The sequence below is a fragment of the Kribbella sp. DT2 genome, from assembly GCF_049844575.1.
In the GTDB taxonomy this organism is placed as follows: domain Bacteria; phylum Actinomycetota; class Actinomycetes; order Propionibacteriales; family Kribbellaceae; genus Kribbella.
In genome coordinates, this window is record NZ_JBNCLH010000009.1 from 1 (window position 1) to 51,711 (window position 51,711).

Sequence of the window (51,711 nt, forward strand, 5' to 3'; positions counted from 1 at the left end):
GCCCGGTGCAATACCGGACCCAGACCCTCGCGGCCTAGGCTCTTATCCAACCAGTCCAACTTCCGGGGACCAGTTCAAACTGCTCCCCAGGAGTCGGAACTGAATTTCTCAGTCCAACTTCTGGGGAGCAGTTCAAAACAGCCCGGGGGTTCTTGTCGTGTAGATCAGTCCGCGTGTCTGCTCCGGCGAGGCGTGAGGACGTTGCGGATTCTGGCGAGCAGCAGGTCGAACTCGTCCAGCAGGTCCGACGCTTCTGTGCTGCCTCGGTTGAGGTACCAGCGCCAGGACGGTGGGAGCAGTCGGGCTCGCCAGCGTTGGACTAGTTTCGCCTGTGTCCACAGGGCCTTGCGGACGTCGGCAGCCTCGGTGCGGAGGTCGACCTCGGCGTCCTCGAGGCCGGCGTAGCGGACTGCTTCCAGGCCTCGGGCCAGGCGGTGGGCCTGCGGATGGACCGATTCGGGGAGCTTGCTCGCCATCCAGTCGCCGAGCTGGCGGGGTGTGGAGCTGTCGGACCAGTCGAGGCCGAGGTCGCGGGAGGTGTCACGGATCTCCGCCCACAGGCCCTCGACGCCGGGCCGGCCGGGGGGACGGGCGAAGCGGCGGCGGCGGGTCAGGGTGCGGATCAGCCACGGGATGCCGAGGATGAAGACCACGACGACGCCGATGCCGATCGCCTTGGCGCCGCCGTTGCTGAACCAGTTGCCGGAGTCGACCGGGACGAGGCCGTTGTCGTCCGGCAGGTTCCGGTCGCCCGGGCGCTCGAACTCCGGGTCGGTGGACGCACCCGGCGTGGTCGGTGCGGTCGTCGGCGCGGTGGTCGGCGTCGACGGCAGCGGCGCGGCCGGCTCGGTCCAGCTCGGCGTCGAGGCGACCCGCGCCGACGGCGTCGGCTCGAAGCGGATCCAGCCCTGGCCCTGGAAGTACAGCTCCGGCCAGGCGTGCATGTCGTGCATCCGTACGACGTACTGGCCGTTCTTGCCGAGCTGCCCGGGCAGGAAGCCGATGCCGACGCGCGACGGGATGCCGAGCACGCGGGCCATCAGCGCCATGCCGGTGGCGAACTGCTCGCAGTACCCGACCCGGTCCTGCAGCAGGAACTTGCGTAGCGCCGGCATCCCGCTCTTGTTGTCGGTGTCGGTGCTGTAGGTGAAGTCGCCGCCGCGGAAGAAGTTCTGCAGCGCGACCGCCTGCTGGAACCGGTTGGTGCCCGCGTCCGCGACGACCTTGTTGGTCAGCTCGCGGATGTCGTCCATGTTCTTGGCGGGGATCTGGGTGGTGTAGCTGTCGGGCTCGGCGCCGACCGCCGTGCTCTGCAGCAGCTCCGGTGTCAGCTGCAGCTGGTACGCCTTGAGCCGGTAGTTCTTGCCGGCCACGCCACCGCCGCCGTTCGACGACACGACGTCCAGCGAGGACGGCTCGTAGCGCCAGCGGTCCTTCAGCGAGATCGAGCGCAGCGGGTACGGCACCGGGGCGAACTGCGAGCGCAGGTTCCGGCTCACGTCGATCTTCATCTCGGTGGTCGGCACCTTGCTCAGGTCGCCGTTGAAGCCCGGCGGCGGCAGCAGGTCGTCGTCGGTGATCTTCTGGCCTTCGGACCGCGGCGAGATCCGCCAGGTGTTGCCGTCGAACTGGTCGAGCGCGGTCAGCCGCAGGTACGTCCCGCCGGCCGGGCCGCCGGTGTAGGTCAGCGCGGTCACGTTGTCGCCGCGCTTGAGGTTCTTGCCCATGTCGAGCATCGGGTCGGTCGAGGTGATCGACGCGCCGATCCCGGTGCCGGTGCCGCCACCGGCGAGACCGTTGCCGATGACACCTTCCGGCAGCGCCGGCAGCAGGGCGGGCAGCAGCGCGGCGAGGGCGATCACGCTCAGGCCGATCCGGCGGCCGGCCTGGCCGAGCGCGGAGGCCTCGATCGGTTCGGACGCGTCGAGGTGCGAGACGCCGGAGATCCGGCGCCCCCAGCGACTCAGTCTGGTCCGGCCTTCCGCGGACAGGAGCACGATGTAGCCGACGGCCGGCGGGATGAACAGCAGCGCGGGCAGTCCGCCGTGCACGGTCGCGGCGGGCACGGTGTACATGGTGAGCAGCAGCAGTCCGGCCCACGCGGCCTGACGCAGCTGTACGGCGATCAGGTGGATCAGCAGCCCGGTCGCCGCGATCACCGACGCCGCGAACAGCGTCAGGTGGTCGTCGGCCGGCAGCGGAGCGCTGAAGCGGTTGATCGCGCTCATCGCGTCCACCATCTGCTGGTTGAACTCGAGCGCGGTCTCCTTCCACGGCAGCAGCCCGAACTTCAGCGTGTCCCGCAGGAAGATGAACGACAGCAGCTCGACCAGTACGGCGAGCTGCACGACCGGTACGACGACCCGCGGCGCCCGCAGGTTCTGCAGCAGGATGCCGGTCCCGGTGACGACGGCGCACAGGAACGCGCTGATGAACAGGAACGGCCCGGAGAACACGGGCGTCAGCACCAACGCGCCGAGCACCGTCGCCGCCCAGGCAGCGAGCGAGATCCTCACGTGACCGGTCATGCGATCCTTCCGCTTCTGAGTCCCAGGCTGGACCAGACGGTGGGTAGGGGATCGCCGCGGCGGACCCTGGCGACGCGCCAGCCGTTGCGGCGGAGTTCGGACTCGGTGGCGTCCGTGGCAGCGGCCAGGCGGTTCGCCTTCTCGGTGCCTTCGACGCCGACGGCCCAGCTGACCGCGTCGAGCAGCAGCGCGACGCCGGTGGCCTGCCCGGTCCGCCAGCGGTTCAGCGTGGTGATGTCGTCGCTGGTGCAGGCACCGACGACGGCGATCGCGAGGCTGGGCTCCTGGACGTGCCGGTCGACGGTGAGCAGCGGGCCGATCTCGGCGTACTTGTGTTCCTCCACCGTCGCGCACTCGGTCAGCAGTTGCTGCGTGGTGAGCGGCTGGTGCACCGCGGTCGAGCTGCGGTGGCTGATCGCCGACAGCGTGGTCGGTCCGCCGAGCAGGGTGGTGACGTAGCCACGGCGGATCCGGTCGGCGCCGATCGAGGCGACCGCGCTGACCGACCACTCCAGGCTGGACGACGGTCCGTGCCCGTGGTGCGAGATGGTGCGGGCGTCGAGGAAGATCGCGCACCGGCTCTGCCAGGGCTGCTCCTCGCGGCGCACCATCAGCGACCCGCGACGGGCTGTCGAGCGCCAGTGCACCCGGCGCAGGTCGTCGCCGTCGCGGTACTCGCGAACGGTCGCGTCCTCCTCACCGGCCGAGGCGATCGCGCGCGGCCGGTTCTCGCCGGAGCCCGCGCGGTCCGAGCCGAGCCGGATCTCGGGCAGCTTGTGCACCCGGGGCGTGACCAGCAGGTACTGGCTCCGGGCGAACGTCCGGCTCGTCTCGACCAGCCCGAACGGGTCGGCGACCGTCAGCATCAACGGACCGACCTGGAACAGCCCACGGACGTCGGACTTCACCGGGTAGGTGACAGTGCGCTTCCAGTTCGGGCTGACGCGGTCCACCACGAACCGCGGCCGGTGGCCGAGCACGTAGGGGATCCGGTCCTCCAGCAGCAACAGTCCGGCCGGCATGCGGCCTTCGTTGCTCAGTGCGAGCTCCACCGTGGCCGGCGTACCGACCGTGACCTGCGCCGGCGCCAGGCTGCGTCGTACTTGCAGGCGGAGCCTGGTGCGGCCGACCACCAGAGCGGCCACCAGAGGCAGCGCGACCAGAAGGATGCCGACGCGCAGCAGGTCCTTCTGGCCGAGCAGCAGAGCGCACAGCGACGCGGTGATCCCGGCAGCGACGAACGCCCGCCCCCGGGTGGTGAGTCCGCGCAGTGCCTGCCTCATGCCTCAGTCCCGGCGAGTACGGGGCAGCGGCACGGAGGCGACGAGCCCGGTGATGATGTCCGACGCGCCGCGACCACCGAGGTGGGCCTCGGCCGCCGGTAGCACCCGGTGCGCAAGGACCGGTACGGCGAGCTCCTGCAGGTCGTCCGGCAGCACGAACTCACGCGCGTCCAGAGCGGCGGCGGCCCGGGCGGCCCGGATCAGGTGCAGCGTCGCGCGAGGGCTGGCGCCGAGGCGCAGCTCCTGCGAACGACGGGTCGCACCGACCAGAGCGACGGCGTACTCCTTGACGGACTCCGACACGTGCACCGAGTGGACGGTCTTGACCAGCCGCAGGATCTGCTGGCTGTCGGTCACCGGCTGCAGGTTGTTCAGCGGGTCGGTGGCCGAGTGCCCGTCGAGCATCCGCAGCTCCGCGGCGGGCTCCGGGTACCCCATCGAGACGCGCGCCATGAAGCGGTCGCGCTGCGCCTCGGGCAGGGGATAGGTGCCCTCCATCTCGATCGGGTTCTGCGTCGCGATCACCATGAACGGCGCCTCGAGGTGGTACGTCGTGGTGTCGACGGTGACCTGGCGCTCCTCCATCGACTCCAGCAGCGCGGCCTGGGTCTTCGGCGAGGCACGGTTGATCTCGTCACCGACCACGATGTTCGCGAACACCGCGCCCGGTTTGAACTCGAAGTCGCGGACCTCCTGGTTGAACACCGACACGCCGGTGATGTCCGACGGCAGCAGGTCGGGCGTGAACTGGATACGGCGCACGGTGCAGTCGATCGAGCGGGCCAGTGCCTTGGCCAGCATCGTCTTGCCGACGCCCGGCACGTCCTCGATCAGTAGATGTCCTTCGGCGAGCAGCACGGTGACTGCTGTCTCGACGACATCGGGTTTGCCTTCGATGACTGTCTCGATGGCTCGGCGGACCCGTCCCGCCACCTCTGTCAGCTCGTCGAAGTCCATGGCCGAGCTGGTCGCGGTGGTGCTCACCCTGAGTCCTCCCCATTGGTTGTTGGCCGACTCATTCTGACCCGGGCCCGGGGTCGGGCCTAGCCCTGCGTGGAATTCGTTACCGGCCGTTTCGGCACCGATGAAAGTAATGCTCACCCGGAGTTGCTGACCCATCACCTGTCGATGGGGATCTTTCCCACCCAGCGTACGAGAGGAGCGAAACGGTGCGGATTTGGTTGACGGTGGGGCAAAGTGGAGTAAGGTGGAGCGCAGTGGTACTGATTTGGTGGAAATCAGCTCGACCTGAGACGGAGAGTCCGCAACGGGGAGGTGGAGCGTGTTCCTTGGAACGCACTTCCCCAAGCTCGACGACAAAGGTCGGTTGTTCCTGCCGGCGAAGTTCCGCGACGAACTTTCCGAGGGTCTGGTGATCACCCGCGGGCAGGAGCGTTCGCTGTCCGTGTGGCCCGAGGGTGAGTTCGTGCAGCTGACCGAGCAGTTGAAACAGGCTCCGATCACCAACAAAGGTGCCCGGGACTACCTGCGGATGCTGTTCGCCGGAGCCTCGAACGAGGTGCCGGACAAGCAGGGCCGGGTCACCATCCCGCCGATGCTGCGCGATTACGCAGGACTGGATCGCGACTGTGTCGTCATCGGGGCGATGAACAGGGTGGAGATCTGGAACACGGAGAACTGGAACAGGTACTCCGCGGAGCAGGAGCAGGCGTTCGCCGACCTGTCCGAGGAGGTACTGCCCGGGATCTTCTGAGCAGCACCGAGCACGACCTGAGGGTTGCACCGGACGTCCGGTGAGATCACGGGTCCGACTTCCGACTCGGGTGTTGGCGCCACTTCCCCGGCGCCAAGGCCACGGGTACTTCCCCGGAAGGCGAACCCGCGATCTGACCGGACGAACGAAGTTGCTCCACAGTCCACCACCCGACGTACAAACCGCCCCCACCAGCAAGGCAGCAGTACACAGAACCCGCGGGGGCAGGGTCGCTCCCGCGGCTACGGAAGGGTCGAGATGGACGGTGCTGAGCGCGACGCGCAGGGATTGGGTGGCTGACGCCATGACCGACCCCACGCCGTCCGACCGCCACGTCCCCGTCATGCTCGACCGGGTCGTCGCCCTCCTCGCCCCGGCCCTCCAGCAGCCCGGTGCCGTCCTCGTCGACGCCACCCTCGGGCTCGGTGGACACTCCGAGGCGTTTTTGGAGCGTTGCCCCGAGGCCCGCCTGATCGGGCTCGACCGGGATCCGGCCGCGCTGCGCCTGGCCGGCGAGCGGCTCGCGCCGTACGCCGAACGCACCACGTTCGTGCACGCCGTGTACGACGAGCTGCCGCGCGTGCTCGACGAGCTCGACATCCCCGCGATCGACGGCATCCTGTTCGACCTCGGCGTGTCCTCGATGCAGCTCGACGAGGCCGACCGCGGCTTCGCCTACGCGCAGGACGCGCCGCTCGACATGCGGATGGACTCCACCGCGCCGACCACGGCCGCCGACATCCTGAACACCTACAGCTCGGCCGACCTGGCCCGGATCCTGTTCCAGTACGGCGAGGAGAAGTTCTCCCGCAAGATCGCCGACCGGATCGTCCGGGCCCGCGAGGCCGAGCCGTTCACCAACAGCGCCCGGCTGTCCGAGCTGGTTCGCGACGCGATCCCGCAGGCGGCCCGGCGGACCGGGGGACACCCCGCGAAGCGGACCTTCCAGGCGCTGCGGATCGAGGTCAACGGCGAGCTCGACGTGCTGCGGCGGGCGCTGCCGGCCGCGGTCGCGTCGCTGGCGCTGCACGGGCGGATCGTGGTGATGAGCTACCACTCGCTCGAGGACCGGATCACCAAGCAGACGCTGGCGGCGGGCGCGAAGTCCGACGTACCGGACGACCTGCCGGTGATCCCGGCCGGGCACGAGCCGTACCTGAAACTCCTCACCCGGGGGGCCGAACGACCGACCGAGGACGAAGTGGCGGACAACCCGCGGGCCGCGTCGGCCCGGGTCCGGGCCGCGACGAGAGTCCGTGAGAAAGGGCTGGTGGCTTGATGAGTACTGTCTTCAGCCCGTCCAAGGCACGGGTCACACCGGCGGCTCCGGCCAAGAAGCAGGAGCCGAAGCTCAGGATCGTGTACGGCGCGCCGTTCCGGCCGCCGCGGATGCCGTTCGTCATCTTCGTGGTGTCGCTGCTGGCGGCCGGCCTGGTCGGCCTGCTGCTGCTCAACACCGAGCTGCAGCGCGGCACGTTCGAGGTGACGGCGCTGAACCAGCAGGCCGACCAGCTGCGCGACCAGCAGGAGCAGTTGGAGCGGCAGGTCCGCACGCTCGAGTCGCCGCAGAACCTGGCCGACCGGTCGCTGCGGATGGGCATGGTCCCGAACCCGAACCCGGTGTTCCTGCGGCTGTCCGACGGGCGCGTGCTCGGCGTACCGGCCGAAGGCAAGGCAGGGACCGGGGCTGCGATGTTCGGGCCGGGCCTGCAGCCCGCCACGCCGAAGCCGCCGGCCGTCACGCCGCCGCCCGCCGGTACGACGCCGCCTGCGGCGGGCACGACGCCGCCGCCCGCGGGCACGACGCCGCCGCCGGCAGGCACGACGCCGCCGCCTGCCGGTACGACGGCCAACCAGCCGGTGAAGCCGCCGGCCGGGGCCACCACCAAGCCGCCCGTGACCACAACTACAGGGACCAACGCACCGACCGGGGGATGATCGGATGACGGAACGACGGGGAGACGAGCCACCACGCAAACGCGGTGGTGAACCGGGCCGGGGCAACCCGCCCCGCAAGACTCCGTCGTCCCGTCGCCCCAGTACAGAGGGCGGTCGGCCCGCTGCACAGCGTCCCCGCCGCCCGGCCTCCGACGCCGCCGGCGGCGAGAGCCGTAGAGGTGAGCAGCCGCGGCGCCGGCCGGATGCCCCGCGCACGAACGGCGACGACGCGCCGCGCCGCGGGCGCGACAGCCCGGCCGCCGCCCGGCGCGACGGTCCGGCCGCCGCCCGCCGCGACAGCTCCGCCGCCGCCCGCCGCGGCGGCGAGGACGCCCCGCGACGCGCGGCGAAGAAGACGGCCGCCAGCCGGCCCCGCAAGAGCGCCGACGGCGCGCGGCGGGTCGGGCCGGACGGCCGTCCGCTCACCAAGCGGGTAGGCCCTGACGGGCGGCCACTCGCCAAGAAGACTGCCGCGCCCCGGAAGCGTCCCTCGCAGAAGCGGCGGCCTCCTGTGCGCAAGCCCCGCGTGAAGAAGCCGCCGCGGCTGCTGAAGCTCGGGCGGCCCGCGCTGCGGCTGCGGGTGACGTTCGGCGTGATGGCCCTGGTGCTGTCGCTGTTCGCCGGGCGGCTGATCATCCTCCAGGGCGTCGACCCGGACCGGTACGCGCTGGCCGCGAGCCGGGAGAACACCAAGCCGTTCGTGCTGCACGCCTCCCGCGGTTCGATCCTCGACCGCAACGGCGTCCCGCTCTCGGTGTCCGAGGACGCGGTCGCGATCACCGCCGACCCGACTCAGACGGGCAAGGTCGCCAGCCAGCTGGCCGGCGTACTGGCTCCTCGGTTGTCGTCGTCCGACTACGCGACGCTGATGAAGAAGCTGACCGGCAAGGGCCGGTACGTCGTCCTGGCGAACAAGGTCAGCCCGCAGACCTGGAACCAGATCACCGACGAGATCAAGGAACGCAACAAGGCGATCAAGGACCAGAACAAGACGCTGCCCGAGGACCAGAAGAAGCCGATGCTGGCCGGCCTCTACACCGAGGCCGACCCGGTCCGCAGTCACCCCAACGGCACCATCGCGGCCAACGTGGTCGGCGTGGTCGGGGCCGAGGGCAAGGGCCTGGCCGGGCTGGAGTACGGGCTGAACGACAAGCTGTCCGGCCAGGACGGCAAGGCGATGTACGAGGTCGATGCCCGGGGCAACAAGATTCCGAACGCCGACCACACCGTCGAGGAGCCGAAGCCGGGCGTGTCAGCGCAGCTGACGCTGGACGCCGACCTGCAGTGGTTCGCCGAGCGGCGGATCGAGCAGGCGGTCAAGCAGTACAAGGCCAGCTCCGGCTCGGTGGTCACGATCGACACCAAGACCGGCGAGATCCTGGTGATGGCCAACTACCCGAGCTTCGACCCGAACAAGCCGGTGAAGACCAGCGCGCTGAAGAACCGGGCGCTCGAGCAGGTCTACGAGCCGGGCAGCGTGCAGAAGGTCGTCACGATGGCGGCGCTGGCCGACGCCGGGCTGATCTCGCTGGACACCAAGCTCCAGGTGCCGGGCTCCTACACCGTGCAGCGCCGGACCATCAAGGACGCCTTCGACCACGGCACGCTGAACCTGACGATGGCCGGCGTGATCGCCAAGTCGTCGAACGTCGGCACGATCATGGCCGCCCAGCAGATGCCGGTCACGGACTTCGTGCACTACCTGAAGAAGTTCGGCTTCGGCGAACCGACCGGCATCGGCTTCCCCGGCGAGAGCCGCGGCCTGATGCCGCCCGGCGACGAGTGGAGCGAACTGACCCGGTCGAACGTCGCGTTCGGTCAGGGCCTGTCGGCCAACGCCGTCCAGATGGCGGCCGCGGTGAACGCGGTGGCCAACGGCGGCGTCTACATGCCGCCGAAGCTGATCAAGGACTGGGTCGACACCGACGGCAACCAGACGCCGAACCAGATCGCCGCGCCGCGCCGGGTGGTCAGCGAGTCGGCCGCGAAGCAGGTCACCACGATGATGGAGGCCGTCACCGGCAAGGGCGGTACGGCGCCGCTGGCCGCGATCGCCGGCTACCGGGTCGCCGGCAAGACCGGTACGGCGCAGGAGGTCGACTCGGCCTGCGGCTGCTACCGCAAGTGGGCGACTTCTTTTGCCGGATTCGCCCCGGCCGACAACCCGCGGTTCGTTACGTACGTCGTACTGCAGGACCCCACCAACGGGCGGGGCGGTGGTTTCCAGGGAGGTCCGGTGTTCCGAGACGTGATGAGCTACGCGCTGCAGAAGTACGCGGTCCCGCCGACCGGTGCGAAGCAGCCCGTCATCCCGATCACCTGGTGATCACCCAGGGTCAGGTAGGTGTCACACGCCCCGGAACGGTAGCCTCTGGGGCCGTGTCCACCCCTTCCGCCGCAGGCGGCGCCGTAGCCGCGATCAGGCCGCGGCACACCGTACCGGTCGCCCTCGCCGAACTGGCCAGAACCGCTGGGGCGGAGGTCCCGGCGGGTGCCGCCGAGGTCCCCGTCACCGGTGTCTCCCTCGACTCCCGCTCGATCCGGCCCGGCGACCTGTACGCCGCCCTGCCGGGCGCCGCGACGCACGGCGCGGCCTTCGTCGCGGGCGCTCAGGCGAGCGGAGCGGTCGCCGTACTGACTGATCCCGCGGGCGTCGAGCGCGCGCTGACGGCCGGTCTGCCGCTGCTCGTCGTACCGGATCCGCGCGCTGTGCTCGGTGCCGTCGCCTCCAAGGTGTACGGCGAACCGACCAGCGAGCTGCGCCTGCTCGGCATCACCGGGACCAACGGCAAGACCACCACCAGCTTCCTGCTCGACGCGGTCCTGCGCAGGCTCGGCCCGGCCGCTCTGGTCGGCACGATCGAGACGCGGATCGGCGACCAGGTCGTGAAGAGCGCGATGACCACGCCGGAGGCGACCGACCTGCAGGCGCTGTTCGCGGTGATGCGCGAGCAGCACGTCGGCTGGTGCGCGATGGAGGTCTCCAGCCACGCGCTGGCCAAGGGCCGGGTCGACGGTGCTCGCTACGCGGTCGCCGGCTTCACGAACCTGAGCCAGGACCACCTGGACTTCCACAAGACGTTCGAGGAGTACTTCGCGGCGAAGGCGTCGCTGTTCGCCCCCGAGCGGTGCGACCTGGCCGTGGTGAACATCGACGACGAGTACGGCCGCCGCCTGGCCGCGCAGACCGTCGTGCCGCTGGTCACCGTGGCGACGACGCGTGACGCCGACTGGACGGTCGCGGCGACGCACCGGTCCGAGCACGGCTCGACCGTGATCGACATCCGGGGACCGGGCGAGGAGCTGACGATCGAGATCGTCCTGCCCGGCGACTTCAACGTGGCCAACGCGCTGCTCGCGGTCGCGATGCTGCGGCAGGTCGACGTCCCGGCGGCCAAGATCGCCGAGGGGTTGCGCGACGCGCGCGTCCCGGGGCGGATGGAGACCTTCCTGCGCGACGGGCTCGCCGTCATCGTCGACTTCGCGCACACGCCCGACGCGGTCGAGCTGGCCCTGCACGCCGCCCGCGGTGCGACCAAGGGGCGTTTGTACGCCGTGGTCGGCTGCGGTGGTGACCGCGATCCGTGGAAGCGGCCGGCGATGGGCGCCGCCGCGGCCCGCGCGGCCGACGCGGTGATCGTCACCGACGACAACCCGCGCAGCGAGGACCCGGCGCTGATCCGTGCCGCCGCGATCGAGGGCGCGCGCGACGCCGTACCGGGTGTCGACCTGCGCGAGGTCGGCGACCGGCGGGAGGCGATCCGGACCGCGATCGAGCTGGCCGGCCCGGGCGACACCGTGGTCGTGCTCGGCAAGGGCCACGAGACAGGCCAGGACGTCGGCGGCGTGATCCACCCGTTCGACGACCGTCAGACAGTGCGTGAGTTGTTGGAGGAGACCCGGTGATCCCTGTCAGTTGCGGTGACATCGCGACAGCCGTGGGCGGTGAGCTCGTGGGCGTCGACGCCACGGCCGTCGTCGACGGCGTGGTGGCGAAGGACTCGCGCGAGGTGGTCCCGGGCGGTCTGTTCGTGGCGCTGCCCGGCGAACGCGTCGACGGCCACGATTTCGTCCCGGCCGTCACCGAGGCGGGCGTGACCGTCTCGCTGACCACGCGACCGGTCGACGGGTGCCCGTGCATCGTCGTACCGAACACACAGATCGCGCTCGGCGAGCTCGCCCGGTACGTCGTGGCGCGGCTGCCCGAGCTGACCGTGATCGGCCTGACCGGGTCGCAGGGCAAGACCAGCACGAAGGACCTGATCGCGCAGGTCGTCGCGCCGTACGGGCCGACGGTCGCGCCGGTCGGATCGTTCAACAACGAGATCGGCCACCCGCTGACCGCGCTGCAGGCCGGCCAGGACACCCGGTTCCTGATCGCCGAGATGGGCGCGCGGCACGTCGGCGACATCAACTACCTGTGCCGGATCACGCCGCCGAAGGTCGGGCTGGTGCTGAACGTCGGGCACTCCCACATCGGCGAGTTCGGCAGCCAGGACGCGATCGCGGTCGCCAAGGGCGAGATGATCGAGAACGTCGTACCGGGCGGGACCGCGGTGCTGAACGCCGACGACCCCCGGGTCGCCGCGATGGCGTCGCGGACCGAGCAGACGGTCCGGACGTTCGGCGAGGCGCCGGAGGCGGACGTCCGGGCCACGGACGTCAAGGTGGACGGTGACGGGAAGCCGAGCTTCACGCTGCACGCTGACGGGCAGAGCTTCGACGTCCAGCTGCAGTTGATCGGTGAGCACCAGGTGCCGAACGCGCTCGCGGCGGCAACCGCCGCACTCGCCGCCGGCCTGACGCCGGAGCAGGTGGTCTCCGGGCTGAACTCGGCGACCACGGTGTCGAAGTGGCGGATGGAGGTCACCGAGCGCCCGGACGGCGTGACGGTGATCAACGACGCCTACAACGCGAACCCCGAGTCGGTCCGGGCCGCGCTCAAGGCGCTGGTCGCGATCGGCCGCGCCCGCGGGGTGCGGACCTGGGCGGTGCTCGGGCCGATGGGCGAACTGGGCGACCGCGCGACCGAGGAGCACGACGGCGTCGGGCGACTGGTGGTCCGGCTGGACGTGAACCGGCTGGTCGCGGTCGGCGAGGACGCCCGCCCGATCCACCTCGGCGCCTCGCTGGAAGGGTCGTGGGGCAACGAGTCGGCGTACGTCGCGACCTCGGACGAAGCGCTCGACCTGCTGCGCGCGGAGTTGCGCCCAGGTGACGTGGTACTGGTGAAAGCCTCCCGGTACGTCGGGCTCGACCGGCTCGCCACCGCACTGCTCGAGGAGGCCGCGCAGTGATCTCGATCCTGTTCGCGGGTGCCATCTCGATGGTGCTGACCCTGCTCGGGACCCGCCTGGCGATCAACCTGCTTTCCAAGCGCGGCTACGGCCAGGAGATCCGCGACGACGGCCCGACCTCGCACCACACCAAGCGCGGTACGCCGACGATGGGCGGCACGGTCTTCATCATCGCCACCATCGTCGGCTACTTCGCGGCGAAGCTGCTGACGATGAAGCCGCCGAGCGCCTCGGCGCTCCTGGTGCTGTTCCTGTTCGCCGGGATGGGCGCGGTCGGCTTCCTGGACGACTTCATCAAGATCTTCCGCCAGCGCAGCCTCGGCCTGCGCAGCAAGGCGAAACTGGCCGGCCAGACGATGGTCGCGGTGGTCTTCGCGGTGCTCGCGCTGCAGTTCGCCGACGAGCGCGGGCAGACCCCGGCCTCGCCGTTCATCTCGTTCATCCGCGACATCCAGTGGCTGCACCTGCTGCCGCTCCTGGTCGTGATCTGGATCCTGCTGCTGATCGCCGGCATGTCGAACGGCGTGAACCTGGCCGACGGCTTGGACGGTCTGGCCACCGGCGCCTCGATGATGGTGTTCGGCGCCTACACGCTGATCTGCATCTGGCAGTCCAACCAGAGCTGCGCGACCGCGCCGGGCTCCAAGTGCTACGAGGTCCGCGATCCGCTGGACCTGGCCGTCGTCGCCGCCGCGCTCACCGGCGCGCTGTTCGGCTTCCTGTGGTGGAACGCCTCGCCGGCCAAGATCTTCATGGGTGACACCGGTTCGCTGTCGCTCGGCGGCGCGGTGGCCGGATTCGGCGTGATGACCCGGACCGAGCTGCTGGTGCTGCTGCTCGGCGGCCTGTTCGTCGTCATCACCGCGTCGGTGATCCTGCAGGTCGGCTGGTTCAAGATCACCAAGCGGACCGGCGGCGTCGGGAAACGGTTGTTCCGGATGGCGCCGCTGCAGCACCACTTCGAGATGCTCGGCTGGGAACAGGTCAACGTCGTGATCCGCTTCTGGATCATCTCCGGTCTGTGCGTCGCGACGGGGCTGGGGTTGTTCTACGCGGAATGGGTTGCCGGATGAGCCTGACCACACGCACCGACGACGGCTGGGCGACCACGCGCTTCGTCGTCCTGGGCTTCGGTACGGCGGGCTACGCGTGCGCCGACTCGTTGCTGCAGGCCGGCGCCGAGCACGTCGTCGTACTGGACGATCGCGACAACGAGCAGCTGCAGGAGAAGGCCCTGATCCTCGGCACGCTCGGTGCGGAGATCAAGCTCGGGCCGGGCAGTACGGCGGAGCTACCGGCGGACGTCGAGATCGTCGTCACGTCGCCGGGCATCCCGCCGCACGCGCCGCTGCTGACCGCGGCGGCCGAGCGCGGCGTACCGGTCTGGAGCGAGATCGAGCTGGCCTGGCGGCTGCGCGACCCCGCGAACGCGGCGCCCTGGCTGTGCGTCACGGGGACCAACGGCAAGACCACCACGGTGCAGATGCTGACGGCGATCCTGACCGCCGCCGGGCACCGCGCGGTCGCCGCGGGCAACGTCGGTCTGCCGCTGCTGGAAGCCGTGATGGACCCCGAGCCGTACGACGTGATCGCGGTCGAGCTGTCCAGCTACCAGCTGCACTACACGCACTCGATGTCGGCGCACTCGGCCGCCGTACTGAACCTTGCGCCGGACCACGTCGACTGGCACGGCTCGCTCGAGGCGTACGCCGCCGACAAGGGCCGGATCTACACCAACTGCCAGGTCGCCTGCGTCTACAACGTCGCCGACCAGGCGACCGAGAAGCTGGTCGAGGACGCCGACGTGTTCGAGGGCTGCCGCGCGATCGGCTTCACCCTCGGAACGCCGGGCCTGTCGATGGTCGGGCTCGTCGACGAGTACCTGGTCGACCGCGCGTTCGTCGAGCAGCGCGCCACCTCGGCGCTCGAGCTGGCGACGCTGGCCGACATCACCCCGGCGGCCCCGCACAACGTGGCGAACGCGCTGGCGGCGGCCGCGCTGGCGCGTTCGTTCGGCGTACCGGCTGGTGCCGTGCGGGACGGGTTGCGCGGGTTCCGGCCCGACGCGCACCGGATCGCGCACGTCGCAGAGGTTGCCGGAGTCAACTATGTGGACGACTCCAAGGCGACCAACCCGCACGCGGCGCAGGCGTCGCTGCTGGCGTACGAGCACGTGGTCTGGATCGCCGGTGGGCAGGCCAAGGGCGCGACCTTCGACGAGCTGGTGATCGCTGCGCGTGAACGGTTACGGGGCGTTGTGCTGCTCGGGCAGGACAAGGCCGTGATCGCCGAAGCACTTGCCCGACACGCGCCTGAGGTCCCGGTGATCGTGGTCGAGTCAACGGACACTGGAACCATGGAGACCGTGGTGGGGGAGGCGACCAAGCTGGCACAGGTGGGTGACACCGTGCTGCTGGCGCCGGGCTGCGCGTCCTGGGACATGTTCGCCAACTACGGAGCCCGCGGGGACGCCTTCGCCGAAGCCGTGAACCGGCTGGGTTCCTGACGCCGGAGGGGTGATCGCGTGACTGTACTCATGTCGCGCCTCCGGCGCGACGCGCCATGGGGCTTCAACTCCCGCCCTTCCCTCGTCGCTTCGGTCGCTTCGCTCCCTACGCTCCTCAGTCCAGGGCGGGAGGCCCCATGACGGCGATCATTGACCGGCCGGAGCAGAAGTCGCCCGAGCGCGGTGGGGGTGGCAGCGGCCTGATGGCCGCGATCCGGAACGTGCTGGACCGGCCGCTCACGTCGTACCATCTGGTGCTCGGTGCGACCGGCCTGCTGATGGTGCTCGGTCTGCTGATGGTGCTGTCGGCCTCGAGCGTGCTGTCGCTGCGCACCAACGGCAACAGCTACACGATCTTCTACCGCCAGCTGATCTGGGTCGGCGTCGGTCTGCCGATGGCGTACGTCGCCTCGCGGATGACCCCGCGGCACTTCCGGATGCTCGCGTACGTCGCCCTGCTGGGCTCGACGTTCCTGCTGGTGCTGACCTACGTGCCGGGCCTGGGCAAGAACGTCAACGGCAACACCAACTGGCTGTCGTTCGGCGGCCCGCTGCAGATCCAGCCGAGCGAGTTCGCCAAGCTCGCGCTGGTGATGTGGTGCGCCGATCTCTACGCGCGCAAGCAGAAGCTGCTGACCCAGTGGAAGCACCTGCTGATCCCGATGGCGCCGGTCTGCGGCCTGGTGATCGCGCTGATCGTCGGCCAGCGCGACCTCGGGACGTCGCTGGTGCTGATGGCGATCATGATCGGGCTGATCTGGGTGGTCGGTGCGCCGACCCGGCTGTTCGTCACCGCGATCGTCGTCGTCGGCGCGATCGCCGCGTACTTCGTCACCACCGCCGCGCACCGGATGGCGCGCCTGACGAACTTCATGAACCCGTTCGCCGACCCGACCGACGTCGGCTGGCAGGCCTACCACGGTCTGTACGCACTCTCCACCGGTGGCTGGTGGGGCGTCGGGATCGGCAACAGCCGGCAGAAGTGGGGCAACCTGCCCGAGGCGCACACCGACTTCATCTTCGCGGTGATCGGTGAGGAGCTCGGGCTGATCGGCTCGCTGACCGTGCTCGCGCTGTTCCTCACCCTGGCCTACGCCGGGATCCGGATCGCGACCCGTTCCACCGAGCCGTTCATCCGCTACTGCGCGGCCGGCATCACGGTCTGGATCATGGCCCAGACGCTGGTCAACCTGGGCGCGGTGATCGGCCTGCTACCGATCGTGGGAATCCCGCTCCCGCTTTTGTCGTACGGTGGGTCCGCACTGCTGCCGACGCTGATCGCGGTCGGCATGCTGCTGTCCTTCGCGAAGGCCGAGCCCGGCGCGCAGGCCGCCCTGAAGGAGCACCGGCGGCCGTTGCTCGGGTGGATGTCGTCGCGGCGCACACCTGGCCCGAGCGGCCGTGAGAACACGCGGGAGCGTTGAAAGCTGTGCCGAGCATCGTTCTGGCCGGTGGGGGAACCGCCGGCCACACCTCACCCCTGATCGCGACCGCCGACGCGCTGCGCCGGATCGATCCGACCGTCGAGATCGTCGCACTCGGAACCGAGCGGGGGCTCGAGACCCGGGTGGTCCCGGAGGCCGGGTACCGCCTCGAACTGATTCCGCCGGTGCCGCTGCCGCGCAAGCCCACGCCGGCGCTGTTCGCCGTACCGGGCAAGATGCTGAACTCGGTCAGCGCGGCCCGGAAGATCCTCGACGAGGCGAAGGCCGACGTGCTGGTCGGTTTCGGCGGCTACGTGTCCACGCCGGCGTACGTCGCCGCGTGGCGGCGCAAGACGCCGATCGTCGTGCACGAGGGCAACGCCGTACCGGGCATCGCGAACAAGTTCGCCGCGCGCTACTGCACCGAGAACGTGATCACCTCCTTCCCTGGCACCGATCTGCCGCACGCCCAGTACGTCGGCCTGCCGATCCGCCGGGCCATCTCGACCATGGACCGGGCCGCGCTGCGCGCCGAGGCGCAGGCGTTCTTCGGGCTCGACCCGGAGGCGCCGACGCTGTTCGTCACCGGTGGTTCGCAGGGCGCGCAGCAGCTGAACAACGCGTTCGCCGGCGCGGCCGCGGACCTGCAGGCCGCCGGGATCCAGGTCCTGCACGCGATCGGGCCGAAGAACACCCTCGAGGTCGAGCAGACCGGCCCCCTGCCGTACCGGGTGCTCTCGTACGTCGACCGGATGGACCTGGCCTATGCCGCTGCCGACCTCGTGGTCTGCCGTTCGGGGTCGAACACGGTGACCGAGGTGTCCGGTGTCGGACTGCCCGCGATCTACGTTCCGTTGCCGCACGGTAACGGTGAGCAGCGGCTGAACGCCAAGCCCGTGGTCGATGTGGGCGGCGGGCTGCTCGTCGAGAACGCGGCCGTCACCGCGGACTGGGTCCGGGCAACGGTGCCGCAACTTCTGCACGACCGCGCGCGTCTGACAGCCATGTCCACCGCAGCGCAAGGTGTGATCCGGACCGACGCCGACGACCGGTTGGCGCGGATCGTCCTCGATGTGGTGAGGTCTGCTTCGTGATCGTCACCGCTCCTGACACTCTCCTGCCCGCCGAGAAGCTGGGCCGGGTGCACTTCGTCGGCATCGGCGGCGCCGGGATGTCCGGCATCGCCCGGATCATGGCCTCGCGCGGCATCGAGGTCTCCGGCTCCGACGCCAAGGACGGCAAGGTGCTGGCCGCGCTGCGCGCGCTCGGCGCCACCTGCTGGGTCGGCCACGCCGCCGAGCACGTCGCGGCCGTCGACACCGTCGTGGTCTCGACCGCGATCCGCGAGACCAACCCCGAGGTCGTCGCGGCCCGGGCGGCCGGGATCCCGATCCTGCCGCGGGCGGCCGCGCTCGCCTCGGTGATGGTCGGCCGGCGGACGATCGCGGTGGCCGGGACGCACGGCAAGACCACGACCACCTCGATGCTGACCGTCGCGCTGCAGCACTGCGCCGCCGACCCGTCGTACGCGATCGGCGGGAACCTGAACGAGTCCGGCTCGAACGCGCACGACGGCACCGGCGACCTGTTCGTCGCCGAGGCCGACGAGTCCGACAAGTCGTTCCTGACCTACAGCCCCGAGGTCTCGATCGTCACATCGGTCGAGCCGGACCACCTGGACAACTACGGTGACGAGGCCAGCTACTTCCAGGCCTTCGAGGACTTCTGCGGCCGTGTGCAGCCGGGTGGGTTCATGGTGGTCTGCTACGACGACGCGGGGGCTCGCCGACTCGCGGAGTTTGCCCGTTCGAAGGGCATCGACGTCCGAACGTACGGCGAGGCCGAGGACGCCGACCTGCGGGTCACCGAGATCACCGCGACCGGTGCCGTGCAGTCGTTCGTGCCGATCTTCCGCGGGCGCAGGCTGCCCATGGTCAACCTGCAGCAGGCCGGCAAGCACAACGTGCTGAACGCGTCCGCCGCGCTGTCGGTCGGACTCGGTCTGGGCTTCTCCGCGGCCGACCTGGCCGAAGGGCTGGCGGCGTTCACGGGGACCGGGCGGCGGTTCGAGTTCAAGGGACTCGAGGACGGCGTACGGGTCTTCGACTCCTACGCGCACCACCCGACCGAGCTGACCGTCGACCTGATCGCGGCCCGGCAGGTGGCGGGGGAGGGGCGCGTGATCGCGTGCTTCCAGCCGCACCTGTTCAGCCGGACGCGGATCTTCGCGGCCGAGTTCTCCGCGGCGCTCGCGCTGGCCGACGAGGTCGTCGTGATGGACATCTTCGCGGCCCGGGAGGACCCGGAGCCCGGGGTCACCGGTGCCCTGATCGCGAACCACGTGCCGCTGAAGCCGGAGCAGGTCCGCTTCGAGCCGTCCTGGTCCGCCGTACCGCGGGTGGTCGCCGATCTCGCGCTGCCCGGTGACCTGGTGGTCACCCTCGGCGCGGGCGACGTGACGCTGATCGGGCCCGAGGTGGTTGGCCTGCTGGCTGAGCGCGCGGCGCACAACGCCGCCCTGATCGAGTGATTCTGGGATGAGTCAGGACGCTGATCTGGCCCGGGCCCAGCAGCGCTTCGCGCGCCGGCAGCGGCTGGTGCGCTGGAAGAGCTGGCTGCCCTGGGCGGTCGGCGGCACGCTGGTGCTGGTCGCCGGGATCACCGTCTGGTTGTTCTACTTCTCCGCCGCGCTGGCTGTCGACGGGGTCCGGGTGACCGGCGCCGAGACGGTGCCGGTGGCAACGGTCGCCCAGGTCGCCGACGCCCCGCTGGGGACACCGCTGGCCAAGGTCGACCTGAACGTGATCGCCGAACGGGTGCGCGGCATCCAGTCGGTCGCCGACGCGCAGGTGACGCGCGCGTGGCCGAACCAGCTGGAGATCGTGGTCACCGAGCGTGTCCCGGTGGTCGTGGTGACCGACGGTAAGCAGTTCGAGCTCGTCGACGCCACCGGTACGTCGTTCAAGACCGTGGCCGCGCGGCCGGACGGGCTGCCGGAGGCGTTGGTCGTCGGCGCCCGCCGGGACGTGACGATCCGTTCGATCGTGACCGTGTCAGCCGCATTGCCGTCCACGTTGCGGTCCGAGGTACGGTCGATCTCGGCGACGTCGCCGGACTCGATCACCCTCAACCTCGGGTCCGGGGTGAAGGTGGTCTGGGGCGGTTCCGATGACAGCGCGCAAAAGGCCGAGGTACTCAGCGTGCTGATGCGGCGGCAGGCCAAGGTGTACGACGTGTCCGCGCCCGATCTCCCTGTCACCAAAGGGGAAAAGAGGTAACGCGTCACATCCCGAACCACATCACGGGACGGGCGGCGAGGCGCGTGGACATTGGTTGAAGGCGTCCCGTAGCGTGCGACGCAATCGATAAAGTCGAGATAACTCTAAGCATCCACTTGAGGTTCAGTCTTTTCGCTGGAACTTTCGCTGGAACACGGCCGGGGACGGCTGGATAGACGGCCAACTTGGTCACAACGGGACAGAACGAGGCGAGAGGCGCGGACGTGGCGGCACCGCAGAACTATTTGGCACTCATCAAGGTCGTCGGTATCGGCGGAGGCGGCGTGAACGCCGTCAACCGGATGATCGAGCACGGTCTGAAGGGCGTTGAGTTCATCGCCATCAACACCGACGCGCAGGCGCTGTTGATGAGCGACGCGGACGTCAAGCTCGACATCGGCCGCGAGGAGACCCGCGGACTCGGTGCGGGGGCGAACCCCGCCATCGGGCAGAAGGCCGCCGAGGACCACGCGGAGGAGATCGAGGAGGCGCTCAAGGGCGCCGACATGGTCTTCGTCACCGCGGGTGAAGGCGGTGGGACGGGAACCGGTGGAGCACCGGTGGTCTCCCGGATCGCCCGCTCGCTCGGCGCGCTGACGATCGGCGTGGTCACCCGGCCGTTCTCCTTCGAGGGCAAGCGGCGGGCGACCCAGGCGGAGGACGGCATCGCCGCCCTGCGCGAAGAGGTCGACACCCTGATCGTCATCCCCAACGACCGCCTGCTCACCATCTCCGACCGGGCCGTGTCCGTGCTGGACGCCTTCAAGCAGGCCGACCAGGTGCTGCTGCAGGGTGTCTCCGGCATCACCGACCTGATCACGACGCCGGGCCTGATCAACGTCGACTTCGCGGACGTCAAGGCCGTGATGTCGAACGCCGGCTCCGCGCTGATGGGCATCGGCTCGTCCCGCGGCGAGGACCGCGCGGTCGCGGCGGCCGAGGCGGCCATCTCGTCTCCGTTGCTGGAGGCAAGCATCGAGGGTGCGCACGGCGTGCTGCTGTCGATCGCGGGCGGGTCCGACCTGGGGCTGTTCGAGATCAACGAGGCCGCGCAGCTGGTCTCGGAGTCGGCGCACACCGACGCCAACATCATCTTCGGCGCGGTGATCGACGACGCGCTCGGCGACGAGGTCCGGGTCACGGTGATCGCGGCCGGCTTCGACGGCGGCATGCCGAAGCGCCGCGAGCAGGCGATGAACAGCGCCCGTCCGCAGAACCGCGCCGGCAGCGCCGAGGCCCCGCCGGCCCGCCCGGACAACGGCTTCTCGACTCCGCCGCGCCAGGACAACACCGGCTTCCCGCCGCCGCGGCAGGACGGCTTCTCCGCTCCGCGGCAGGAGACCTTCTCGGCTCAGATGCACCAGCCGGGCACCGACAACAACCCCCCGGGGTACTCGCCGGGTGGCGTGGGCACGAACGCCGTGTCCCAGGGTCAGCAGAGCCAGCCTGCTCAGTCGTCGCAGGGCCAGTCGTCGCAGCCTCAGCCGTCGCAGTCGCAGGGGCAACCGACGCAGCACACCCCGCCGCCGGTGCCGGGCACGGTTCCGTTCAGCAGCAGCAACCCGGCCCCGAGCTCCACCCCGTCGGCGGCCCAGCCCCCGGCCCAGGAAGCTCAGGTCACCCAGGGCCAGTTCGGTACGCCGAGCGACGACACGGTCCCGGTTCCCGCGAACACCGAGAACCGCCCGGGCCCAGGCACCACCCACTCGGCCCGCCCCCAGTCCGGCGAGCCGGTCCGCACCCCGCCCCCGGCCCACCCCAACCCGGCGCCGTACTCGACCCCGTCGTCCAACCCGACGCCGACCCAGACCCCACCCACCCGCCCCACCAGAAAGCCGGACCCCGAGGAAGACCTCGACATCCCCGACTTCCTGAAGTAACCACCAGCACTCCCCGAATGCCCCGGCCTCCGGCCGGGGCATTCGGCGTTGCCGGGGAGGGGGAGGGCGCTCGGTGTTGATGGGGAAAGTCAGGGGAGGTGGGGAGAAGACAGGAAGAAGGTGAGTCGCCCCGGAGCGGCTGGGCCGCGCCCGCCGCGCGCCTTGGGCGCCGCCCGGTCGCGGTCCTCGCTTCCGTTCTTTGGACACCGCCCGGTCGCGAGCCCCGCATCCTCTTTGGGCACCGCCCAGTCATGAGCCCCGCACTTTGAGCACCGCCCAGCCAGGATTCGTGGGTCAAAGCGGCTGAACGGTGCTCAAAGTGCGGATATGGGTGGGGAGGTGTTCAATCGGGGAGCGACTGAGGGGTGCTCGAGGCGGAGGTTGGTTGGCGGTGCTCAGCTTTGCGGCCGGTAGACCGCCACCACCACCCCGTGGCGTGCCTCGCCTGGGCCGGCGTCTTTCAGCGTCGTGATGATGGTGTCCAGCTGGGTTGTGAGTTCTTCGGCCTGCGTCCTGGTCAGGCGGATGTTGCGGATGTTGAAGAGAGGGTCCTCGGCGGTCTGCAGTTCGGCGGCGACTGCTTGCAGGGCTACCGAGTTGTTCTCGCGGGCGCCCTCGCCGGTGAAGCTGAGTCTGCGCGCCGTACGGCGGTAGTACTGCTCGGTGCCCCCGCGGACCTGCCGGGTCTCCGTGACCTCGACCATCCCCGCCTCCCGCAGTACGCCGAGGTGGTGCGCGATGTTGCCCTTCGCTGTGCCGAGCGTGACCGCCAACTGACTTGTCGTGGCCGCCTCCTGCCCGAGCGCGAAGAGCAGCCGGTGCCGCAGCGGATGGCCGAGCGCCTTGAACTGCGCCGCGGTGGAGATCTCCAGCTCGTCGTCCATGAGATCAAGCGTCAAGGTTCCTTGACGCTTTGTCAATCTCCGTGCTTCACTCCTCGCCATGCACAGCGACGAGATCCGAAGCGTCATCGACCGCCTGGCCGCCCTGGTGAGCGAGCACTACGTGTTCCCGGACGTCGGCCGCGAGATCGCCGACCGGCTCACGAAGGCCTCCACCGAAGGCCGGTACGACGTACTGACCGACCCCGAGCAGCTCTCCGCGCAGGTCACCACCGACCTCCAGCTCGGCAACCAGGACAAGCATCTGCGGCTGAAGTTCCACCGCGGCGAGGTCCCCGACGAGACCGATCCGGTCGAGGAGGACCGCTACTGGGCGACTCGCGCCCGCCTCGACGCCGGCGGAATGTCCCGCGTCGAGCGCCTGCCCGGCAACGTCGGCCTGCTCGCGATCAAGCCCCTGCTCTACGCCCCGCCGCACGCCGGCGCCGCCGTCAGCGCCGCCATGTCGTTGCTCTCGGCAACAGATGCCCTGATCCTCGACCTCCGCGCCTGCGTCGGCGGATCGCCCGAGCAGGTCGCGTTCATCTGCAGCCACCTGTTCGACGGCGAGCCGGTCCACCTGAACGATCTGGTCACTCCCGCCACCGGCGACGTACGCCAGTTCTGGACCACTCACGCGCCCGGCCCGAGCTTCGGCGGCACCAAGCCGATCTGGGTCCTGACCAGCGGATCCACCTTCTCCGGCGGCGAGGAGCTGACCTACGACCTGCAGCAGCTCGGCCGCGCCAAGGTCGTCGGCGAGCGCACCGGCGGCGGCGCTCACCCGCGCCAGGGCTTCAAGCTCCACCCGCAGCTGGAAGCGACCGTCCCGCTGATGCGCGCGATCAACCCGGTCTCCGGCACCAACTGGGAAGGCGCCGGCGTCACTCCCGACCTGGAGGTCTCCGCGGACGACGCGTACGACGTCGCCTACCGCGAGGCGATCGACCACGTCCTCGCCCTCCCGGCCTCTCCCGAACGCCTCACCGTCCACGACGAGGCCCGGGCTCATTTGGTGGGTTGACCCACGAGATGGACCGTTGGCCTACCGGAATCCGGTGAGCCAACGAGCAAACTCGCGGGTCAACCCACCAAATGCGGTGGGGGTGGTCGGGCAAGGTCGCGGATCAGCCCACCGAATGCGGTGGCGGTGGTCGAGCAGGGCCCGGTCGCTGGGTAGCCTTCAGGCGTGTTCGGCTACGACGAGGTTCTCGGCAGTGCCCGCTTCGCCTTCACCGATCGCTACGGGGGCGCGAGCCTTCCGCCGTACGGCGAACTGAATCTCGGCAGCGCGGCCGGTGACGAGGCCGAGGCGATCGCGGAGAACTTCCGCCGGGTCGCCGCGGAGTTCGGGCTGACCCCGGAGGCGGTGGTCCGCGTCAGCCAGGTGCACGGCCGCGACGTCCACGTCGTCAGACCGGACGACGAGCTCCCGGTGAGCCCGAACCCGAAGGCCGACGCCCTGGTCACCACGCGGACCGACGTCCTCCTGGCGGTCCGCGCGGCCGACTGCCTGCCGGTCCTGCTCGCCGACCCGGTCAACGGTGTCATCGGCGCGGCCCACTCCGGACGCAGAGGCCTGTACGCCGGTGTGGTGCCGGCCACGGTCGACGCGATGCGTGGGCTCGGCGCCGAGACGATCACCGCCGTGCTCGGTCCGTACGCGTGCGGCCGGTGCTACGAGGTGCCGGCGGAGATGCGCGCTGAGGTCGCCGAGCGGGCTCCGGCGTCGTACGCGGAGACGAGCTGGGGTACGCCGTCGATCGACGTCGCCGCCGGTGTGACCGCCCAGCTGGCCGAGCTCGATGTCGAGGTGGTCGACCGGACCCGCTGCACGATCGAGTCCGACGACCTCTACTCGTACCGGCGCGAAGGCCAGGTCAGCGGCCGCCTCGCCGGCCTGATCAGGCTCGGCGAATGACCGCCGACGACCAGGCCGATCGGCCAGACCGAGTGACCGACGACGGCCGGGCCGATCAGGCAGACCGAGTGACCCGCGAGGGCGAGCTTCGGGGAAACGTCGCGCAGGTCCGCGAGCGGATCCGCGCCGCCTGCGAGGCGGCCGGCCGTTCTGAGGGATCCGTCACGTTGGTGGCGATCACCAAGACCTTCCCGATCGAGGACGTCCGGACGCTCGCCGCCCTCGGCGTCACCGACACGGGGGAGAACCGCGAGCAGGAGCTGAAGGCGAAGGCTCCCGACGCGCCCGAGCTCACCTGGCACTTCGTCGGGCAGCTCCAGTCGAACAAGGCCCGTTCGGTCGTTCGGCTCGCCCAGGTGGTCCACTCCGTCGATCGGCTGTCGCTGGTCGGTGCACTGTCCAAGGCCGCGGTGGCCGAGGAGAAAACTGTGCGGTGTCTGCTGCAGGTGAGCCTTGCGTCGTACGGGCCTGAGGACGCCGGGACGGGGATGAGCCGCGGGGGCGTCGCGCCTGGCGACGTACCGGAGCTCGCGGCGGCTGTCGCGGAGGCCGACGGGCTCGAGCTCGGCGGCGTGATGGCCGTTGCACCGTTGGGATCCGACCCCGACGAGGCCTTCGCCGCGCTGCGTGCGGTGTCGTCGCGGCTACGCTCCGAACATGCTGATGCCGGCTGGATCTCGGCCGGGATGACCGGCGATCTGGAGGCGGCGATCAGGCAGGGAGCGACACACGTCCGGCTCGGGCGCGCATTACTCGGAACGCGTCCTCCACTGGGTTAGTGTCGACATCGAGCGGATCGCGAGGTCTGCTCACTTGTCGGTACCGGATTCGAAAGGCTGGAGGGCCATGAGCGGCGCGCTGCGCAAGATGGGTGTGTACCTCGGCTTGGTCGAGGACGGCGAGCGCTACAACGCGCGCTACGACGACGAGTACGACGACTACGACGAGTACGAGGACGACGTCGTCGACGGGGAGTCCCACGAGACCGAACCGGTCCGCGAGTCCCGGGACGCGCGCGACAGTCGCGAGGTCCGCGACGGTCGCGACCAGCGCGACCGCGAGGAGCAGGGCGCGACGGTCAGCAAGTTTCCAGAACGGCGTGGAGTCGCATCTTCCCCGGAGGTTACCGAGTTGGCCCGCATCACCACCGTGCACCCGCGCAGCTACAACGAAGCGCGCGTCATCGGTGAGCACTTCCGTGACGGTACGCCCGTCATCATGAACCTGACCGAGATGGACCACTCCGACGCCAAGCGGCTGGTCGACTTCGCCGCCGGGCTGATCTTCTGCTGCCGTGGCTCGATCGAGCGGATCACCACCAAGGTGTTCCTGGTCTGCCCGCCGAACGTGACGGTCGCCGCGGAGGAGAAGGAGAAGATCGCCGCGGACGGGTTCTACAACCAGAGCTAGTGGCCCGCGGTGACTTCCCCGGTCTTCTACACTCATTGACGACATGGTTGCTCTAGCGCTCGTCCTCAGTGTTCTCAGCTGGGTACTGCTCGCCTTCTTCCTGCTGCTGGTGGCGCGGTTCGTACTCAGTCTGATCGTCATGTTCGCGCCACAGTGGCACCCCAAGGGCCCGCTGCTGCTGCTGTTCGAACTGGTCTACTCCGTCACCGACCCGTTCCTGCGGCCGCTGCGCCGCATCCTGCCCCCGATCGGGGCCGGCGGGATCCGGGTCGACCTGTCCATGCTGATGTTGTTCGTGCTCGTCTCGCTGGCGATGTCGGTCAACAACACCGCGATCCGGTCCCTGTGAGTGGCCGGGAACCGCGCCCGTTCCGGGTGCGTCGGTGGAGCTTGAGGATTCGGCAGGAGGGGTAGAAGCCAGACCGAGCAAGGGGGTGGGGATCAAGTTGTCGCCCGGCCCGGATTCCGCCAGAACACAACGAAGCGATAACGTGATCTACTGAGTCGCCGGGGTTTGCGCCCCAGACTCCGCCAAGACACAGACAAACGAGGTGAAAGATGCCGCTGACGCCGGATGACGTCCGCTCGAAGCAGTTCACGCCCGTCCGATTGCGGGAGGGTTACGACGTCACTGAGGTCGACTCCTTCCTCGACGAGGTGGAGGCCGAGCTCGAGCGCCTTCTCGCCGAGAACGAGGAGCTGCGCGCGAAGCTGGCGGCGGCCCAGCGCGCTGGTGCGGGTCAGGAACGGCCGGTCGACCAGACCGCCGCTCTCCCGCCCGTCGTGCAACAGCCCAAGCCCGCTCCCGTCGTGGTCGAGAAGCCCGAGGAGAAGCCCCCAGTCGTCGCTCCCGCTGTAGCGGCCGCGGGGGCTGCTGCGGCCGCAGGGACCGTCGGTGACGCGTCCAGCTCCGCCGTGCGGCTGCTGGAGATGGCCACCAAGCACTCCGACGACCTGGTCCAGGAGGCGAAGGACACCGCCGACAAGATCATCGGCGAGGCCCGCGCCAAGGCCGAGCGGCTGGAGAACGAGGCCCGCGGCAAGGCTGACCGGATGACCGGTGAAGCCCGTGCCCGCGCCGAGAAGCTCGACGGCGAGATCGCCGAGCGGCGCGCGCAGATGCTGGGGACCCTGGAGAAGCAGAAGGGCCAGCTCGAGCGCACGATCGACGACCTGCACGCCTACGAGCGCGAGTACCGCAGCCGCCTGAAGACGTACTTCACCGAGCAGCTCAAGGCGCTCGGCAACGGCGACGACACGCTCAGCCCGCGCAACGGCTTCCGCCCGGAAGCCCGCGCGCAGGCTCACGGTCACGGCGTGTAAACAACACCTCGGGTGAGGAGGCGGTGCTTTCCGGCGGCACCGCCTCTTCGTCATGTCCGGGAACTTCTGACTGACGGCGCCGCCGCCGTCACGCAGAGTCAGAATCCGGTCCGAGTGATGAACTGAACGCAGTCTTAACCAAAGCCGCGAAGCAAGAACGCAGCGGGGCCCGAGCCTGAATCCAGGCCGGGCCCCGCTGCGTTGTGTAGTCAATCCGGTGCGCCGGGCTCCGCTCTCGCGCTCCGGCTCCCCCGTCCGTCTTCTCTTTCCCCGCCCGCTGCTCCGGCGGAGCCGGAGCAGCGGGCGGGGTGAGTGTCAGGCCTTGGTCAGCCAGTACGTCAGGCCCAGCTCCTCGTCGGTGCCGGTGGTGAGGCCTTCGGTTGCCTCGGGCGCCGACTGGACCACTGACGTCGCCAGCACCTCGCGGGCCACGTCGTCCGCGTGCTTGCCCAGGGCATCGGCCAGTTCGGCGTCGGTGGCGCTGAGCCAGACGCTGATCCGGTCCGAGACCTCCAGGCCGGAGTTCTTGCGGGCCTCCTGCAGGGTCCGGACCACCTCGCGGGCCAGGCCGGCCTGCTTCAGCTCCGGCGTGACCTCCAGGTCGAGCGCGACCGTCTCGCCCTGCTCGTTGACCACCGACCAGCCCTCGCGCGGCCGCTCCGAGATCAGCACCTCGTCGGCGCTCACTTCGACCGGCTCGCCGTCGACCACGACGGTCGCCGTACCGGACGCCTTCAGCGTGGCGGCCAGCTCGGCCGCGTCCGCCGCGGCGATCGCCTTGGCGACCACCGGCGTCTGCTTGGCGAACCGCTTGCCCAGCTCGCGGAAGTTGCCCTTCGCCGAGTGCTCGACCAGGTCGGCACCGGCCGACGACAGCGGCTCGACCGCTCCGACGTTGAGCTCCTCGGCGATTTCCCGCAGCAGCTCGTCGGACAGATCGGCGATCGCAGCCGACCCGACCAGCGCGCGGCTCAGCGGCTGCCGGGTCCGCACCTTCGCCTCGGCCCGCGCCGACCGGCCCAGCTCGACGACCCGCTTGGCCATCGACACGTGCGTGGCCAGCGTGTCGTCGATCAGCTCCGCGTCGTACGTCGGGAACGTCGACAGGTGCACCGACTCGGGCAGTCCCGGCGTGACCGGCCGGAACACGTCCTGCCAGACCCGCTCGGTCAGGAACGGCGTCAGCGGCGCCATCAGCCGGGTCAGCACGTCGAGCGTCTCGTGCAGCGTCGCCAGCGCGCCGGCGTCACCGGCCCAGAACCGCCGCCGCGAGCGCCGTACGTACCAGTTCGACAGCGTGTCGACGAACGAGCTGATCAGCGCGCCCAGCTTCTGCGTGTCGTACCCGGCGTAGGCCTCGTCGGTGTCGCGGACCAGCCGGTGCGTCTCGCTGACCAGCCAACGGTCCAGCACCGACCGCTCGGCGACCGGCGGCACGTCGGACGGGTCCCAGTCGGCCAGCCGCGCGTACAGCGCGTGGAAGGCCGCCGTGTTCCAGTACGTCAGCAGCACCTTGCGGACGATCTCGTTCAGCACGTTCGGCCCGATGCCGCGCGCCTTCCACGGCGACCCGGAGGCGGCCATGAACCAGCGCACCGCGTCCGCACTGTGGTCGTTCATCAGCGGGATCGGCTCGAGGATGTTGCCCAGGTGCTTGGACATCTTCCGGCCGTCCTCGGCCAGGATGTGCCCCAGGCAGACCACGTTGCGGTACGACGACTCGTCGAACACCAGCGTGCCGATCGCCATCAGCGTGTAGAACCAGCCACGGGTCTGGTCGATCGCCTCGGAGATGAAGTCGGCCGGGTAGGCCTTCTCGAACTTCTCCTTCGAGCCGTCCACCCACGGGTACCCCCACTGGGCGAACGGCATCGAGCCCGAGTCGTACCAGGCGTCGATCACCTCGGCGACCCGGTGCGACTCACCGCCGCAGGTCGGGCAGGCGAAGGTGATGTCGTCGACGTACGGGCGGTGCGGGTCGGTGCTGCTCAGGTCGCGGCCGGCCAGCTCGCCGAGCTCGGCCATCGAGCCGACGCAGACCAGGTGCTCCTCGGCGCAGCGCCAGATCGGCAGCGGCGTGCCCCAGTAGCGGGAGCGGGACACTGCCCAGTCGATGTTGTTGCGCAGCCAGTCGCCGTACCGGCCCCACTTGACCGACTCGGGGAACCAGTTGGTCTTCTCGTTCTCGCGCAGGAGCGCGTCCTTGACCTGCGTGGTGCGGATGTACCAGGACGGGAGCGCGTAGTACATGACCGGGGTGTGGCAGCGCCAGCAGTGCGGGTACGGGTGCTCGTACGGCAGGTGGCGGAACAGCACGCCGCGGGCGTCGAGGTCCTTGACCAGGTCCTCGTCGGCCTTCTTGAAGAACTGCCCACCGACCAGCGGCAGGTCCGCGTCGAAGCGGCCGTCCGGACCGACAGGCTTCACCACCGGCAGGTTGTACGCCTTGGCGACCAGGAGGTCGTCGGCGCCGAAGGCGGGGGACTGGTGGACCAGACCGGTGCCGTCCTCGGTGGTGACGTACTCGGCCAGTACGACGTAGTGGGCCGGCTCGTCGAACGCCACCAGCTCGAACGGCCGCTGGTAGGTCCAGTGCTCGAGCTCCCGGCCGGCGTACGTGTTGGTGACGGTCCAACCCTCGCCGAGAGAGCCGAGCAGCGGCTCCGCGACGACCAGCGACTCGGTGCCGTCGGTCGCGACGACGTAGTCGACGTCGGGGTGCACGGCGACGGCGGTGTTGGAGACCAGGGTCCACGGGGTCGTGGTCCAGACCAGCAGCGACGCCTGACCGGCCAGCGGACCGGAGGTGAGCGGGAAGCGCACGTAGACCGAGGGGTCGATGACGGTCTCGTAGCCCTGGGCCAGCTCGTGGTCCGACAGGCCGGTGCCGCAGCGCGGGCAGTACGGCGTGATCCGGTAGTCCTCGACCAGCAGGCCCTTGTCGAAGACCTGCTTGAGCGACCACCAGACGGACTCGACGTACTGCGGGTCCATCGTCTTGTACGGGTGCTCCATGTCCACCCAGTAGCCCATCCGGGTGGTCAGCTCGGTGAACGCGTCGACGTTGCGCAGCACCGACTCACGGCACTTGGCGTTGAACTCGGCGATGCCGTAGGCCTCGATGTCGTTCTTGCCGCTGAAGCCGAGCTCCTTCTCCACCGCGACCTCGACCGGCAGGCCGTGACAGTCCCACCCGGCCTTGCGCTCGACCGAGAAGCCCTTCATGGTCCGGTAGCGCGGGAAGACGTCCTTGAAGACCCGGGCCTCGATGTGGTGGGTGCCGGGCATGCCGTTGGCGGTCGGCGGACCCTCGAAGAAGGTCCACGGCGTCCCGCCGGCGGTCTGGGCCAGGGACTTGGCGAAGATGTCTTGGCTGTCCCAGGTCTCGAGCACGGCGTGCTCGATCGCGGGCAGGTCCACCTGGGCCGGAACCTGCTGCCACGGGGTGGTCGGGGTGTCGTCCGCCATTGTCTGGCCGTCCTTCGTCGAGCTGCTGCCGGACGAAGGGACGAGGCACGGCGACATCGCCGGGCTCCGCGGTACCACCCTCCTTGGTGACTGATCGTCACCCACTTCGTTCCGCTCCGCTGCCGGGTCTAGTGAGTCGTGAGACCGTTCTTCCGGCGGCTCCGGGGTGATGGCCCCATCAGCGCCTTGCGGTGGCGAAAAAAGTGTACGACTTCACACCAGTGCGCCACTAATCGTTAATGGCTGGTCAGGAGGGTCCCTGGCGGTGACAATGCTGCGAGGCGGGGAAGGTGAGACACGGGCGTGGCTGAATCAACTGCTTGCCTGAAGAGGCAGTGCAACACCGCTGTGACGCGCGGAACGTCGAGCGGCTTTGAAGAAGCGACTACCGTATGTCCACGGTCTGCGCGTCAGGCTGGCACGCGACGTCTGCGTGTCCTACTGTCTTGCGACCAGTCCGCTTCAGTCTCCGACGAAGGCAGGGGGTAGTCGAAGTATGGCTACATCGGCAAAGAAGTCCGCCCCCGGAAAACGCACCGCCGCGGCCGAGAAGAGTGCCGCGACCGCCAAAGAACCGGCCAAGAAGGCCGCGAAAACCCCTGCCAGGAAAGCTCCGACGAAGAGGGTGGCCATGAAGACGAACGAGAACAGGACCCCGGCAACGGCGCCGGCCAAGTCGCCCAAGAAGGCCGAGAACCTGACCGTCCGCGACGGGGAGACCCCGTGGACCGGGGCCGAGCTGACCGAGCTGCGCGGTGAGCTCGAGGCCGACGTGGTGCACCTCAAGGAAGAGATCCGCGACGCCGAGCAGGAGATCGTCGGCCTGCTGCGCGACGGTGGCGACGGGGCCGGCAACGACCAGGCCGACGTCGGGTCGACCACCCTCGAGCGCGACCACGAGATGTCCCTGGCCCGGAACGCCAGCGAAATGCTCGACCAGATCGAGCGGGCGCTGGCCAAGATCGACGACGGGACGTACGGCGTCTGCGAGAGCTGCGGCAAGGCGATCGGCAAGGGACGGCTGCAGGCGTTCCCGCGTGCGACACTGTGCGTGTCATGCAAAGAACGCGAAGAACGCCGCTGAGCCAGGACCAGTCGTCCCACCCGTCAGGGGACGCCGAAGAGCTGACCGAACCGGCCGACAGCACGTCGGCCGGTTCGCCGTCGACCCCGGACGACCCAGCCGGTACGCCGGCCGCGGAGCCTGCGTCCGCCGTACCGGCTGAAACCGGCCAGGCGCCTGCTGAAGATGCCGCTGAAGCCGACCAAGTAGTTGCCACCGAAGCGACTGCGGTCAAGCCCCGGTCCTGGCGACTCACCGCGGTCTTCGCCGGCGTCGGCCTGCTGATCCTCGGCCTCGACCAGCTCACCAAGGTGCTCGCCCTGCAGCACCTCACCCCCGGTGAGCCCGTGAACGTCGTCGGTGAGCTGCTCAAGTTCAACCTGATCCGCAACCCCGGCGCCGCGTTCAGCCTCGGCTCGGACTTCACCCCGGTGATCAGCACGATCCAGATCGTCGTCGCGGTCGGCGTGATCTGGCTGTCGCGCCGGCTCGGCTCGGCGGGCTGGGCGGTCGCGTTCGGGCTGCTGTTCGGTGGCGCGGTCGGCAACATCACCGACCGGATCTTCCGCGAGCCGTCGCCGTTCCACGGTCACGTGGTCGACTTCCTGCAGACCCCGCACTGGGCGATCTTCAACGTCGCCGACATGGCCGTCACCTCGGCCGCGATCCTGCTGGTCATCCAGACGCTGCGCGGCATCAAGCTCGACGGCACCAAGGACGTGGGCACCAAGTGAGCGACTCCAGGACCGTGATGGTGCCGGACGGCCTGGCCGGCGAGCGCCTCGACGCGGCCCTGTCGCGGCTGTTCGGCGTCTCCCGGACGAAGGCGGCCGAGCTGATCGAGTCCGGCCTGGTCCAGGTCGACGGGACGACGGCCTTGAAGTCCGCCCGGGTCACCGCCGGCGTGATGCTCGACGTCGAGCTGCCGCCGCCCCCGGGCGACGTCACCGTCGTACCGGAGACCGTCGACAACCTGCGGATCGTGCACGACGACGACGAGATCATCGTGGTCGACAAGCCGATCGGCGTCGCCGCCCACCCGTCGCCGGGCTGGACCGGTCCGACCGTGATCGGGCACCTGGCGGGCGCGGGCTTCAACATCTCCACCAGCGGCGCCGCCGAGCGCAAGGGCATCGTGCACCGGCTCGACGTCGGCACGTCCGGGCTGATGGTGGTCGCCAAGACCGAGTACAGCTACACCGTGCTCAAGCGCGCCTTCAAGGAGCGCACGGTCAAGAAGATCTACCACGCGCTGGTCCAGGGCCACCCGGACCCGTTCACCGGGACCGTGGACGCGCCGATCGACCGGCACCCGCACCACGACTACAAGTTCGGCGTCGTGGCCGGCGGCAAGCCGAGCGTCACGCACTACGAGACGCTCGAGGCCTTCCGGTACGGAACGCTGCTGGAGATCACGCTGGAGACCGGCCGGACGCACCAGATCCGCGTCCACATGTCCGCGATCGGCCACCCGTGCTGCGGCGACCTCACGTACGGCGCCGACCCGGTGCTGGCCGAGCGGCTGCAGCTGAAGCGCCAGTGGCTGCACGCGATGCGGCTCGGCTTCGACCACCCCGGTTCGGGGGAGTACGTCGAGTTCTCCTCCGAGTACCCCGACGACCTGGACCAGGCCCTGAACCGGCTCGTCGACACCCAGTGAAGCTGTACCTGTCGTCGTTCCGCCTCGGCGGTCAGGCGCTGGTCAGCGCCGGCGACTCACGCGAGCTGGTCCAGCGCCTTTGACAGAGTCTGCAGGGCCTCAACGGCCCTGGCGAACTCCTCCTGTCCGAGCACGCTGCTCAGACGCTTCGCCTGCTTGGCGTGCTCGGGACTGATCGCCCGTACGGCGTCCAGCCCGTCGCTGGTGACCGCCACGAGCTTGGCTCGCCGGTGCGCCGGGTTGTCCCGGTACTCAGCCAGCCCACGCTCCACCAGTACGTCGGCAGTGCGCTGGACGGCCTGCCGGGTGATGCCCATCTCGCGGGCGATCGACGCGACCGGCAGCGGCGTCTGGAGCACGGCGCCGAGCACCTGCCACCAGGTCGCCGTCAGCCCGACAGGCTTGGCCAGGCTCTCGGCCAGCTCCAGGAACTGGCCGTTGAGCCTGAACGCCGTCAGCGCCGCCGTACCGAGCAGCTCCTGGTCACGAGTCACCTGTCATGCACCCATCAGTTCGTAGTACCCGGCCGGGTCCTGACTGCCGTACAGCTTGTACCAGGAGTCGAGCACGGCCGGCTCGTAGATGCCCAGCTCCGCGAAGACCGCCCGGGCGAACTCGACCGGCGCTTGGGCCTTGCCCGTGATCAGCCCGCGGTCGTTGACCGCCGGCTCCTCGCGGTAGAGCTTGCCACCGGCGTACCCGAGGCTGTCGAGGAACGCCGCCGCGTTGCTGGTGTGCTCGTGGTCGTCGAGCATCCCGGCCAGCGCCAGCGCGCCGGTCGCGCCGCAGATCGCCGCGACCGGGACGCCGGCCGCACGGAACTCCTTCGCCTTCGCCACGTACGGCGCGTACGCCGGCGTCGGGAACAGGTCGTTGCCGGGCAGCACCAGCATCGCGCTGCCGGCCGGGCTCAGCTCGTCGAGCGTGGAGTCGGGCAGCACCCGCAGGCCGCCGGCCGTGGTGACCGGCTCGCTGCTCGCGCTCACGGTCCGGATCCGGAACTGCCCCGGCGACCTGTGCCAGGCCGGGCTGTTGACGCCCGCGGTCAGGAACCCGATCTCCCAGTCGGCGAGCGTGTCGTGGACGGCGACGTGGACGGTGGTGACGCTGTTCTCGATCATGACAAGATGCTGTCATGATGACAACATGTTGTCAATCACGAGTGACCGGATACCGGGCGATCCGGGGCCGGTTCCGGCGGTCGTAGGCGGGTCGCCGAAAACTGTCCGAGCGACCTGCCTAAGCTGTCTTCGTTCTGCTCACCAACGCCCTGGGAGGTCCGCGCAGACATGGCGTCCAGCGACAGTTTCGTGCATCTGCACAACCACACTGAGTACTCCATGCTGGACGGCGCCGCACGGATCGACGAGTTGTTCAAGGCCACCAGCGAAGCGGGCATGCCGGCGCTGGCGACCACCGACCACGGCTATGTCTTCGGGGCGTACGAGTTCTGGAAGACCGCGCAGAAGTACGACGTCAAGCCGATCATCGGCGTCGAGGCCTACCTGACTCCGCAGACCCACCGCACCGAGCGCAAGCGGGTCAAGTGGGGCGATGCCGGGAGCAGTCGCGACGACGTGTCCGGTGGCGGCTCCTACACGCACATGACCCTGCTGGCGAAGAACACCGGCGGGATGCACAACCTCTTCAAGATGGCGTCGCTCGCGAGCCTCGAGGGGTACTACTTCAAGCCCCGGATGGACCGCGAGCTGCTGCAGACCTACGGCCAGGGCCTGATCGGGACGACCGGGTGCGTGGGTGGCGAGGTGCAGACCCGGCTCCGGCTCGGGCAGTACAAGGAGGCCGTCGAGGCCGCGTCGGAGTTCCGCGACATCTTCGGTGCGGAGAACTTCTACTGCGAGGTGATGGACCACGGCATCGGCATCGAGCAGCAGACGCAGAAGGAGCTGCTCCGGCTGGCGAAGGACCTCGACCTGCCGCTGGTCGCGACGAACGACCTGCACTACACCCGGCAGGAGGACGCCATCGCGCACGCCGCGCTGCTGTGCGTCCAGTCCGCCTCGACGCTGTCGGACCCGAACCGGTTCAAGTTCGACGGCGACCAGTTCTACCTGAAGACCCCGGCCCAGATGCGCGAGACGTTCCGCGACCTTCCCGGGGCCTGCGACAACACGCTGCTGATCGCCGAGCAGTGCGACGTCACCTTCACCGAGGGCGAGGGCCGGTTCATGCCGCGCTTCCCCTGCCCGGACGGCCACAACGAGGAGTCCTGGTTCGTCGCCGAGGTCGAGACCGGCCTGCACAAGCGCTACCCCGAGGGCGTCCCGGACCACGTCCGCAAGCAGGCCGAGTACGAGATCGAGGTCATCACCTCGAAGGGGTACGCGGGCTACTTCCTGGTCGTCGCCGACTTCATCAACTGGGCCAAGGAGAACGGTATCCGGGTCGGCCCGGGCCGCGGTTCCGGCGCCGGTTCGATGTGCGCCTACGCGATGCGCATCACCGACCTCGACCCGCTGGTGCACGGCCTGATCTTCGAGCGCTTCCTGAACCCGGAGCGGATGTCGATGCCCGACTTCGACATCGACTTCGACGACCGTCGCCGCCCCGAGGTGATCCGCTACGTCACCGAGAAGTACGGCGACGACCGGGTCGCGATGATCGTCACCTACGGCACGATCAAGGCCAAGCAGGCGATCAAGGACGCCGGCCGGGTGCTGGACTACCCGTTCGCGATGGGCGACCGGATCACCAAGGCGATGCCGCCGTCGGTGATGGGCAAGGACGTGCCGCTGTCCGGCATCTTCGACCCGCAGCACAAGCGCTACTCCGAGGCCGGCGAGTTCCGGCAGCTCTACGAGTCCGACCAGGACGTCCGCAAGATCGTCGACACCGCCCGTGGCCTGGAGAACCTGAAGCGCCAGTGGGGTGTCCACGCGGCCGGCGTGATCATGTCGTCGGAACCGCTGATCGAGCTGATCCCGATCATGCGCCGCGAGCAGGACGGCCAGATCATCACCCAGTTCGACTACCCGAGCTGCGAGACGCTCGGCCTGGTCAAGATGGACTTCCTCGGCCTGCGCAACCTGACGATCATGGACGACGCGGTCAAGAACGTCGAGGCGAGCCGGGGGATCACCCTCGACCTCGACGAGCTGGCCAAGTCGCTCGACGACAAGCTCACCTTCGAGCTGCTCGGCCGCGGCGACACGCTCGGCGTCTTCCAGTTCGACGGCGGCCCGATGCGGGCGCTGCTGCGGTTGATGAAGCCGGACAACTTCGAGGACATCTCCGCGGTCGGCGCGCTCTACCGCCCCGGCCCGATGGGCGCGAACTCGCACACCAACTACGCCCTGCGCAAGAACAAGCAGCAGGAGATCAGCTACCCGCACGACGAGCTCGCGGTGGCGCTGGAGCCGATCCTCGGGACGACGTACGGCCTGATCGTGTACCAGGAGCAGGTGATGGCGATCGCCCAGCAGCTGGGCGGGTACACGCTCGGCAAGGCGGACCTGCTCCGCCGCGCGATGGGCAAGAAGAAGCGCGAGGTCCTGGACGCGGAGTACGTCGGCTTCTCCGAGGGGATGAAGGCAGGAGGCTTCTCGGCGCAGTCGATCAAGGCGCTGTGGGACGTCCTGGTGCCGTTCTCCGACTACGCGTTCAACAAGGCGCACTCGGCGGCGTACGGGCTGGTCTCGTACTGGACCGCCTACCTGAAGGCGAACTACCCGGCGGAGTACATGGCCGCGGTGCTGACGTCCGTCAAGGACGACAAGGACAAGATGGCCATCTACCTGAACGAGTGCCGCCGGATGGGTATCAAGGTGTTGCCGCCGGACGTCAACGAGTCCGACTCGAACTTCACCCCGGTCGGCACCGACATCCGCTTCGGGCTGTCCGCGATCCGCAACGTCGGCGTCAACGTGGTGGCCGAGATCGTCGGCGCGCGCGAGTCCGAGGGCCGGTTCACCGACTTCGTGGACTTCATCGACAAGGTGCCGCTGCCGGTCTGCAACAAGCGCGTCATCGAGTCGCTGGCCAAGGCCGGTTCGTTCGACTCGATGAACCACGCCCGGCGCGCCGTCGTCGCGGTGCACGAGCAGGCCGTCGACGAGGCGATCGACCTCAAGCGCAACGAGGCGCACGGCCAGTTCGACCTGTTCTCGATGGGGGACGACGAGGCCGACACCAGCGACGGCAACAGCCGGCTGACGGTCCGGGTGCCGGAGATCGAGGAGTGGGACAAGGCCACCAGGCTGGCGCACGAGCGCGACATGCTGGGGCTGTACGTGTCCGACCACCCGCTGTTCGGCGTCGAGCACGTGCTCACCAACGGCACCGACTCCACGATCGGCCAGCTGCTCGCCGACGAGGACCGGCCCGACGGCAGCCGGGTGACGATCGGTGGTCTGGTCACGGCGGTCCAGCGCAAGGTCAACAAGCGCGGTGACATCTACGCGATCGTCACGATCGAGGACCTCGAAGGTTCGATCGAGGTGATGATGTTCTCCTCGGCGTACCAGCTGCACGCGCACCTGCTGACCAACGACGCGATCATCTTGATGAAGGGCCGGGTCCGGCGCCGTGAGGACCGGCTCGAGCTGAGCGGTGACGAGGTGACCGTGCCGGACCTGACCCAGGGGCCGAGCGGACCGGTCGTCATCACGATGCCGGTGAACCGCTGCACCCAGCCGGTGGTCGACCAGCTGCGCGACGTCCTGCAGTCGCACCCCGGCATGACCGAGGTGCAGCTGCGCCTGCAGGCCAGGCAGAAGACGACGGTGATGCGGATCGGCGACCGGTTCCGCGTCACGCCGACGTCGTCGCTGATGGCCGACCTGAAGGCACTGCTCGGCCCGTCCTGCCTGGCGGGTTGAGGCACCGGTGAGTGAAAGCATTGACCCGGTACGTCACACTGGCCCCGTGAGTCAGCCACCACCTAACGACCCGACCCAGCCGAACCCGCCGGGCCCCTGGTCCGGCCAACCGGAGCCGGGCTCGTCGGCCCAGGCCGGGCAGGGATGGTCTTCGGCGCCTTCCGGGCCCGTGTACGCCGGTGGCGGCGGGCCGTACGCGCCGCAGGCGTTCGGGGGATCGTTCGGGGCCGCACCCGAGCCGGCGCCGAAGCTGCCGTGGAGCCGGGCGATCGCTGTCACCGTCGCCGTGTTCCTGGTCGCGGGCGCGATCGCCGGGTGGGCCTGGCAGCAGTACGCGCCGCTCGCGCAGTACACGATCGACGAGAAGGGTGGCGCCCTCGGCGAGGAGCAGATGACCCGGGTGTTCGGCCCGGACGGCATGTTCGTCGCGATCGGGTTCCTCGCCGCGCTCGTGCTCGGCGCCGGTCTGTTCTGGTGGTTGCGCGACTACGGACCGTGGGCGGTCGCCGTGGTCTGTGTCGGCTCGGTCGTCGGTTCGGCCGTCGCCTGGGGCGTCGGCATGCTGCTCGGCCACGACCCGCTCGAGCCGCGACTCGAGGCGGCCAAGCCCGGCGACCTGCTCTCCGCACCCCTCGAGCTGCACACCTGGACCCCACTGGGCTCCTGGCTGGTCGGCGCCGCTCTCGCGGCCGCGATCATCGCCGCGCTCACCTGGCGCGCGGAACCAGTTGCAACCACATCGGTACCTTCCGCGTCAGAATCACCGGCGCAGGTGAAATAGCCTGTTCCGGCCCGGTGGCATCTCACCGGTGACGCGAGGGGGCACGATGTCCGACCAGACCAATCCGCCGGTCTACCCGCACCAGCCTGGTGCAGCCGGCGGCCCGCAGGGGCCACACACCGCACCGGGGACCCAGAGCGACCAGTTCGGTGCTCAGGGCAACCAAAGCCTCTGGCCGCAGGGCGGTGGACAGCCGCCGCAGCAGGGCGGGCAACCGCCGTACCAGGGTGGCCAGCCGCCGTACCAGGGGCAGCCGCAGCCGGGGTACCAGGGCCAGCCGCAGTACGGGCAGCCCCAGCAGGGCTACCAGGGGCAGCCGCAGCAGCCGCAGTACGGGCAGCCGCAGCACGGCGGCCCGCAGCGTGACGGCGGCCAGCCGCCGTACGGGCCGGGCTTCGGTCAGGCGCAGCAGTGGCAGCCCGAACCGCCGAAGCGGCGCAACAAGTGGATTCCGCTCGTCGCCGTCGTGGCAGTGCTCGCGGTGCTCGGCGGCGGTGGCCTGTTCGCCTACGCGCGGCTCAACGGTGGCGGCGGTCAGCCGGCCGAGGTGCTGCCCGGTACGGCGGTCGCCTACGCCCGGATCGACCTGAACCCGTCGGCCGGTCAGCGCGTCGCCGCGCTGCGGTACCTGATGAAGTTCCCGTCCGTGAAGGAGGGGATCGGACTCACCAGCGACAACGACGACCTGCGGCAGAAGCTGTTCGACCTGCTGAAGAAGGAGGCCGGCGACGACCTCGCCGACGTCAACTTCGATCAGGACGTCAAGCCGTGGCTGGGGGACCGGGCTGGACTGGCGGCGCTTCCGCCCTCAGGCGACAGCAAGACGCCGGACGTCGTCGTCGCGGTCCAGGTGAAGAACGAGGACAAGGCCAACGACGGCCTGGACAAGCTGTTCGCCAACGACGACGAGAAGCCGGGGCGTGTCTTCACCAACGGTTACGTGCTGCTCGGTGAGAACCAGGCGCTGGTGGACTCGGCCGCGTCGACGGCCAAGGACAGCCCGCTGAGCGAGAACTCGAAGTTCGACGGCGACATGTCCGCGCTCGGTGAGCAGGGCTTCGCGTCTTTCTGGGCCGACACCGCCGGGCTGGCGCTGATCGGTGACAGCAAGCTGACCGAGGACCAGCGCAAGGCGTTGCCGGCCGGCTCGATGGCCGCGGCGCTGCGGTTCGACGCGAGCTACGTCGAGCTGAAGGGTGTGGTCCGCAGCGACCAGACCGTGAAGACCGGCGCTGCCGACGCGGGTGACCTGCTCGCGCAACTGCCGGAGAGCTCGGCCGGTGGGCTCGCGGTATCGGGTGGGTCGGAGCTCGTCGACACCGCCTGGGAGCAGATGAAGAAGTCGAGCGGTCTCGACATCGAGGAGCTGACCAAGGGCTTCACCGACCAGTACGGGCTCGTCCTGCCGGACGACCTGAAGACGCTGCTGGGCAAGAACTTCGCGGTCGCGATCGACCGGAACAACGGCGAGAACGGCCCGCTGATCGCGGCCCGCTCCGAGACCGACCCGGCGAAGGCCGGCGTGGTCGCGGACAAGGTGATGCGCCTGGTCCGCGAGCGCAGCCAGCTGAACATCCCGGTCGAGAAGGCCCAGGACGACGACACGCTGGTGGTCTCGACCGACAAGGGCTACGCCGAGAAGGTGCTCCAGGGCGGCAAGCTCGGGGAGTCGGAGAGCTTCAAGCAGGCGATCCCGGACCCGAAGGGCGCCGTCCTGGCGGCGTACGTCGACTTCGACGGCATCGGCGCGCTGACCGACGAGCTCAAGTCGAACAAGGACGCCGCCGCGCTCCGCTCGGCCGGTGTCACCATCCGCCACACCGAGGGTGGTCAGGCCGACTTCACCCTCCGGGTGGTCGCGAAGTAGTCAGCTGCTCGAAGAAGGCCCGGATCGTTGCCGCGTAGCGGTCCGGGTCTTTTCGATGGATCCAGTGCCCGGTCCCGTCGAAGGTGACCAGCTCGGTCCCGGGCCGCCTGCGCACCATCTCGCTGGCCAGCCGCTCGCTCAGCAGGAAGCTGTCAGTTGCTCTAAGCAACAACATCGGCTGCCGCACGGCCGTCCAGTCGTCCCACCAGACGCCGACGTTGCCCCACTGCACCGCCATCATCTCGTCGAGGTCGAAGAGCAGCTCCCAGCCGGCGTCCTCGGCGACCACGCTCTCGAGGAAGTAGCTCGGTGCAGGGGTCTGCCCGAAGAACTCCTCGGCTTCTCGCCGGCCGGAGAACCTCGTCGGCCAACCAGTCACGTCGAGCACAGGTTCCGGCAGCTCGGACTCGTCCGTCACCGCTCCGACATCCTCGACCACCACGGCGGCCACGAGCTCGGGCCGCCTGGCTGCGAGCTGGAACGCGGTCACCCCACCCAGCGAGTGCCCGATCACCGGCAGCGGGGCCACGTGGAGAGCCTCGATCAACTCTGCGACGTCTTTGATGAAGGCGTTCCGTCCGTAGTCACCAAGCCCGTGGGGCGACCGGCCGTGTCCTCGCAGGTCCGGTGCGATCAGGCGGTAGTCGGGCGACAGCCGCTCGGCGACCGCGGCAAAAGTTCGCCCGCGTCCGAAGGTGCCGTGCAGGGCCAGCACCGGGATACCGTCGCCGCCCGCGTCCTCGTACTGGAGATTCACAGCTTCACCTTTCCACTGGTGGGTACTCGGCCGAAGAAGATGCTGACAGCAACCACTACCACCGCCACGACCAGACTGACCCGGAACCCGGCCAGGAAGTGCGTCGTACCGAGCAAGGCCCCGAACAACGCGGCCGCCGCCCCGCTCCCGATCTGCCGGCTCGCGTTGAGCAGGCCGGCGCCGAATCCCGCCCGCGCCGCCGCGACCCCGTCCAGCATCAGGGTCGTCATCGCCGGCGCGACCAGCCCGGCGCCCGCGCCGATCGGCAGCAACCAGCCGACGAGCACCCACAGCGCGACCCGCTCGTCGACCGAGCACAACCCGAGCAGCCCCACCAGCATCAGTCCCTGGCCGAGCACCATCACCTGCTGAGCCCCGAACCGTGCCGTCAACCGCCCGGCCAGCAGGTTCGCCGGGACGATCAGCACCGTCATCGGCACGAACACCAGCCCGCTGGTCCACGCCGATCGTCCCAGCACCTGCTGAACCAGCAGCGTGACCACGAAGATCACCCCGTACGACGAGAAGTTCACCGCGAACCCGGTCACCGTGCTCACCACCGCCTGCGCGCCGAGCGGTCCACCCCGTGTCCGGCGTGGGTTTCGGGTCCCCGGCGGGAGGCCGAGCACCGAGATCAGCACCGGCAGCCCGACCACCACGTTCAGCCAGAACGCGGCAGGCCACCCGAAGCTCGTGGTGATCGCCCCGCCGACCGGTGAGCCGACGACCAGGGCGACCGCGCCTGCTGCCGACCACTGCCCGACAGCGCGCGTACGTCGTACCGGATCTGGCACCGCCGCAGTGAGCAGCGCCAGCCCCGACGGCAGCACCGCCGCGGCCGCCGCTCCCTGCAGCGCCCGCGCCACCAGCAGCAGCGCGAGACTTCCCGCGACCGCGCAGATCAGCGCCGCCGCCACGAACCCGGTCATCCCGATCGCGAACGCCCGCCGCGCTCCGACCCGGTCGGTCCAGGCTCCGGCCGGCAGGAGACAGGCGGCGAACACCAGCGAGTACAGCGTGAGAATCCAGGCGAGCGCCGGCCCCGCACCGAGATCGCGCCCGATGGAGGGCAGGGCGGTGGTCACCAGCGAGGCGTTGAGCGTGATCAGGAAGAAGGACGCGGCAGCGACACCTGAAGCGAGCGCCGGCCGGGTCGTCGTGACATGCATGACTACTACCGTGGTCGGTGCCGGCCGCCGGGAAAAGGTTGCCGGGTGCACCTGTCAGGGACACTCAGGGAGGACCCATGTCGCGGTACGCCGGCCGGTCGCGCGAGCTCGGCGGCTTCCTCCGCGAACGCCGCAACCGTTTGACGCCCACCGAGGCCGGGCTGCCCGACACCCCACGCCGTACGCCGGGCCTGCGCCGCGAGGAGCTCGCCGAGCTCACCGGCCTGAGCGTGGGTTACTACACGCGCCTCGAGCAGGGGCACGCACGGCACCCGTCGGCCGGCGTACTGGATGCTTTGGCACGCACGCTCGCCCTGACCGACGACGAGACCCGTCACCTGAAAGCGCTGGGCGGTCAGGTCGAGACAGCCTCGTCGCCTGCGACCGAGCGAGTCTCCCGGTCGGCGCTGCGTCTGATGGGCCTGTTCGTACCGCCCACCGCGGTCGTCGTACTGGGCCGGACGGGCGACGTTCTCGCCTGGAACGAGTCGGCCGTCGAGCTGTTCCCCGGCCGCCTTCCCCAGCCGATGGACAAGCCCGGTCCCGGCTCCAACAATGCCCGGTACATCTTTCTCGATCCCACGGCCCGCACCCTGTTCACGAACTGGCCGGAGGTCGCCGACGACACCGTCGCCCACCTCCGCTCGGCTGCCGGCCATCTCGTTGACGACCCCGCGGTCCGCGCCCTCGTCGACGAGCTCATCGACGCCAGCCCCGACTTCGCCACTCGCTGGGCGCGCCGTGACGTCCGCGAACGCGTCTCCGGCGACAAGCACCTCAACCATCCGCACCTCGGCCGCATCACCATCGGCTACGAGGTCACCGCCCTGCTCGACGAACCCCACCAGTGGCTCGTCGTCTACTCGTTTCCTTCCGGACCCCTGTCGAAATCCTGACCGTGGCTTCTACCTCCGGGTGTCAGCACCACTCGAGAGGAACCAGCCATGAACCACATCACCGCCGTCAGCACCGTTGCCGTCCCCGTCACCGACCAGGACCGGGCCGTCGCCTTCTACGTCGAGACCCTCGGCTTCGATCTCCACCTGGACGCCGAGCTCCCACAGCTCAACGGCCGCTGGATCGTCGTCGCCCCGCCCGGCGCCGCGACCTCCCTGGCTCTCGTCCCCGCCACTTCGCACAACCCCGCAGGCAACGACACCGGCATCCGCTTCACGACCCCCGATGCCGGGGCCGCCCACGCCGCTTTGGGTGTCGTCGCCGGCGACCTCCTCACCTGGCCCGGCGTGCCGCCCATGTTCAGCTTCCAGGATCCCGACGGAAACACCCTCTACCTCGTCGAGGGCTGATCCGGCGGGTAACACCCTGGAGGTATCAGAGGAGGCGGGCTCGTGGACGTGGATCTGCGGAAGGTGCGGTACTTCGTCGCGGTGGCGGAGGAGCTGCACTTCGGGCGCGCCGCCGAGCGGCTGCACATCGCGCAGCCCGTGCTGTCGCGGCAGATCTGGGCGTTGGAGGACGAGCTGAAGGTGCAGCTGTTCGTCCGGTCCAAGCGGTCGACCGAGCTCAACTCCGCCGGGTGCCAGCTGCTGGAGGACGCGCGCGCGGTGCTCGCGTCAGCCGAGGCGATGCGGCGCCGGACGGTGGAGGCCGCTCACCCGCAGCGGACCTTCACCATCGCGTTCCTGCCCGGCATCACGGTCACGCCGCTGATCCGCATCGCCGACCTGGCCGAGGAGCACCTTCTCCAGGACCCCGACGCGGTCCCGGAGTGGCGCGACCGCGCCGTCGAGCTCCGCGAGGACCGGCCGCGCGCGGCCCCGCACTTCCGCAGCATCGAGGAGAAGCTGGAACACGTTGCCGCCGGCCACGGAGTCTCGATCATCCCGTGTCCACGGCAACGTTCTGCACGCGCGTGGACGTCGTCGCCGTACCGGTGGAGGATCTCGGGCCGAACCACGTTGCGCTCGCCTGGCCGAGTAGTCGTCGGACTCGAACCGGCCCTGAGGTCGCGGCCCTGGCTGAGAGCCTCACCTGGACGTAGTTGTTGCTCTGGTCTCAGCGGCAGGGTTTCGGCGTACCGGCTTGTGGGCGGTGCGTACCGACCGCGACGTACGGCTGCTCGATGGTGGCGCCGGGAGCAGCAACACCCCGGCCGCCGTCACAGTCGTGTACTGCGAAGACCGGCCCGCAGGCTCCACGGGATTGGTCACCCGGCTCCACGCCGTCCCGTTCCACCGCTGCAGCAACGCCCGGTCCCCGTATCTCGGGGTCCTCCGTCGCGCCCACCGACCACACGTCGTCCGGCCCGCTCGGTCGTGTAGAGCACCGCGGACCCAAGCTCGGTCGGCGTCTCACTCCAATCAATCGGAACAGGCGCGGCAACGCCCGCCACGGCGGTCGCCGGCAACACCCCGGTCACCACAGAGTCCAGCAAGACAAGGCCCTTCGCCGTCGGAGTACTCACCCCGTACGACGCGCCGACGTGCCCGCCGCGTTACTCCGCGGCCAAGGCCTCTAGTACGCCGTCCCCGTACTTAGCGAGCTTGTTCTCGCCGACGCCGCTGATCTTGCCCAGCTCGGTCAGCGAACTCGGGAGATCGGTCGCAATCTGACGCAGCGTCGCATCGTGGAAGATCACGTACGCCGGCATGCCCTGCTCCTTCGCCGTCGCGGCCCGCCAAGCGCGCAGGCGCTCGAACACCGGCGCCGCCTCCGCCGGCAGGTCGACGACCTTCTTCTTGCTCCCGCCACCCGACGACCTCGACCGGCCGACCCGCTCGGGCTCGCGGCGCATCATCACCTCGCGGCGGCGGCCGAGCACCTCGGCGCTCTCGGCCGTGAGCACCAGCGTGCCGTAATCACCTTCGACGGTGAGCAGTCGCTGGGCCAACAGTTGCCGAACCACCCCACGCCACTCGGTGTCCTTCAGCTCCGTCCCGATGCCGAACACGCTCAGGTCGTCGTGCCGGAACTGCTTGATCTTCTCGGTCGTCTTGCCGAGCAGGATGTCGATCACCTGACCGGCGCCGAACTTCTGGTTCCGCTCGTGCTGCAGCCGGTACACCGTGGAGAGCAGCTTCTGCGCCGGGATCGTGCCGTCCCACGACTCCGGCGGGAGCAGGCAGGTGTCGCAGTTCCCGCACGGCTCGCCCTGCTGGCCGAAGTACGCGAGCAGTTGGACCCGCCGGCACTGCACGGTCTCGCACAGCGCGAGCATCGCGTCGAGGTGCGACCCGAGCCGGCGCCGGTGCGCGGCGTCGCCCTCGGAGGTGTCGATCATCTTGCGCTGCTGCACCACGTCCTGCAGCCCGTACGCCAGCCAGGCGGTCGACGGCAGCCCGTCGCGGCCCGCGCGACCGGTCTCCTGGTAGTACCCCTCGACCGACTTGGGCAGGTCAAGGTGCGCGACGAACCGTACGTCGGGCTTGTCGATCCCCATCCCGAACGCGATCGTCGCGACCACGACCAGGCCGTCCTCGCGCAGGAAGCGGGACTGGTTCTTCGCGCGGATCCGGCTGTCCAGGCCCGCGTGGTACGGCACGGCCTCGATCCCGTTCTGGGTCAGGAAGGTCGCGGTCTTCTCGACGCTGTTGCGCGACAGGCAGTAGACGATGCCCGCGTCACCGGCGTGCTCGGTGCGCAGCAGGTCGAGCAGCTGGCGCTGCGGGCTGTCCTTGCCGACGATCCGGTACTGGATGTTGGGCCGGTCGAAGCTGGCGACGAAGTGCCGTGCCTCGGTCAGGTTCAGCCGGGTGGCGATCTCGGCGTGCGTCGCCTCGGTCGCCGTCGCGGTCAGCGCGATCCGCGGCACGTCCGGCCAGCGCTCGTGCAGCTCCGAGAGCATCAGGTAGTCAGGGCGGAAGTCGTGCCCCCACTGCGACACACAGTGCGCCTCGTCGATCGCGAACAACGAGATCTTGCCCTGGTCGAGCAGCCGCACGGTCGCCTCGACCCGGAGCCGCTCGGGCGCGAGGTAGAGCAGGTCGAGGTCGCCGGACAGGAAGGCCTGCTCCACCTCGCGGCGCTGCTCGAAGTCCTGCGTCGAGTTCAGGAAGCCGGCCCGTACGCCGAGCGCGGTGAGCGCGTCGACCTGGTCCTGCATCAGCGCGATCAGCGGCGAGATCACCACGCCGACGCCCGACCTGACCAGGGCGGGGATCTGGTAGCACAGTGACTTGCCGCCGCCGGTCGGCATCAGCACGAGCGCGTCACCACCACCGACGACGGTCTCGATGATGTCGCGCTGCTCCCCGCGGAACGCGTCGTACCCGAACACCCGGTGCAGTACCTGCAGGGCTTCGGAGTCTGGCAGTTCCGGTGTCGTTTCGGCCACGCAGCGATTCTACGGAGGTCTCGCGCCGCGCGGGGGGACCCTGTGGATTACTGGGCCACCCCGGCGTACGTCCCGATGCTCCAGACCTTGCCCTCGGGGTCGGTGATGCTGAAACCGCGCGATCCGTAGTCCTCCTCGCGCATCTCGCGCAGGACCTTCGCGCCGGCCGCGATCACCTGTGGATAAAGGGAGTCCGGATCGTCGTGAACGAGGTAACTTCCCTGTGCCTGGTCGACGAAGCGGTCGAACTCATTGGGTTCGGCGTTGCGGTCGACCGAGCTGACCATCACCCCACCACCGTGCGGCCAGTGCAGTTCGGCGTGCGCGATCGATCCCTCGGCGACCCCGGGGTAGGAGGCGACCAGCGTGAATCCCAACCCTTCGGTGAGGAACTTCAGTGCGGCCGGTCCGTCGCGGTAGATCAGCGTCGGCCAGACGCCGGTGCGTGCAGTGCTCTGTGTCGTGTTCATACCCGCGACTCTGCCTTTTCGACAGGAGGTTCGTCTTGAACGTATGGGAGTTCCTCGGCGATCCACTGCCGCGGCGAGCAACCGGCCAGCGCGTTCCACTCGCGGGACAGGTGCGCCTGATCGGCGTACCCGAGATCGGCGGCCAGATCGGCGAGCTTGGTCGACGGCGAGCGCTTCAGTCGCTGCACGGCCTGCTCGAAACGCATCACGCGGGCAGCGACCTTCGGCGCGAGCCCGTACTCCTGGCGGAAGCGCTCGGTCAGATGACGCCGGCCCCAGCCGACCTCGGTCGCCAGGTCCTGTACGCCGACGCCGCCGCCGGTCTGCGCGAGCCGCTGCCAGGCCCAGATGATCTCGGCGCGGGGCTGGGGGACCGGCTCGTCGCGCCACGCCTCGAGCAGCAGTTGCTCGAGGATGGCGAATCGCTGGGTCCAGTCGGGGGCCTCGCGCAGCTGCTCGGTGAGCTCGCGCGCCGGGCGGCCGAGGATGTCGACGAGCGGGACCGCGATGGAGGCCAGCTCGCTCGGTGGGAGGCCGAGCAGCGCGCGGCTGCCGGCCGGCGTGAGCGCGAGCTGGATTCCGGCCCGGTTGGGGGACTGGCCGATCCGGACAGCGGTCGAGTGCAGCCCACTGGCGAGGGCCTCGAACTTCTGCGTCGGCTCGTCCGGCCAGGCGATGCCCAGCGGCTCGTCGAGGGTGATCACGACGGTCAGGGACCGGGAGGGCAGCCCTCGGTGCAACTCGGGCGGGTCACCGCGGTAGGCGTAGCCGATCAGGTCGTCGAGGTACGGGCGCAGCGCGGGATGCACCCGGTGCGCACGCGGCTCGAAGTCCTCCATCAACCCAGGCTAGATCGCCGACCCGACAAAAGCTCCCGTCAGGCCCGGCGCCGAGCTGCTCCCGGCTCAGGCCGGGCGGCGGGCTATGACGAGGCGGCCGAAGTCGGTTCGGGCGAGGCGGTCGATCTCGAAGCCTGCGGTCCTCGCCTCGTCGGCCAATTGCTCGGCGGTCCTGCCGAACGGCACACCCCAGCCCTGCGCGACCAGCTTCCGGAGGGTGTACGCCGATCGCCCGGCTTCGTCCGGCTCGGGTTCGATCTCCTGCATCAGCAGCACACCACCGGGCTTCAGCACGCGCAGCAGCATGGCGAGGGTCTCCACGCGGGTCTGCTCGGGGAAGAACGGCGGCGCCCAGAACGCACCACTGGACCTGTCCGGCTCGTCCAGTGCGCGCGCATCCATCACGCGGACGTCGATCCGGTCCGTCACACCGAACGCCTCGGCCCGTCGTACGGTCTCGGCGGCGACCGTCGGGACCAGCTCGATCGCGACGGCCTCCATCTCCGGATACATCGAGGCGAGCGTCAGCGTCGCGCAGGCGACACCACAGCCGACATCGAGCCACGGGCCCGCCTTCAGTGCGGCGGACAGCTCAGGCAGTTGCGGGACGAAGATCTGCTCGTACAGAGCCTTCGTCACGGCGCCTGCCGCACCACCCGCGGCGCGAGCGCTTCGAAGGAGGCGCTCAGCTGTACGAGCCCGTCCGCCTGCTCCACGATCCCGTGCGCCTCCAGCACAGCCAGTACGTCGTTCAGCCGGCCCGGCGGGAGACCGGAGAACTCAGCCAGCGCGGCGACCTCACGGCGTACGAGCAGGAACTGCGTCCACCCGCGATCCCGCAACGTTGTCAGCAGGGCCAGGGCCTGGGCACCGTTCGCCCAGGTCTCCACCTGCTCCCGCGCTGCACGCGAGAGCGCGAGCCTCTCCAGCGGGTCGGCCTGTTCACGCCGTCGATCGGTCAGCTGGCTGTCCGCTCGCCGCCTGCTCGGCGGGCGGTTGGGCTTCGTCGGTTGTGCTCACGGAACCACGATGCACCACCCCACAGGACGTCCGAAGCACCGCCCTGTTGCCTCGATCACGCTACCGAGCCCAGTCCACGCTCAGATCACGCGAGTGAGCCGGCCGGAGCCCGGCAGAGGTTCGCCAGGTGCTCTCGTGTGCCGGGATGTGGGACCGGTGTTTCGGCATTCGGGACGGGAGTGGCAACATGCTAGGTGAGCAGTCCGAGAAGCGAGGAGATACCGTCGTGCCTGCATTGAGGTCCCGTACTGTCACCCACGGTCGCAACATGGCGGGCGCTCGTGCCCTCATGCAGGCCTCCGGGGTAGCCCGGGAGGACTTCGGCAAACCGATCATCGCGGTGGCGAACAGCTTCACCGAGTTCGTGCCGGGGCACACCCACCTGCAGCCGGTGGGGCGGATCGTGTCCGAGGCGATCCACGCGGCCGGCGGGATCGCGCGGGAGTTCAACACGATCGCCGTGGACGACGGGATCGCGATGGGCCACGGCGGCATGCTGTACAGCCTTCCGTCGCGGGACCTGATCGCCGACTCCGTCGAGTACATGGTCGAGGCGCACTGCGCCGACGCGCTGATCTGCATCTCCAACTGCGACAAGATCACCCCGGGCATGCTGATGGCCGCGCTGCGGCTGAACATCCCGACCGTGTTCGTCTCCGGCGGCCCGATGGAGGCCGGCCGGGCGACGCTGGTCGACGGGACCGTGCGCAAGCTGGACCTGATCGACGCGATGTCCGAGGCGGTCAACGAGAACGTCTCCGACGCCGACATCCAGCGGATCGAGGAGAACGCCTGCCCGACCTGCGGGTCCTGCTCGGGCATGTTCACCGCGAACTCGATGAACTGCTTGGCCGAGGCGATCGGCCTGGCGCTGCCGGGCAACGGCTCGGTGCTCGCGACTCACACGGCCCGCAAGGCGCTCTACGAGAACGCCGGCCGTACGGTCGTCGAGATCACCAAGCGGTACTACGACACCGACGACGAGAACGTGCTGCCGCGCAACATCGCCTCGCGCGCCGCGTTCGAGAACGCGATGGCGCTGGACATCGCGATGGGCGGTTCGACCAACACGATCCTGCACCTGCTGGCCGCGGCGCAGGAGGCCGAGGTCGAGTTCGGGCTGGACGAGATCAACGCGGTCTCGCGCCGGGTGCCTTGTCTGGCGAAGGTCGCGCCGAACGTCGCGCCGGGTGGCACGTACTACATGGAGGACGTGCACCGGGCCGGCGGGATCCCGGCGATCCTCGGCGAGCTGTACCGCGGTGGGCTGCTGAACGAGGACATCCACACCGTGCACAGCGACTCGATCGACGAGTGGCTGAAGACGTGGGACCTGCGCGGCGGTTCGCCGTCCGCGGAGGCCGTCGAGATGTGGCACGCGGCGCCGGGTTGTGTGCGGTCGGCGACCGCGTTCTCGCAGTCGGAGCGGTGGGAGACGCTGGACACCGACGCGGCGGGCGGGTGTATCCGCGACAGCGCGCACGCGTACTCCGCCGATGGTGGCCTGGCCGTCCTGAAGGGCAACCTGGCCGAGGACGGCTGCGTCGTGAAGACCGCGGGCGTCGACGAGTTGATCTGGACGTTCCAGGGGCCGGCCGTCGTCTGCGAGTCGCAGGAGGAGGCCGTCGAGAAGATCCTCGCCAAGCAGGTCCAGCCGGGCGACGTCGTCGTGATCCGGTACGAGGGCCCGAAGGGCGGGCCCGGGATGCAGGAGATGCTCTACCCGACGTCGTTCCTGAAGGGCCGCGGCCTGGGCAAGGTCTGCGCGCTGGTCACCGACGGACGCTTCTCCGGCGGAACGTCGGGCCTGTCGATCGGGCACGCCTCGCCCGAGGCCGCCTCCGGCGGGACGATCGCGCTGGTCCAGGACGGCGATCAGATCCGCATCGACATCCCGAACCGCTCGATCGACCTGCTGGTCGACGACGCGGAGCTGGAGTCACGGCGTACGGCGCTCAACGGCGTCTACGCGCCCAAGGCCCGCGAGCGTAAGGTCTCCCAGGCACTCCGCGCGTACGCCGCCATGGCCACCAGCGCCGACAAGGGCGCCGTCCGAGACGTCACCAAACTCGGCTGACCCACCCGCGTGCCCGGCCCCCGGC

At 69.7% G+C, this 51,711-nt stretch carries 42 protein-coding genes and 1 pseudogene; 29 read left to right on the forward strand and 14 right to left on the reverse strand.

Annotation, left to right across the window (positions count from 1 at the left end):
* Nucleotides 1-164 precede the first annotated feature (164 nt).
* The 3 genes from ACLQ2O_RS32250 to ACLQ2O_RS32260 are packed head-to-tail and all read right to left on the reverse strand — an operon-like array spanning nt 165 to nt 4,753.
* Complete coding sequence (locus ACLQ2O_RS32250) at nt 165-2,528, reverse strand: transglutaminaseTgpA domain-containing protein (RefSeq protein ID WP_425839141.1); 2,364 nt, start codon at nt 2,526-2,528, stop codon at nt 165-167.
* A complete protein-coding gene (locus ACLQ2O_RS32255) occupies nt 2,525-3,811 on the reverse strand; it encodes a DUF58 domain-containing protein (RefSeq protein ID WP_425839144.1) in 1,287 nt (428 codons plus the stop codon). Before ACLQ2O_RS32255 ends, ACLQ2O_RS32250 begins: the two co-directional genes overlap by 4 nt.
* A 3-nt stretch (nt 3,812-3,814) precedes the next feature.
* On the reverse strand, nt 3,815-4,753 hold the full coding sequence (locus ACLQ2O_RS32260; RefSeq protein WP_425840153.1) for an AAA family ATPase: 939 nt from the start codon (nt 4,751-4,753) through the stop codon (nt 3,815-3,817).
* 340 nt (nt 4,754-5,093) lie between these two features.
* On the opposite strand from ACLQ2O_RS32260, the gene mraZ reads away from it, so the two are divergent.
* From mraZ to ftsZ, 13 genes and pseudogenes are all read left to right on the forward strand, one after another.
* Entirely contained in the window at nt 5,094-5,525 is a 432-nt protein-coding gene (gene mraZ / locus ACLQ2O_RS32265) for a division/cell wall cluster transcriptional repressor MraZ (protein ID WP_425839147.1), read from the forward strand.
* Between the two features lie 304 nt (nt 5,526-5,829).
* A complete protein-coding gene (gene rsmH / locus ACLQ2O_RS32270) occupies nt 5,830-6,804 on the forward strand; it encodes a 16S rRNA (cytosine(1402)-N(4))-methyltransferase RsmH (protein ID WP_425839154.1) in 975 nt (324 codons plus the stop codon).
* Nucleotides 6,804-7,463, forward strand: coding sequence for a hypothetical protein (locus tag ACLQ2O_RS32275; RefSeq protein WP_425839157.1), 660 nt, complete (start codon nt 6,804-6,806; stop codon nt 7,461-7,463). The genes rsmH and ACLQ2O_RS32275 overlap by 1 nt, the downstream gene beginning before the upstream one ends.
* A gap of 4 nt (nt 7,464-7,467) precedes the next feature.
* Complete coding sequence (locus ACLQ2O_RS32280) at nt 7,468-9,789, forward strand: penicillin-binding transpeptidase domain-containing protein (RefSeq protein WP_425839160.1); 2,322 nt, start codon at nt 7,468-7,470, stop codon at nt 9,787-9,789.
* A 131-nt stretch (nt 9,790-9,920) separates the two neighbouring features.
* On the forward strand, nt 9,921-11,369 hold the full coding sequence (locus tag ACLQ2O_RS32285; RefSeq protein WP_425840156.1) for a UDP-N-acetylmuramoyl-L-alanyl-D-glutamate--2,6-diaminopimelate ligase: 1,449 nt from the start codon (nt 9,921-9,923) through the stop codon (nt 11,367-11,369).
* The gene (locus ACLQ2O_RS32290; protein ID WP_425839163.1) at nt 11,366-12,760 is read left to right on the forward strand and encodes a UDP-N-acetylmuramoyl-tripeptide--D-alanyl-D-alanine ligase; all 1,395 of its coding nucleotides are present in this window, start codon (nt 11,366-11,368) and stop codon (nt 12,758-12,760) included. The genes ACLQ2O_RS32285 and ACLQ2O_RS32290 overlap by 4 nt, the downstream gene beginning before the upstream one ends.
* Entirely contained in the window at nt 12,757-13,833 is a 1,077-nt protein-coding gene (gene mraY / locus ACLQ2O_RS32295; protein WP_425839166.1) for a phospho-N-acetylmuramoyl-pentapeptide-transferase, read from the forward strand. The genes ACLQ2O_RS32290 and mraY overlap by 4 nt, the downstream gene beginning before the upstream one ends.
* Nucleotides 13,830-15,266 carry a UDP-N-acetylmuramoyl-L-alanine--D-glutamate ligase gene (murD, locus tag ACLQ2O_RS32300; protein ID WP_425839169.1) on the forward strand — a complete coding sequence of 479 codons (1,437 nt, stop codon included), beginning with the start codon at nt 13,830-13,832 and terminating at the stop codon, nt 15,264-15,266. The genes mraY and murD overlap by 4 nt, the downstream gene beginning before the upstream one ends.
* 137 nt (nt 15,267-15,403) lie before the next feature.
* Nucleotides 15,404-16,690 carry a putative lipid II flippase FtsW gene (gene ftsW, locus ACLQ2O_RS32305; protein ID WP_425839172.1) on the forward strand — a complete coding sequence of 429 codons (1,287 nt, stop codon included), beginning with the start codon at nt 15,404-15,406 and terminating at the stop codon, nt 16,688-16,690.
* A 5-nt stretch (nt 16,691-16,695) separates the two neighbouring features.
* Nucleotides 16,696-17,784 (forward strand): undecaprenyldiphospho-muramoylpentapeptide beta-N-acetylglucosaminyltransferase, encoded by a 1,089-nt coding sequence (murG, locus tag ACLQ2O_RS32310; RefSeq protein WP_425839175.1) that lies wholly within the window; start codon nt 16,696-16,698, stop codon nt 17,782-17,784.
* Nucleotides 17,781-19,220, forward strand: coding sequence for a UDP-N-acetylmuramate--L-alanine ligase (gene murC / locus ACLQ2O_RS32315; protein WP_425839178.1), 1,440 nt, complete (start codon nt 17,781-17,783; stop codon nt 19,218-19,220). Before murG ends, murC begins: the two co-directional genes overlap by 4 nt.
* 7 nt (nt 19,221-19,227) lie before the next feature.
* A complete protein-coding gene (locus tag ACLQ2O_RS32320; RefSeq protein ID WP_425839180.1) occupies nt 19,228-19,968 on the forward strand; it encodes a cell division protein FtsQ/DivIB in 741 nt (246 codons plus the stop codon).
* Between the two features lie 224 nt (nt 19,969-20,192).
* Nucleotides 20,193-21,356: pseudogene (gene ftsZ, locus ACLQ2O_RS32325) on the forward strand (cell division protein FtsZ); the annotation flags it as partial.
* An 887-nt stretch (nt 21,357-22,243) separates the two neighbouring features.
* On the opposite strand, the gene ACLQ2O_RS32330 reads toward ftsZ, so the two are convergent.
* Nucleotides 22,244-22,732, reverse strand: a complete 489-nt coding sequence (locus ACLQ2O_RS32330; protein ID WP_425839183.1) for an ArsR/SmtB family transcription factor — start codon at nt 22,730-22,732, stop codon at nt 22,244-22,246.
* Nucleotides 22,733-22,790: 58 nt separating this feature from the next.
* On the opposite strand from ACLQ2O_RS32330, the gene ACLQ2O_RS32335 reads away from it, so the two are divergent.
* The 6 genes from ACLQ2O_RS32335 to ACLQ2O_RS32360 all read left to right on the forward strand — a co-directional run bounded on the left by ACLQ2O_RS32335 (nt 22,791) and on the right by ACLQ2O_RS32360 (nt 27,383).
* On the forward strand, nt 22,791-23,753 hold the full coding sequence (locus ACLQ2O_RS32335; RefSeq protein WP_425839186.1) for a S41 family peptidase: 963 nt from the start codon (nt 22,791-22,793) through the stop codon (nt 23,751-23,753).
* A 165-nt stretch (nt 23,754-23,918) separates the two neighbouring features.
* Nucleotides 23,919-24,650, forward strand: coding sequence for a peptidoglycan editing factor PgeF (gene pgeF, locus ACLQ2O_RS32340; RefSeq protein ID WP_425839189.1), 732 nt, complete (start codon nt 23,919-23,921; stop codon nt 24,648-24,650).
* Nucleotides 24,647-25,429 carry a YggS family pyridoxal phosphate-dependent enzyme gene (locus ACLQ2O_RS32345; protein WP_425839192.1) on the forward strand — a complete coding sequence of 261 codons (783 nt, stop codon included), beginning with the start codon at nt 24,647-24,649 and terminating at the stop codon, nt 25,427-25,429. Before pgeF ends, ACLQ2O_RS32345 begins: the two co-directional genes overlap by 4 nt.
* Before the next feature lie 67 nt (nt 25,430-25,496).
* Nucleotides 25,497-26,060, forward strand: coding sequence for a cell division protein SepF (locus ACLQ2O_RS32350; RefSeq protein ID WP_425839195.1), 564 nt, complete (start codon nt 25,497-25,499; stop codon nt 26,058-26,060).
* A 43-nt stretch (nt 26,061-26,103) separates the two neighbouring features.
* Nucleotides 26,104-26,409: a YggT family protein gene (locus ACLQ2O_RS32355; protein WP_425839198.1), complete on the forward strand. Its 306-nt coding sequence runs from the start codon at nt 26,104-26,106 to the stop codon at nt 26,407-26,409.
* 209 nt (nt 26,410-26,618) lie between these two features.
* On the forward strand, nt 26,619-27,383 hold the full coding sequence (locus ACLQ2O_RS32360) for a DivIVA domain-containing protein (RefSeq protein WP_184794094.1): 765 nt from the start codon (nt 26,619-26,621) through the stop codon (nt 27,381-27,383).
* A gap of 315 nt (nt 27,384-27,698) precedes the next feature.
* Here the strand turns inward: ACLQ2O_RS32360 and ileS are convergent, their stop codons facing one another.
* Nucleotides 27,699-30,851: an isoleucine--tRNA ligase gene (ileS, locus tag ACLQ2O_RS32365; protein WP_425839202.1), complete on the reverse strand. Its 3,153-nt coding sequence runs from the start codon at nt 30,849-30,851 to the stop codon at nt 27,699-27,701.
* Between the two features lie 631 nt (nt 30,852-31,482).
* On the opposite strand from ileS, the gene ACLQ2O_RS32370 reads away from it, so the two are divergent.
* From ACLQ2O_RS32370 to ACLQ2O_RS32380, 3 genes are read left to right on the forward strand one after another with little or no spacing between them, the layout of a single operon-like run.
* Entirely contained in the window at nt 31,483-31,935 is a 453-nt protein-coding gene (locus ACLQ2O_RS32370) for a TraR/DksA family transcriptional regulator (RefSeq protein ID WP_425839205.1), read from the forward strand.
* Nucleotides 31,908-32,648, forward strand: coding sequence for a signal peptidase II (lspA, locus tag ACLQ2O_RS32375; protein ID WP_425839208.1), 741 nt, complete (start codon nt 31,908-31,910; stop codon nt 32,646-32,648). The genes ACLQ2O_RS32370 and lspA overlap by 28 nt, the downstream gene beginning before the upstream one ends.
* A 17-nt stretch (nt 32,649-32,665) precedes the next feature.
* Nucleotides 32,666-33,574: an RluA family pseudouridine synthase gene (locus tag ACLQ2O_RS32380; protein ID WP_425840158.1), complete on the forward strand. Its 909-nt coding sequence runs from the start codon at nt 32,666-32,668 to the stop codon at nt 33,572-33,574.
* 56 nt (nt 33,575-33,630) lie between these two features.
* Here ACLQ2O_RS32380 and ACLQ2O_RS32385 read toward each other — a convergent pair whose 3' ends face one another.
* Together ACLQ2O_RS32385 and ACLQ2O_RS32390 are read right to left on the reverse strand one after the other, a co-directional pair.
* Complete coding sequence (locus ACLQ2O_RS32385) at nt 33,631-34,068, reverse strand: MarR family winged helix-turn-helix transcriptional regulator (RefSeq protein ID WP_425839211.1); 438 nt, start codon at nt 34,066-34,068, stop codon at nt 33,631-33,633.
* Nucleotides 34,069-34,071: 3 nt separating this feature from the next.
* The gene (locus tag ACLQ2O_RS32390; protein WP_425839214.1) at nt 34,072-34,695 is read right to left on the reverse strand and encodes a DJ-1/PfpI family protein; all 624 of its coding nucleotides are present in this window, start codon (nt 34,693-34,695) and stop codon (nt 34,072-34,074) included.
* 168 nt (nt 34,696-34,863) lie between these two features.
* Between ACLQ2O_RS32390 and dnaE the strand changes: the two genes are divergently transcribed.
* From dnaE to ACLQ2O_RS32405, 3 genes are read left to right on the forward strand one after another with little or no spacing between them, the layout of a single operon-like run.
* The gene (gene dnaE / locus ACLQ2O_RS32395; RefSeq protein ID WP_425839217.1) at nt 34,864-38,412 is read left to right on the forward strand and encodes a DNA polymerase III subunit alpha; all 3,549 of its coding nucleotides are present in this window, start codon (nt 34,864-34,866) and stop codon (nt 38,410-38,412) included.
* A 46-nt stretch (nt 38,413-38,458) separates the two neighbouring features.
* On the forward strand, nt 38,459-39,193 hold the full coding sequence (locus ACLQ2O_RS32400) for a hypothetical protein (protein WP_425839219.1): 735 nt from the start codon (nt 38,459-38,461) through the stop codon (nt 39,191-39,193).
* A 46-nt stretch (nt 39,194-39,239) separates the two neighbouring features.
* Nucleotides 39,240-41,060, forward strand: coding sequence for a DUF3352 domain-containing protein (locus ACLQ2O_RS32405; protein WP_425839222.1), 1,821 nt, complete (start codon nt 39,240-39,242; stop codon nt 41,058-41,060).
* Here the strand turns inward: ACLQ2O_RS32405 and ACLQ2O_RS32410 are convergent.
* Together ACLQ2O_RS32410 and ACLQ2O_RS32415 are read right to left on the reverse strand one after the other, a co-directional pair.
* Nucleotides 41,035-41,817: an alpha/beta fold hydrolase gene (locus ACLQ2O_RS32410; protein WP_425839225.1), complete on the reverse strand. Its 783-nt coding sequence runs from the start codon at nt 41,815-41,817 to the stop codon at nt 41,035-41,037. The two genes, ACLQ2O_RS32405 and ACLQ2O_RS32410, sit on opposite strands and share 26 nt — an antisense overlap.
* A complete protein-coding gene (locus ACLQ2O_RS32415) occupies nt 41,814-42,986 on the reverse strand; it encodes an MFS transporter (protein ID WP_425839228.1) in 1,173 nt (390 codons plus the stop codon). The genes ACLQ2O_RS32410 and ACLQ2O_RS32415 overlap by 4 nt, the downstream gene beginning before the upstream one ends.
* A 77-nt stretch (nt 42,987-43,063) precedes the next feature.
* Here ACLQ2O_RS32415 and ACLQ2O_RS32420 point away from each other — a divergent pair, with 77 nt between their 5' ends.
* The 3 genes from ACLQ2O_RS32420 to ACLQ2O_RS32430 are packed head-to-tail and all read left to right on the forward strand — an operon-like array spanning nt 43,064 to nt 45,268.
* A complete protein-coding gene (locus ACLQ2O_RS32420; protein WP_425839231.1) occupies nt 43,064-43,882 on the forward strand; it encodes a helix-turn-helix transcriptional regulator in 819 nt (272 codons plus the stop codon).
* Nucleotides 43,883-43,930: 48 nt separating this feature from the next.
* Entirely contained in the window at nt 43,931-44,293 is a 363-nt protein-coding gene (locus tag ACLQ2O_RS32425; RefSeq protein ID WP_425839234.1) for a VOC family protein, read from the forward strand.
* A 42-nt stretch (nt 44,294-44,335) separates the two neighbouring features.
* Nucleotides 44,336-45,268 carry a LysR family transcriptional regulator gene (locus ACLQ2O_RS32430; RefSeq protein WP_425839237.1) on the forward strand — a complete coding sequence of 311 codons (933 nt, stop codon included), beginning with the start codon at nt 44,336-44,338 and terminating at the stop codon, nt 45,266-45,268.
* A gap of 173 nt (nt 45,269-45,441) precedes the next feature.
* Here ACLQ2O_RS32430 and recQ read toward each other — a convergent pair whose 3' ends face one another.
* The 5 genes from recQ to ACLQ2O_RS32455 form a co-directional block, all read right to left on the reverse strand.
* Entirely contained in the window at nt 45,442-47,280 is a 1,839-nt protein-coding gene (recQ, locus tag ACLQ2O_RS32435; RefSeq protein ID WP_425839240.1) for a DNA helicase RecQ, read from the reverse strand.
* 47 nt (nt 47,281-47,327) lie between these two features.
* The gene (locus ACLQ2O_RS32440; protein WP_425839243.1) at nt 47,328-47,750 is read right to left on the reverse strand and encodes a VOC family protein; all 423 of its coding nucleotides are present in this window, start codon (nt 47,748-47,750) and stop codon (nt 47,328-47,330) included.
* On the reverse strand, nt 47,747-48,589 hold the full coding sequence (locus tag ACLQ2O_RS32445) for a helix-turn-helix domain-containing protein (RefSeq protein ID WP_425839246.1): 843 nt from the start codon (nt 48,587-48,589) through the stop codon (nt 47,747-47,749). Before ACLQ2O_RS32445 ends, ACLQ2O_RS32440 begins: the two co-directional genes overlap by 4 nt.
* A gap of 66 nt (nt 48,590-48,655) precedes the next feature.
* Complete coding sequence (locus ACLQ2O_RS32450; RefSeq protein WP_425839248.1) at nt 48,656-49,228, reverse strand: SAM-dependent methyltransferase; 573 nt, start codon at nt 49,226-49,228, stop codon at nt 48,656-48,658.
* Nucleotides 49,225-49,479, reverse strand: a complete 255-nt coding sequence (locus ACLQ2O_RS32455) for a hypothetical protein (protein WP_425839250.1) — start codon at nt 49,477-49,479, stop codon at nt 49,225-49,227. The genes ACLQ2O_RS32450 and ACLQ2O_RS32455 overlap by 4 nt, the downstream gene beginning before the upstream one ends.
* 356 nt (nt 49,480-49,835) lie before the next feature.
* On the opposite strand from ACLQ2O_RS32455, the gene ilvD reads away from it, so the two are divergent.
* A complete protein-coding gene (ilvD, locus tag ACLQ2O_RS32460; RefSeq protein WP_425839253.1) occupies nt 49,836-51,686 on the forward strand; it encodes a dihydroxy-acid dehydratase in 1,851 nt (616 codons plus the stop codon).
* The last annotated feature ends 25 nt before the right edge of the window (nt 51,687-51,711 follow it).

Excerpts from the sequence above, each read along its gene's own strand:
- ACLQ2O_RS32250 (WP_425839141.1), bottom strand. The coding sequence starts at position 2,528 with ATGACCGGTCACGTGAGGATCTCGCTCGCTGCCTGGGCGGCGACGGTG.
- ACLQ2O_RS32255 (WP_425839144.1), bottom strand. The coding sequence starts at position 3,811 with ATGAGGCAGGCACTGCGCGGACTCACCACCCGGGGGCGGGCGTTCGTC.
- rsmH (WP_425839154.1), top strand. The coding sequence starts at position 5,830 with ATGACCGACCCCACGCCGTCCGACCGCCACGTCCCCGTCATGCTCGAC.
- ACLQ2O_RS32275 (WP_425839157.1), top strand. The coding sequence starts at position 6,804 with ATGAGTACTGTCTTCAGCCCGTCCAAGGCACGGGTCACACCGGCGGCT.
- ACLQ2O_RS32280 (WP_425839160.1), top strand. The coding sequence starts at position 7,468 with ATGACGGAACGACGGGGAGACGAGCCACCACGCAAACGCGGTGGTGAA.
- murD (WP_425839169.1), top strand. The coding sequence starts at position 13,830 with ATGAGCCTGACCACACGCACCGACGACGGCTGGGCGACCACGCGCTTC.
- ftsW (WP_425839172.1), top strand. The coding sequence starts at position 15,404 with ATGACGGCGATCATTGACCGGCCGGAGCAGAAGTCGCCCGAGCGCGGT.
- ACLQ2O_RS32320 (WP_425839180.1), top strand. The coding sequence starts at position 19,228 with ATGAGTCAGGACGCTGATCTGGCCCGGGCCCAGCAGCGCTTCGCGCGC.
- ACLQ2O_RS32330 (WP_425839183.1), bottom strand. The coding sequence starts at position 22,732 with ATGGACGACGAGCTGGAGATCTCCACCGCGGCGCAGTTCAAGGCGCTC.
- ACLQ2O_RS32335 (WP_425839186.1), top strand. The coding sequence starts at position 22,791 with ATGCACAGCGACGAGATCCGAAGCGTCATCGACCGCCTGGCCGCCCTG.
- ACLQ2O_RS32345 (WP_425839192.1), top strand. The coding sequence starts at position 24,647 with ATGACCGCCGACGACCAGGCCGATCGGCCAGACCGAGTGACCGACGAC.
- ACLQ2O_RS32350 (WP_425839195.1), top strand. The coding sequence starts at position 25,497 with ATGAGCGGCGCGCTGCGCAAGATGGGTGTGTACCTCGGCTTGGTCGAG.
- ACLQ2O_RS32355 (WP_425839198.1), top strand. The coding sequence starts at position 26,104 with ATGGTTGCTCTAGCGCTCGTCCTCAGTGTTCTCAGCTGGGTACTGCTC.
- ACLQ2O_RS32360 (WP_184794094.1), top strand. The coding sequence starts at position 26,619 with ATGCCGCTGACGCCGGATGACGTCCGCTCGAAGCAGTTCACGCCCGTC.
- ileS (WP_425839202.1), bottom strand. The coding sequence starts at position 30,851 with ATGGCGGACGACACCCCGACCACCCCGTGGCAGCAGGTTCCGGCCCAG.
- ACLQ2O_RS32370 (WP_425839205.1), top strand. The coding sequence starts at position 31,483 with ATGAAGACGAACGAGAACAGGACCCCGGCAACGGCGCCGGCCAAGTCG.
- lspA (WP_425839208.1), top strand. The coding sequence starts at position 31,908 with ATGCAAAGAACGCGAAGAACGCCGCTGAGCCAGGACCAGTCGTCCCAC.
- ACLQ2O_RS32380 (WP_425840158.1), top strand. The coding sequence starts at position 32,666 with ATGGTGCCGGACGGCCTGGCCGGCGAGCGCCTCGACGCGGCCCTGTCG.
- ACLQ2O_RS32390 (WP_425839214.1), bottom strand. The coding sequence starts at position 34,695 with ATGATCGAGAACAGCGTCACCACCGTCCACGTCGCCGTCCACGACACG.
- dnaE (WP_425839217.1), top strand. The coding sequence starts at position 34,864 with ATGGCGTCCAGCGACAGTTTCGTGCATCTGCACAACCACACTGAGTAC.
- ACLQ2O_RS32405 (WP_425839222.1), top strand. The coding sequence starts at position 39,240 with ATGTCCGACCAGACCAATCCGCCGGTCTACCCGCACCAGCCTGGTGCA.
- ACLQ2O_RS32415 (WP_425839228.1), bottom strand. The coding sequence starts at position 42,986 with ATGCATGTCACGACGACCCGGCCGGCGCTCGCTTCAGGTGTCGCTGCC.
- ACLQ2O_RS32420 (WP_425839231.1), top strand. The coding sequence starts at position 43,064 with ATGTCGCGGTACGCCGGCCGGTCGCGCGAGCTCGGCGGCTTCCTCCGC.
- ACLQ2O_RS32425 (WP_425839234.1), top strand. The coding sequence starts at position 43,931 with ATGAACCACATCACCGCCGTCAGCACCGTTGCCGTCCCCGTCACCGAC.
- ACLQ2O_RS32440 (WP_425839243.1), bottom strand. The coding sequence starts at position 47,750 with ATGAACACGACACAGAGCACTGCACGCACCGGCGTCTGGCCGACGCTG.
- ACLQ2O_RS32445 (WP_425839246.1), bottom strand. The coding sequence starts at position 48,589 with ATGGAGGACTTCGAGCCGCGTGCGCACCGGGTGCATCCCGCGCTGCGC.